Annotated in this window: 50 protein-coding genes and 1 tRNA gene (2 of these 51 only partly in view); 5 read left to right on the top strand and 46 right to left on the bottom strand. The window is 26.7% G+C overall.

Going from position 1 to position 57,671, the window contains the following annotated elements:
• The 11 genes from AAHM92_RS02120 to rdgB all read right to left on the bottom strand — a co-directional run.
• Nucleotides 1-960 carry the beginning of a protein translocase SecDF, variant type gene (locus tag AAHM92_RS02120; protein WP_500222954.1) on the bottom strand. It extends 2,937 nt beyond the left edge of the window, so 960 of the gene's 3,897 nt are visible here — the first part of the coding sequence; it begins with the start codon at nucleotides 958-960; its stop codon lies off the left edge, out of view.
• 9 nt (nucleotides 961-969) lie between these two features.
• Nucleotides 970-1,245 (bottom strand): hypothetical protein, encoded by a 276-nt coding sequence (locus AAHM92_RS02115; RefSeq protein WP_023789196.1) that lies wholly within the window; start codon nucleotides 1,243-1,245, stop codon nucleotides 970-972.
• Between the two features lie 81 nt (nucleotides 1,246-1,326).
• A complete protein-coding gene (locus AAHM92_RS02110; RefSeq protein ID WP_023789195.1) occupies nucleotides 1,327-3,087 on the bottom strand; it encodes a YitT family ABC transporter in 1,761 nt (586 codons plus the stop codon).
• A gap of 67 nt (nucleotides 3,088-3,154) precedes the next feature.
• Nucleotides 3,155-3,565 carry a hypothetical protein gene (locus AAHM92_RS02105; protein ID WP_500222951.1) on the bottom strand — a complete coding sequence of 137 codons (411 nt, stop codon included), beginning with the start codon at nucleotides 3,563-3,565 and terminating at the stop codon, nucleotides 3,155-3,157.
• A gap of 74 nt (nucleotides 3,566-3,639) precedes the next feature.
• Nucleotides 3,640-5,178, bottom strand: coding sequence for a cytoskeletal motor fibril protein Fib (gene fib / locus AAHM92_RS02100; protein WP_500222949.1), 1,539 nt, complete (start codon nucleotides 5,176-5,178; stop codon nucleotides 3,640-3,642).
• Between the two features lie 176 nt (nucleotides 5,179-5,354).
• A complete protein-coding gene (locus AAHM92_RS02095) occupies nucleotides 5,355-5,717 on the bottom strand; it encodes a hypothetical protein (RefSeq protein WP_500222947.1) in 363 nt (120 codons plus the stop codon).
• A 20-nt stretch (nucleotides 5,718-5,737) separates the two neighbouring features.
• Nucleotides 5,738-7,405, bottom strand: coding sequence for a vWA domain-containing protein (locus AAHM92_RS02090; protein ID WP_500222945.1), 1,668 nt, complete (start codon nucleotides 7,403-7,405; stop codon nucleotides 5,738-5,740).
• A gap of 21 nt (nucleotides 7,406-7,426) precedes the next feature.
• Nucleotides 7,427-8,932 (bottom strand): AAA family ATPase, encoded by a 1,506-nt coding sequence (locus AAHM92_RS02085; RefSeq protein WP_500222943.1) that lies wholly within the window; start codon nucleotides 8,930-8,932, stop codon nucleotides 7,427-7,429.
• A 71-nt stretch (nucleotides 8,933-9,003) separates the two neighbouring features.
• Nucleotides 9,004-10,368: a DEAD/DEAH box helicase gene (locus AAHM92_RS02080; protein WP_500222941.1), complete on the bottom strand. Its 1,365-nt coding sequence runs from the start codon at nucleotides 10,366-10,368 to the stop codon at nucleotides 9,004-9,006.
• Nucleotides 10,369-10,404: 36 nt separating this feature from the next.
• Complete coding sequence (locus tag AAHM92_RS02075) at nucleotides 10,405-10,920, bottom strand: tRNA (cytidine(34)-2'-O)-methyltransferase (protein ID WP_023789188.1); 516 nt, start codon at nucleotides 10,918-10,920, stop codon at nucleotides 10,405-10,407.
• A 117-nt stretch (nucleotides 10,921-11,037) separates the two neighbouring features.
• The gene (rdgB, locus tag AAHM92_RS02070; protein ID WP_500222939.1) at nucleotides 11,038-11,646 is read right to left on the bottom strand and encodes an RdgB/HAM1 family non-canonical purine NTP pyrophosphatase; all 609 of its coding nucleotides are present in this window, start codon (nucleotides 11,644-11,646) and stop codon (nucleotides 11,038-11,040) included.
• 53 nt (nucleotides 11,647-11,699) lie between these two features.
• Here rdgB and AAHM92_RS02065 point away from each other — a divergent pair, with 53 nt between their 5' ends.
• Nucleotides 11,700-12,500 (top strand): phosphotransferase, encoded by an 801-nt coding sequence (locus AAHM92_RS02065; protein ID WP_500222937.1) that lies wholly within the window; start codon nucleotides 11,700-11,702, stop codon nucleotides 12,498-12,500.
• A gap of 3 nt (nucleotides 12,501-12,503) precedes the next feature.
• Here AAHM92_RS02065 and AAHM92_RS02060 read toward each other — a convergent pair whose 3' ends face one another.
• From AAHM92_RS02060 to truB, 9 genes are all read right to left on the bottom strand, one after another.
• Nucleotides 12,504-13,232 carry a DxFTY motif-containing membrane protein gene (locus AAHM92_RS02060; protein ID WP_500222935.1) on the bottom strand — a complete coding sequence of 243 codons (729 nt, stop codon included), beginning with the start codon at nucleotides 13,230-13,232 and terminating at the stop codon, nucleotides 12,504-12,506.
• Nucleotides 13,233-13,289: 57 nt separating this feature from the next.
• Nucleotides 13,290-13,363: transfer RNA gene (locus tag AAHM92_RS02055), tRNA-Gly, on the bottom strand.
• A gap of 140 nt (nucleotides 13,364-13,503) precedes the next feature.
• Nucleotides 13,504-14,283, bottom strand: coding sequence for a MurR/RpiR family transcriptional regulator (locus tag AAHM92_RS02050; RefSeq protein ID WP_500222933.1), 780 nt, complete (start codon nucleotides 14,281-14,283; stop codon nucleotides 13,504-13,506).
• 21 nt (nucleotides 14,284-14,304) lie between these two features.
• The gene (gene miaA / locus AAHM92_RS02045) at nucleotides 14,305-15,234 is read right to left on the bottom strand and encodes a tRNA (adenosine(37)-N6)-dimethylallyltransferase MiaA (protein ID WP_500222931.1); all 930 of its coding nucleotides are present in this window, start codon (nucleotides 15,232-15,234) and stop codon (nucleotides 14,305-14,307) included.
• A gap of 224 nt (nucleotides 15,235-15,458) precedes the next feature.
• Nucleotides 15,459-16,019 carry a hypothetical protein gene (locus AAHM92_RS02040; protein WP_500222929.1) on the bottom strand — a complete coding sequence of 187 codons (561 nt, stop codon included), beginning with the start codon at nucleotides 16,017-16,019 and terminating at the stop codon, nucleotides 15,459-15,461.
• Nucleotides 16,020-16,166: 147 nt separating this feature from the next.
• A complete protein-coding gene (locus tag AAHM92_RS02035) occupies nucleotides 16,167-17,384 on the bottom strand; it encodes an FGGY family carbohydrate kinase (RefSeq protein ID WP_500222927.1) in 1,218 nt (405 codons plus the stop codon).
• Between the two features lie 63 nt (nucleotides 17,385-17,447).
• Nucleotides 17,448-17,714: a 30S ribosomal protein S15 gene (gene rpsO / locus AAHM92_RS02030; protein ID WP_023789180.1), complete on the bottom strand. Its 267-nt coding sequence runs from the start codon at nucleotides 17,712-17,714 to the stop codon at nucleotides 17,448-17,450.
• 109 nt (nucleotides 17,715-17,823) lie between these two features.
• The gene (locus AAHM92_RS02025) at nucleotides 17,824-18,576 is read right to left on the bottom strand and encodes a nucleotidyl transferase family protein (RefSeq protein ID WP_500222925.1); all 753 of its coding nucleotides are present in this window, start codon (nucleotides 18,574-18,576) and stop codon (nucleotides 17,824-17,826) included.
• Nucleotides 18,563-19,489: a tRNA pseudouridine(55) synthase TruB gene (gene truB / locus AAHM92_RS02020; RefSeq protein ID WP_500222924.1), complete on the bottom strand. Its 927-nt coding sequence runs from the start codon at nucleotides 19,487-19,489 to the stop codon at nucleotides 18,563-18,565. The genes AAHM92_RS02025 and truB overlap by 14 nt, the downstream gene beginning before the upstream one ends.
• A 57-nt stretch (nucleotides 19,490-19,546) precedes the next feature.
• Between truB and AAHM92_RS02015 the strand changes: the two genes are divergently transcribed.
• Nucleotides 19,547-20,131, top strand: coding sequence for a hypothetical protein (locus AAHM92_RS02015; RefSeq protein WP_144083784.1), 585 nt, complete (start codon nucleotides 19,547-19,549; stop codon nucleotides 20,129-20,131).
• A 29-nt stretch (nucleotides 20,132-20,160) separates the two neighbouring features.
• Here AAHM92_RS02015 and AAHM92_RS02010 read toward each other — a convergent pair whose 3' ends face one another.
• From AAHM92_RS02010 to AAHM92_RS02000, 3 genes are read right to left on the bottom strand one after another with little or no spacing between them, the layout of a single operon-like run.
• Nucleotides 20,161-21,495 (bottom strand): hypothetical protein, encoded by a 1,335-nt coding sequence (locus tag AAHM92_RS02010; RefSeq protein WP_500222922.1) that lies wholly within the window; start codon nucleotides 21,493-21,495, stop codon nucleotides 20,161-20,163.
• Nucleotides 21,488-22,684, bottom strand: coding sequence for a hypothetical protein (locus tag AAHM92_RS02005; protein WP_500222920.1), 1,197 nt, complete (start codon nucleotides 22,682-22,684; stop codon nucleotides 21,488-21,490). The genes AAHM92_RS02010 and AAHM92_RS02005 overlap by 8 nt, the downstream gene beginning before the upstream one ends.
• A gap of 24 nt (nucleotides 22,685-22,708) precedes the next feature.
• Nucleotides 22,709-23,422 carry an RsmE family RNA methyltransferase gene (locus AAHM92_RS02000; protein WP_500222918.1) on the bottom strand — a complete coding sequence of 238 codons (714 nt, stop codon included), beginning with the start codon at nucleotides 23,420-23,422 and terminating at the stop codon, nucleotides 22,709-22,711.
• A 96-nt stretch (nucleotides 23,423-23,518) separates the two neighbouring features.
• On the opposite strand from AAHM92_RS02000, the gene AAHM92_RS01995 reads away from it, so the two are divergent.
• Nucleotides 23,519-24,220 (top strand): hypothetical protein, encoded by a 702-nt coding sequence (locus AAHM92_RS01995; protein ID WP_500222916.1) that lies wholly within the window; start codon nucleotides 23,519-23,521, stop codon nucleotides 24,218-24,220.
• A gap of 106 nt (nucleotides 24,221-24,326) precedes the next feature.
• Here AAHM92_RS01995 and rbfA read toward each other — a convergent pair whose 3' ends face one another.
• From rbfA to AAHM92_RS01905, 18 genes are all read right to left on the bottom strand, one after another.
• Nucleotides 24,327-24,671 (bottom strand): 30S ribosome-binding factor RbfA, encoded by a 345-nt coding sequence (rbfA, locus tag AAHM92_RS01990; RefSeq protein WP_023789172.1) that lies wholly within the window; start codon nucleotides 24,669-24,671, stop codon nucleotides 24,327-24,329.
• 1 nt (nucleotide 24,672) lies between these two features.
• Nucleotides 24,673-26,535, bottom strand: coding sequence for a translation initiation factor IF-2 (gene infB / locus AAHM92_RS01985; protein WP_500222914.1), 1,863 nt, complete (start codon nucleotides 26,533-26,535; stop codon nucleotides 24,673-24,675).
• Nucleotides 26,536-26,551: 16 nt separating this feature from the next.
• Nucleotides 26,552-26,845, bottom strand: a complete 294-nt coding sequence (locus AAHM92_RS01980; RefSeq protein ID WP_500222912.1) for a L7Ae/L30e/S12e/Gadd45 family ribosomal protein — start codon at nucleotides 26,843-26,845, stop codon at nucleotides 26,552-26,554.
• Nucleotides 26,845-27,117 (bottom strand): RNase P modulator RnpM, encoded by a 273-nt coding sequence (rnpM, locus tag AAHM92_RS01975; protein WP_023789169.1) that lies wholly within the window; start codon nucleotides 27,115-27,117, stop codon nucleotides 26,845-26,847. The genes AAHM92_RS01980 and rnpM overlap by 1 nt, the downstream gene beginning before the upstream one ends.
• A 7-nt stretch (nucleotides 27,118-27,124) precedes the next feature.
• Nucleotides 27,125-28,453 (bottom strand): transcription termination factor NusA, encoded by a 1,329-nt coding sequence (gene nusA, locus AAHM92_RS01970; protein ID WP_500222910.1) that lies wholly within the window; start codon nucleotides 28,451-28,453, stop codon nucleotides 27,125-27,127.
• A gap of 255 nt (nucleotides 28,454-28,708) precedes the next feature.
• Nucleotides 28,709-29,146, bottom strand: coding sequence for a lipoprotein (locus tag AAHM92_RS01965; protein WP_500222908.1), 438 nt, complete (start codon nucleotides 29,144-29,146; stop codon nucleotides 28,709-28,711).
• Between the two features lie 260 nt (nucleotides 29,147-29,406).
• Nucleotides 29,407-30,156: an ABC transporter ATP-binding protein gene (locus tag AAHM92_RS01960; protein WP_500222906.1), complete on the bottom strand. Its 750-nt coding sequence runs from the start codon at nucleotides 30,154-30,156 to the stop codon at nucleotides 29,407-29,409.
• A gap of 16 nt (nucleotides 30,157-30,172) precedes the next feature.
• Nucleotides 30,173-31,798, bottom strand: a complete 1,626-nt coding sequence (locus AAHM92_RS01955; RefSeq protein ID WP_500222904.1) for a hypothetical protein — start codon at nucleotides 31,796-31,798, stop codon at nucleotides 30,173-30,175.
• Between the two features lie 27 nt (nucleotides 31,799-31,825).
• Nucleotides 31,826-33,469 carry an ABC transporter permease gene (locus AAHM92_RS01950; RefSeq protein WP_500222902.1) on the bottom strand — a complete coding sequence of 548 codons (1,644 nt, stop codon included), beginning with the start codon at nucleotides 33,467-33,469 and terminating at the stop codon, nucleotides 31,826-31,828.
• Nucleotides 33,470-33,494: 25 nt separating this feature from the next.
• A complete protein-coding gene (locus tag AAHM92_RS01945) occupies nucleotides 33,495-34,190 on the bottom strand; it encodes a hypothetical protein (protein ID WP_500222900.1) in 696 nt (231 codons plus the stop codon).
• A 536-nt stretch (nucleotides 34,191-34,726) separates the two neighbouring features.
• Complete coding sequence (locus AAHM92_RS01940) at nucleotides 34,727-35,254, bottom strand: phosphoribosyltransferase (RefSeq protein ID WP_500222898.1); 528 nt, start codon at nucleotides 35,252-35,254, stop codon at nucleotides 34,727-34,729.
• Between the two features lie 24 nt (nucleotides 35,255-35,278).
• Nucleotides 35,279-36,733, bottom strand: coding sequence for an NCS2 family permease (locus tag AAHM92_RS01935; protein ID WP_500222896.1), 1,455 nt, complete (start codon nucleotides 36,731-36,733; stop codon nucleotides 35,279-35,281).
• 294 nt (nucleotides 36,734-37,027) lie between these two features.
• A complete protein-coding gene (locus AAHM92_RS01930; protein WP_500222895.1) occupies nucleotides 37,028-38,191 on the bottom strand; it encodes a hypothetical protein in 1,164 nt (387 codons plus the stop codon).
• A 9-nt stretch (nucleotides 38,192-38,200) separates the two neighbouring features.
• Nucleotides 38,201-38,449: a hypothetical protein gene (locus tag AAHM92_RS01925; protein ID WP_500222893.1), complete on the bottom strand. Its 249-nt coding sequence runs from the start codon at nucleotides 38,447-38,449 to the stop codon at nucleotides 38,201-38,203.
• Nucleotides 38,450-38,556: 107 nt separating this feature from the next.
• Nucleotides 38,557-38,883 (bottom strand): hypothetical protein, encoded by a 327-nt coding sequence (locus AAHM92_RS01920; RefSeq protein ID WP_500222891.1) that lies wholly within the window; start codon nucleotides 38,881-38,883, stop codon nucleotides 38,557-38,559.
• A 206-nt stretch (nucleotides 38,884-39,089) separates the two neighbouring features.
• Nucleotides 39,090-40,946: a hypothetical protein gene (locus tag AAHM92_RS01915; RefSeq protein ID WP_500222890.1), complete on the bottom strand. Its 1,857-nt coding sequence runs from the start codon at nucleotides 40,944-40,946 to the stop codon at nucleotides 39,090-39,092.
• Nucleotides 40,947-41,195: 249 nt separating this feature from the next.
• Entirely contained in the window at nucleotides 41,196-43,034 is a 1,839-nt protein-coding gene (locus AAHM92_RS01910) for a hypothetical protein (protein ID WP_500222888.1), read from the bottom strand.
• A 123-nt stretch (nucleotides 43,035-43,157) separates the two neighbouring features.
• The gene (locus AAHM92_RS01905) at nucleotides 43,158-43,733 is read right to left on the bottom strand and encodes a DJ-1 family glyoxalase III (protein WP_500222886.1); all 576 of its coding nucleotides are present in this window, start codon (nucleotides 43,731-43,733) and stop codon (nucleotides 43,158-43,160) included.
• A gap of 58 nt (nucleotides 43,734-43,791) precedes the next feature.
• Here AAHM92_RS01905 and AAHM92_RS01900 point away from each other — a divergent pair, with 58 nt between their 5' ends.
• Nucleotides 43,792-44,226: a hypothetical protein gene (locus tag AAHM92_RS01900; protein ID WP_500222884.1), complete on the top strand. Its 435-nt coding sequence runs from the start codon at nucleotides 43,792-43,794 to the stop codon at nucleotides 44,224-44,226.
• A gap of 30 nt (nucleotides 44,227-44,256) precedes the next feature.
• Here the strand turns inward: AAHM92_RS01900 and AAHM92_RS01895 are convergent, their stop codons facing one another.
• The 3 genes from AAHM92_RS01895 to AAHM92_RS01885 all read right to left on the bottom strand — a co-directional run bounded on the left by AAHM92_RS01895 (nucleotide 44,257) and on the right by AAHM92_RS01885 (nucleotide 53,243).
• Nucleotides 44,257-44,763 (bottom strand): hypothetical protein, encoded by a 507-nt coding sequence (locus AAHM92_RS01895; protein ID WP_500222882.1) that lies wholly within the window; start codon nucleotides 44,761-44,763, stop codon nucleotides 44,257-44,259.
• Between the two features lie 627 nt (nucleotides 44,764-45,390).
• Complete coding sequence (locus AAHM92_RS01890; RefSeq protein WP_500222880.1) at nucleotides 45,391-47,166, bottom strand: ATP-binding cassette domain-containing protein; 1,776 nt, start codon at nucleotides 47,164-47,166, stop codon at nucleotides 45,391-45,393.
• 794 nt (nucleotides 47,167-47,960) lie between these two features.
• Nucleotides 47,961-53,243, bottom strand: coding sequence for an ABC transporter permease (locus tag AAHM92_RS01885; protein ID WP_500222879.1), 5,283 nt, complete (start codon nucleotides 53,241-53,243; stop codon nucleotides 47,961-47,963).
• A 126-nt stretch (nucleotides 53,244-53,369) separates the two neighbouring features.
• Between AAHM92_RS01885 and AAHM92_RS01880 the strand changes: the two genes are divergently transcribed.
• Nucleotides 53,370-55,697: a hypothetical protein gene (locus AAHM92_RS01880; protein ID WP_500222877.1), complete on the top strand. Its 2,328-nt coding sequence runs from the start codon at nucleotides 53,370-53,372 to the stop codon at nucleotides 55,695-55,697.
• 26 nt (nucleotides 55,698-55,723) lie between these two features.
• On the opposite strand, the gene AAHM92_RS01875 is transcribed toward AAHM92_RS01880, so the two are convergent.
• Together AAHM92_RS01875 and AAHM92_RS01870 are read right to left on the bottom strand one after the other, a co-directional pair.
• Nucleotides 55,724-56,503, bottom strand: coding sequence for a hypothetical protein (locus AAHM92_RS01875; protein ID WP_500222875.1), 780 nt, complete (start codon nucleotides 56,501-56,503; stop codon nucleotides 55,724-55,726).
• A 26-nt stretch (nucleotides 56,504-56,529) separates the two neighbouring features.
• Nucleotides 56,530-57,671, bottom strand: partial view of a replication-associated recombination protein A gene (locus AAHM92_RS01870; protein ID WP_500222873.1) — the 3' portion only. The gene runs 97 nt beyond the window's last position; 1,142 of the gene's 1,239 nt are visible here — the last part of the coding sequence; the start codon falls outside the window, past its right edge; it ends in the stop codon at nucleotides 56,530-56,532.

The raw sequence follows: 57,671 nt of genomic DNA, 5'->3' as shown, positions 1-57,671 counted from the left end.
ACCTTCTTTGAAATCATCAGTCTTAGCATTGGGATCATAAACATACCCAGAAGTATCTGATAGAAATTCAAAATCACTAAAGTGGTCTAAAAAAGTTTTTCTATCAAAACTTTCGTTAAGTAAATTAACATAATAATAAGATTTATTATTCCCAGAAGTTGTAATTGTATAACGACCTTTAAAAAAGTCAGCTAATATTTTCTTAGCGTTGTCACTTGTCTCGCTATTTTTATAAATATTTCTAAATGGTTCGATTATTTGTTCGAAGTAAAGATTTACTTTTTCTTCATTTTTATCAGCCTCAACTAAATTATAGAAGTTTCTAATATCATTATAAAAACCATCAGCATCAATTAATACTGACATTTTTAACTTAGCAGATGTTTGACCTTCTTCTGCTTTAAATAAAGAAGAAAAGTTTGAACCTTTTAATTCAAATGACACAGCTGGGTTTTTACCTCTAGCTGTAGTTATAGAAGTAGATTTAGCACTTGAGAAAAAATCATTAATCCCAGTTCTCTCTTGATCTTTGAATTGTAAATCTTTGTACTCTTCATTTAAAAGGATGGCTCCACCCTTTCTTTGAATTTGATTTTGGAAAACAATTTTGTTTTTATATGCTTCTATTGGTGACAAAACTTTTAAATAATTCAAACCAGCAGTTTCAATTATTATTTGATTTGTACCCATAGGGTTTAATCTTTGTTCTAATACCTTGGCTGCCTCTTTTGCATCACCATTAGGTTGGTTATTGGCTTTTTTTTCATTATTTACGTTATCAACTGAAACCAACGCTGAATAATAACCCCTAAAGTCATTACCTAGCTTGTAATCTTTTGAAAAACGTCATGTACTAAATAAAATTCCAAGTGCTAATGAACATAATAATAAGAAAATTGTTAAAAACCTAAAAACATTTTTATTAATATTTTTTTGATTTGTTTTTTGATTTTTTTTCACTTTGACCACTTATCCCTCTAATATAGATTTTAAATCTGTTTCTATCGTATTGGTTTTATCCAATAAAACATTTATGTTCATGTATTCAAACAACTTATTAACTTTGATATTCATTATGTAGAAAGAAGCATCATTAACATCCCTTATTTTATTTTTTTTAAAAATGACATTTTTTAAATAGTCATATATATCAACAATTGTGATTTGTTTTATTTGTTTTTTTACCTCAATGAGTTTTATTTCTAACATTTTATAAATAATATCTTGTAAATAATTATTTCACATTCAAATCACCATACTTATTTATTATAAACAAAAATTTTTAAAGAAATGATAAAATCTTATTTTTGTTATAAGAACTACACTTTATTCATCATAGATATCTTTTTGAGTCATACGGTTATTTTTGTGCTTATTTGCCCTTACAAAACCGTTTTTATCGAGGCTTATGTTATCTCTTCTTTTCTTATTATTTTTACGATTCTGTCTTTCGGTTTCTCTATTAAGTTTTACAATTGCTATTTGTCTGATTTTTTCCAATTCCATTTCATCAGAGTTTATTTTTCTATGAATGAAATCTCTTTCGTCATTTTTCTTGATTTCGTAGTTAAATATTCCTTTAACAGCCTTCGTTTTTAAAATGTTAATTTTAGCCTGTGGATCAATTAGAAAAACTTCTTTTTCTAAGGAATCTCAATCCATAACTGACATGGCAACCATAATAACACTTCTGTGTAAGTAGTTTTTATTTATTCGGTTAGTACCATCTCAAGTTACAATATCATTTTGAAAACCACGCTCTAGGAAAAAATTGTTTATTTCTTTTGGTTGGTTAGTAGTAATTAAGTATGTTCTTAGTTTAAATTTAGGATATAGTGCATTTGTTGTTGCTGAACTGCACAAAATTAAGACAATTGATGCAAACAATGATGGACCAAATATAAAAGTTAATTTCACTTTTACTAGTGTTCAACCAGCAAGATTTTCACCAAAACCGTTGTTGCAAGCTAATTGAACTAAATAGCGGTATAGGTAATTATTATCAGGTTGCTTACTTACTAAATAATCAATTAATTCTGAAACACTATAAATTTCTTTTGCTTTTGCATCTCCCAATAAATCAAAATATTTTGAGAATGCAGGGTCCAAATATGCTGGTCCACGATTGTCTTTACCAAGAACATATTCAAATAATGACTCTATTAGGTTTTTACCATCCTTTGTGTAAGTTTGAAAAGCGTCATCAACTGAAAGATTGTACAAGGCATTCATCTTTTGTTCTGCACTCAACATACTAGCTGGTAGAATGATTGAGTTCATTATGATTATGAAACCTAATATCATGAAATTAGCATTCCTATTTAAATTACCAACTGGTTTATTCTTAATTTTTGAGAAAAAGATAGTTAAAAAATCTGCTCCTCCTGATGAGGAACCGATTTTATAGACAATTGAATATGAAGCACCTAACAAAACTCCCCCTAAAGATCCAAAAATAAATAACCATATAGAAGTATTTCAAGAATTTGAAAGGTTTTGAATTAGAGAAAAATTAATAATTATATGAAAATCTGTTGGGTTGAAAAATGGTATGATTTGAAGGATTTGGTCAAATGCTATTTGCAAAATTATAAATAAAACAGTAGTAAAAGTGAACTTTTTACCTAGCTTAAAGTATCCAAAAATCATCAATGGTATGTTTATTGTAAAGTAATAAATGAAATAAAATGAACTTTGAAGTCCAATGTCGGTTGGGAAAGTTAAAATTGCCAGAAAACGGGCAATCGCACCAACTCCAGCGGGAAATAAACCTGTTCTACCAGTTGCAGAAATAAAGTAGTCAAAAGTTATGGTGATCATTAGGGCAGCTAATGCTAGTTTTCCTAGTTCTCTTCAAAATTTACTTTTGAAGTACTCTTGAACTAATAACCTTTGCTCCCTTTTGGACATAACTATGCTTTCAATATTACTTAATTCTATAGTGTTACCTTCGTTTTTAGCTAGTTCTTTTGCTGCTTTTTTTATTGTTCGTTGTTCGCTTTTTGAATGAAATGATTCTTTTGGCTCATCAATAACCAAATCTTCTAAAGTTTTAGTTGCTTTGTCATTTAAGATATCATCATTCATTTTGCAAAATTCCTTCTTTTTTATTTACAAGTATTGTATTATAAATATTTATGTTTTAATATTTTTTTTATTTATTATAGTCATCTTTATTTTTTTTAACATCATTTATTAAACTTGACAAATTATTTGAGTTTCTTTTTTGTTTTTGTCGATTTAATATCAATTCTCTTAATACATCCGAATCATAAGCAGATTTACCTTTTTGGCTTGCACGCATTATAATTTCCCTTTCATCACTAGACTCTGGCGTATATTTTATTTCTTTTTTGATATTAGTATTTTTATTTTTCGCGTCAAAAATAATCTTTTGAATTCCCGATAAGTTATCATAAGAATTTTTATTAGGTTGTGGTGTTTTTTTAGAATTAGTTTCAATACTGAAACTTAAATTTTCTAACTCCATTGTTGATAATTCTAATAACTCTTCAAAAGCGAGTTCAACCGTTTTATCATTATCAATTAAAGTTTTTTTACTCATTATTGTGGCCACCTTTAATATAAAAATAACATAAACAAATAAAAAAAATCACATAAAGTGATTTTATTTTGTAATTATCCTTTTGTTTTCAAACGAATTGTAACTTTGAAAGAACCAACTTTCAATGGGTCATAATCATTTCTTGTAATATCAACAACAGTGAAATCTTTTTGATCTTTTGCTGAGAATCCACCAAAAACAACTGGTTGGTTGGCTTTTGATTTAGTTTCGATAAATACAGGAATTTTGATTGCTCCCATTGCAGGAACTTTAATGTATACAACTATTTTTTCAAATGGTGAGTCAACATCTGCTAATTGTTCATTTAAGTGTTTAATGAACTCGTTAGCAACAAGACTAGAACCTTTTTTTCTACCTTCTACAAACTCGTGAGTTTGGTTGTGAGTAATGTAGAAAGAGATAGCAGCATCAACAGTTACTAACAAGTGTTTTTTGTTAACTGTTGCACCATCATAAGTATATGAAGATTTATCTTGAGAACGTTCTGCAATTGCTTTAGCAATAGCTTTTGAAACTTCTTCGATTGAGTTTATTTTACTTTTCTTAACATCATATTTAGCTGATTTATTTCATAATAATTCATCATCATTAACATGCATATTTTGTAAGAACATTAATTTACGTAATCATTTTTTAGGAGCATTTTTTCACTCATCTTCTCCTAAAATAACTTTTGATGGACCTTCATCCTCAATTTTTGATTTCATAACTTCAACAATGTCAAGTGCTTCTGGTTTAAGACTTTTTTTGTCAACCAACATAACTGATGGTCCCATACCTGAAATGATTGAAGCTACATCACCCTTAAAGCGTTTAACTCATGAATCGTGTTCTAATTCAAATAACTCGTTAATTACTTCTAATTCATCGATTGAGTTTTTTGTGAAGTCTAACACATATCTTGATGATAATAAGTTGAATAATCTTGCTAATAAGTATTTTAATGTATTTGCAGTTTCATAGATTTTAAATTTGTGTAGTGGATCGTTATCTCATGGAGATAAAGCATTGTTGTACATAATTTTCATTGCAACAAAGTTTACACTAGATTTTTTAGCAACTTGAGCTAATGCTCCAGCTTCTGTATCTATAACATCAATAGTTTGACCATATTTGTCAACCATTTCTTTAAATTGTTTTGAGTTGTAGATTAACATATCTGATGTTCCTACAATCCCATCTGAAACTCCAAGTTTGAAGTTTTTTACTTCATTTACAAATTCAGTGTTGAAAGTAAATGCTTCTGGTTCATGAACAATTTGTCCATATTTAATATCTTTGAAAACAGTCAAGTCTGCATCTCTATAAATAAATTTAGTTGCCATAACTGTATCTGTTGTATCAAATTTGTCGTTTGTTGATAATGCCAAGTCTACGTTTAGTACTGTTTCTAAACCTGGGTATTCTTCCATTAAGTATGTAATTGCCATAGCAGCATTTGCTTTACCATATCCGATAGTAGCTATAACAAAAAATTTTCCTCTATATTTAACATGTTGAATAACCATATTTCTTCATCAGTATTTTTTTACCGTTCTAATTCCAGGACGATCTTTAACTGTAAAGTAGGCTGTCGAAATAATTCCGATCATCTTGTGTCACCTCATAATTTCCGTTTTTTACCTCTATAGTATGTTTAACATATATAAAGATTATTATTATTATACTAAAAAATCGATAAAAGGGGTTGATTTTTTTCAACAAATAATTATTTGCGGAAAATAAATACAAACTTCTAAACGATTATTATTTACTTTAAAAATATTAATTACTCGGTTTTCAAAATATCTAAAGTCATAACAAACGACTCAATTGTTTCAGCAGAAAATAATTTGCCATTGTAGTTATTTTTTTCTGCGTCAACTCCGTGAAACATAATTGAGACATCTCGATTATCAATCAATCCTTGAACCCCTGATACTGTCACTAACTTTTCTACAAGACTTTTACCAAAAAAAAGTGGTTCTGTTTGAGTTAGAATACCAAACTCCATTCTTTTAAAAAAACCAAAGCCAGTTATTTTTGCATCGATTATCATATATTCACGAACGACATTATTTAGCATTGAAAACAAATCTTCATTTTTTTCAAAATAAAGAATTATCAAGTTTCCTTTTTCTCTAATTTCCATATATATCCCCTCAAAGAAACTTAACCAAATAGTTCTTTATTTCTTTTCTCTAACTCTTGAGCTTTTTGTTTTGCTTTTTCTAATTTTTTAAATTTTGGTGAAGTCTTATGAACTTCTCGCATTCTTTTTTTATCTCTAATAGCATTCATTTCAGCTAATTGCTCATCACGATAAGCAACTTCTTCTTCTTTAAGTTCTCTTAGGTCTCTTAAAGTTTCATTTAATGATTTTACAATTTGTTGAGTTGCATAAGGGTCGTTAGGATCATAGTACATAACATTATCAAAAACTTCTTGTGTTTCAACATTTGGCATTGTACCAACCACTAAGGAATGAAATCTATTATAGTTTTCTTTTAAATTAGCAATTTGTAGTCTAGTTTTATTTGGAACAGAATCCATCATGAAATCTGAAACCATTAGAAGATCAGCTCTTTTAAATTCTTCGGTTGTCATTTTTTGTATTGCTTTTTGAAAAGCAGGAACAGAGTTTGTTCTACCATAAAATGAATTTGCAAGAAACTCTAACATTTTTTTAATATTTACATTTCTTGCTTTGACAACGAATTCTTCAACATGTTGATTTGCAAAGTTTAAAAAAATTAAATCCCTGTTTTCTTTTAAAGCTACTTTTGCAACCGCCATTGATAATGCTTTGGCGATATATTCACCAGCACCTTCCATCGAACTAGAAGTATCTATACAAATTATAAACTTTCCTTGTTCTAATGGAATTGGAGCTTCGTATTCAACCTCTTCAATCTCATGCTCAATAATTCTTTCATTTGACTCAAACAAAAATGATTGTAATTGTGATTCAACAAACTTTTTAAAAAATATAATTTCTAAATCTTCATCAAAAAGATTTGCAAGCTCCATTGGTAATAATCTTTCAATATCTTTTGACATTGTTATACCAACTAACTCTTCTGGGTTATAAGGTAATTTAACTTCTGTAGGGTAAGTTGTTATTTGTTCAGTAATGTTTACTTCCATTTTGTCATCTTCACCATTAAGCCTACCAAGCATTTCGGCAATTTTTAGAATTGATGGATCTTTAAAAAGGAACTCAGTGAATCTAGAGATTGATTCTATATTTTGATTTTTTAATTCATCTTCGATATTTGCAACCTTACCAAAAACGTCATACATAGTTTTATAAATACGGGCATACTTTCCGTAGTTTTTTATTATAGAATAAATTTCAACTAAATAGTTATAGCGCAAATCTTCGACAGTCTTCATACGAAAATCTATTATTCTTTTAGTTAACATAAATGTTCAAGTACTAAAAAATTCAGTTAACCATTCGCGTCCTCTTAGTTCAACATAGCCATTATCAATTTTTCATTTCATTGTATCAATATATGTTGAAAATGGAGAGTCAAACTCCATCAACTTTGTTTGTATTACATTGATATTCTTAGCAAAACTTACTTCATCATATTTATCGGAAATAAAGTTGTAATAGACAATTTCTTTTCTAATTGGTTCAGGTAATTTTATTTGATTGATAGTCGACATTTTAGAGGCGCTATAAAAATTATTAATTTTATCATCTAATTGCTCTGCGGCATGTTCATGGTTTTTTTTGAATAACAAAAATTCGCTGTTGTGAAGATCTTTCTTTCTTAACTTTTCAAGCTCTTTGTTTATTTCACTTTTAGGTTTTTCTATATCAAATTCCATAATGCCACCCTCTTTTAACGATTAATATTGTTCAATTTCGATGTCTGATTTTTCTTCGTTAGAAGTTTTCTTATTAAAAGTATCAAATGCTTCAGATATTTTTTCGTTATAAATATCTTCAAAGAAAATACAATTCATACCTGTATATTTTTTATATTCTTTGTACATTTTCTTTGAAACTTCTAAGACTTTTTTTTCAACTTCTTGAACTTCTTGACTTAAAGTTATCATTTGATTATTAAATTCTCCAGGATTATCATTCTGAACTTGATACTTTTTGTTTTCATTAACAAAAAGTATTTGATCAGATTTGTAAGATTTAACTAATGTAACTTGGCTACCAACATATTTATTTATGTTTGGTCCAAAGTGTAGTTCCACTTCGAAAGATTCACTAGTTAATTTACTTATTTTATTTCAGTCAGCAGCGGAAATAAAACAATATCTGTAGTTGTCACCACCGTCTGTAAAGTTAATTAAGTAATAGGTACCAATAAGTTTTCCTCTAAAGGGAGAGTCGTATGGAGTTAATCTTAAATATTGTGCTTCTACTTGACCAATTTGAGAGTTAATTGTATCAAGTTGATTTAATAAGTTTCTTTTTTCATTTCTTCAATCTAAACCAAACTGATCCAAAAATGCTTGGAAAAAGATTTCTTTATAGGTTTTTTCTTGTTCTTCATTATCTCATATACAAAAAGGAATAACGAATAAGTCTGGGATGTCAGTTTCCCCTCTTCCATTAAAAAATGCACTTGTTTTCATCAAACCAGCTATTTTCTTTCATCTACGGTCTGATATATAAGCTTCTCCATTTGTGTCTTTTTGCATTTTTTTTCTGAAATAGTGTATAAAGTCTAAAGTTTTTCTACTCATATTGACTTGTCTAGATTGTTTTTTTCAAGCCTCTAATTCAACAATTGAGATTTGTAGACTTGGATCAACATCAACATCTAATGCAGAATCTGAATTTAATAGATCATCAAAGTTATTTTCACTTTTTAAACCCTCTGCAATGTATCTAATAATGAATCTATCGAAAAGGGCTTCTAATCCTTCACCCTCTGCTGGTAGTTCGTTTGATGCTGAAATTAATAATTTCAAAGGTACCTTAATATCATTTGGTCCATTTCTAAAAAGTTTCTCATTAATAATTGTAAGAAGTGTATTTTGAATACTTGGTCCAGCTTTTCAAATTTCGTCTAAAAATCCAACATTAGCTGATGGTAAGAAACCATCAATAACTCTAACATATTTTCCTTCTTTAAGTAACTTAAGATCAATAGGACCATATATTTCTTCTGGAGTTGAGAATTTACTCATCAAATACTCAAAATTTTTCCCGTTTTTAATTGCGAATTTCATTCTACGAGATATAAGCGACTTTGCTATACCTGGCTTACCTAGTAAAAAAATAGACTCTTCACCCAAGAGTGCTAACATTGCTAATTTGAAAATTGTTTCTTTTTCATAAACTTGATAAGAAAGTACCTCGATCAGCTTTTTAATTCTTTCTGTTATATCCATAATTGCTCCCCTTTAAATATTATGATTATAGAACATATAAGTTCATTTTTAAACTTTAATATTGTAATTTTTTAATTGTCAAACAAATCTTCACGTCTTTTTTTGTATTTTGCTTTTTTAATTTTAGCAATTGATTCTTTAATATGTTTTCTTCGGATGTCTTTCTTAATTTTATCGATTTCTGCCTTACGTTTCTTTTTGTATCCAGGTTTAATTGATTTAGCTTTATATTTGCTGATTATTTTTTGTTCTTCGATGTTAGCTGGATTATTTTTATTTATAACTTTCTTTTTACTTTTTTGAGTTATTTCAACTAAATCGTTTTGTACAAGTTTTTTATTTGTAAAAGTGAACCCCATTGATTTCAAAGTATCGATTTGGTGTTGGTTATTTGAATTAAATAAAATGTAACTTTGACCAGTATAGTTATTTCTACCTGTTCTTCCACTCCTGTGAACATAATATTCCAATTCTTTTGGTAAATCTATCGAAATTATATGACTAACACCATCAATATCCATACCACGGGATGCAACATCGCTTGCAACTATTCATTTAAACTCCATATTTTGGATTCTCTTTTGCATATTTGTTCTTACACGAGCATCTAAATCTCCGTGTAATTCACCAACATTTTTTATACCAAACTCATTTAGTCATGAAATTATTTCTTTTATTTGATCTTTTTTATTTACAAAAATCATTGCAATATATGGATTGATTGAATCTACGATTATTTTAAGTACATCTTTATTTTCTTTGTTTTTTGTTCATACTAGAACGTGTTCAATATTTTTATTACTTGGTTTTTTTTCAGTACTCTCTATAAAAATAGCTTTAGAAAGATATTTTGATAGAAATGGTTTCAAACCATTACTAATAGTTGCTGAAAATAAACTTATTGAAACATTCTCATTCATTTTAGATAATATGAAGTCCAACTCATCAATGAAACCTAGGTCAAATATCATATCACACTCGTCGATAACGACATTTTTAGCTGTTGTAATTTGCAAAGCATTTTGCTCATACAAGTTTTTTAACCTAGTTGGTGTCCCAACCACTATTAATGGTTGTTTATTTTTTAAAGATATAGTTTGTTTCTCGAAGTCATCTCCTCCAACAAACAAGGCAACTGAGCTTTCAGAGTTAAATTCTAATAACTCTTTAACATTTTTATAAATTTGTCTTGCAAGTTCTCTAGTTGGCGTAACTATTACAAACTGTGTTTTTTTACTTGCATAATCAATGTTGTTCAAAATAGGTAGTAAAAATGAATGTGTCTTTCCAGTCCCTGTATGTGATTGAGCAATCACTGATTTATGTTTTTTAAGTAAAGGTATTACCTTTTCTTGTATTTTTGTAGGACTAACAAATCCTATTTTTTCTAATGCATCATTTAAGAATTTTTTAAATCCAAAATCTGAAAATTTCATTTTTTACCTCGCTTTTTGATTATACCTTTTTATAATTTATCTTTCTAAATAATCCTCGCCCTTTTCAACTTCTACTAGGCTAAGACCTTCATAATCTCATTGTCTTAATACTTCATAAGATGCTATCCCTACACTATTTGCAATATTCAAACTTCTACCAGTTGATAACATAGGGATTCTAAAACATCTTTCAAGATTCTCTTTTAGAATATTTGTTGGAATTCCAGTAGATTCTCTACCAAAAACTAAAAATATGCTTTCAGATATTACCTTGAAATCAAAAGAAGATGGCGGTTTTTTTCCATATCTAGTCATAAAAAATAATTCTTTTGGTTGATTTATGTTGATGAACTCATCTCAATCTTCATATCTAGCAAACTCGCACCCTTCAAAATTATTTGCACTACTTCTAAGAAAATTTCTTTTATCAAATACGAAACCAAAAGGTTCGATTAAGTGTAATTTAGCCCCAATTAATGCACATGTTCTCATAATTGCCCCAACATTTGCAGCTATTTCTGGTTCATATAAAACAACATTTAATTTACGCATAATTCCTCCAAAACAAAAGAGAGCTAGAAACTCTCTACGATTATCATTATAAAATATCTTAATAACTTTTCGAATTACTTATTAATATTTTAACAAGTTTCAAGGTTTTTCTACATATTAATTTTCTTTGTTATATTCTTTTAAAAAATTTTTCATCAGTTCGATTGCTTGTCGTCTGTGTGATATAGAGTTTTTTTCTTCAAATGTCATTTCCGCAAAAGTCTTAGTATAACCATTAGGAATAAATATCTTATCATATGCAAAACCATTTTCGCCTTTTTGCTCGAATGATATAATGCCATCAACTCTACCAACAAATGTTTTATGAATATTGTTTTTTTCATCTAAAAATGTGATGCATGAAATAAAGTGAGCTTTTCTGTCATTTGGTGCCAATAAATTTGCTTCTTCTAATTTAGATAATAACTTATCGTTTATCTTGGACCAATCAGTCAATGGTTTAGCTCACCTTGCAGAATAAACCCCTGGAAAATTATCAAGATTATCAATGCAAATTCCAGAATCGTCTGCTATAACTTTTTCATTAACAATTTTAGCTAAGTACTTTGCTTTTGCTAATGAGTTGCCTTCAAAAGTGTTTTCATTCTCAGGAATATCAATATTATTATCCAAGTCTTTTAAAGTCTTAATTTCATAATCAGTTAGTATAGTTTTAAAGTCTTTTATTTTTCCTTCATTATTAGTTGCCATTCATATTTTTTTCATATTTCCCTCTTTTTTTAGATTATATAGAATAACATTAACTTGAGGTGGCAAAAATGAAAAAAACTTACAAGGGGTTAACAAATGATATAACTGTTGAAAAAGGCTACATAGTTAAAAAATCGAAACCAATAACCATAGAGTATCTAGATAAGAAAAATGAAAAAAACGTATTATTAGAGTTTATCGATGCTGATCAAAAAATTATGTTAAAACCTGCAGCTTTTTCATTTGAAAATGGAGAACTAACCTCAAAATTTCAAATTTTAACAAATCACTTTGCAATAGAGGAACTTGGACTTCAAGAAAATCATCTCAAAATGGTTGCATCAGCTATTAAGGAAATGCATGAAGTTGATGTCAATAAAAAAAATATAAAAAACTTTGATTATGAGTTTTTTTTAGATTTTTTTTATAATGGTATCAAAACAATGTTTTATAACTTAACTCAAGAATATGAATTAATTAAGCAAAATTTGAAAATCATCGATAACTTGGAACAAGTTATTAGTCATAATGATTTGGTTCCAGGAAATATCTTAATTAATGACCAAGAGTTAATATTGATAGATTACGACTTCGTTATGTTAAATAATAAGTTCTTTGATATAGCAAGTTTCATTACAGAAACTTGTTCTAGTAACGATGACTTTGTTAATATTTTTATTGAAGAATGTTTAAATGAGGGGATTTTAAAGAAAAATGAAATGCATATTTTAAACTTTGTTATCAAATATCAAGATTTATTGTGGACTTTATGAGCTAATTATATGTATGAAAAAACTAAGGAAAAAATATATTACAAAATTGCAAAAATAAAATACAAAGTACTTAAAGAAAGAAAAGATATAAAATAGTAACTATTTAAAGTTACTATTTTTTTTATTTCTTTTTTTATTTTCTTTTTCATCAAGTTTATCATTTATATTTTTGATTCTTTGATTTTTTTTGTTCTCACGTTCTTCTAGTTGTTTGTTGATTTTATAATCTAGTTCCTGTTTAAACTTTTGTAAATCTTCTTGTCTCTTATTTTTTTTGAAGATGTAAGTTTCGTACCTTCTTAATTTTATCTCTTTATTAGTTGGTATTTTGTCACCATTTTTTCATGCTTTGTACATGATCTCTAAATTTTCTTTTCGTCGAAGTTCATAATTTTTAAAAACTAATGTAGTAAAAACAGAAATACTCATGCTTAATATAATTGCCACTACCACTATTATGAATTTGACTAGAATTCAAACATTTTTATTAGGTAACTTATATCCAATCAAAATAACAGTTATTATTGCTACGGTAATTGTGATCGAGAATGTAAAGTTATCAGCTTTATGAAATTTACAAAAATAAAAGATTGTTGTAGATAAAAAAGTATAAAGAAAATAAACAAAACAAATAAGTGCAACAAAACCGATTACTGGTTGTGGTAAATTTTGGTTCATTGTTACACCAAAATCAAACCCTACAAGAATTCAAATTGTGATTCCAGGGATCAGTGATTCGATAGATACGAATAAAATACTTAATAAAAAGTTAGTTCTATCATTATTAAACTCTCTTATAAAATTTATTTGCTTTTTATTTTCTTTCATAACTTACCTTTCCAATTAATAAATAAAAAAACCTCATATTGAGGTTAACTTTCATAATGGAGCGGGTGAAGGGAATCGAACCCTCACAGTCAGCTTGGAAGGCTGAAGTTCTACCATTAAACTACACCCGCGAATCAAACACAAGTAGATAATATATCATTAATACATTTGTGTCAATAAATTTTAAAACTTTTTTGATATTTTTTTTATGTTAGCAACCTACAAACAATAATACACCAAATAAAATAAATAATTGTAAATAAAATAATAATTATTTTATTTTAGCATTTAAAAAAACTTTTTCTGAGATTAGAAAAAACAATATCATCATTGCAATTGAACGGTATCGATAATCATTTGTGCTTATAGGATAATTAACCATAAGTTTTTCTCATCTACTATCGTCTGGAATTTCTGTTATGTGGTTTTGTGTTGTGATAATAAATACATGAGCAGTCAAAATTTTTAAGAAGTCAAGCATTCTAGAAAGTGTATCAGTATCTCTCCCTGTGAAAAGAATTAAAACAACTTCATTTTTAAAATCAATATGTCTTACAATTTCAAGATTGATAGAACTATCCATTATATGAACTTCAATGCCTTGATTTCTTAAAATTGTTTGAAGATAAACTGCTGATTGCATTGATTGAAACGAAGGTGCAATTCACAATTTTCTTCTTTTATTAATAATTTTTGAGAAATTTAAAATGAAATCAGAAGACTCATAAACTCAGGTCTTAATAGCCTCAAAGTTGGTCAAATCAAGATTCTCATAATCTATTTTTTTTGGTGCATCATGACGATTACCACCAAGAGTGTTTTCGTATTCTATTTTCAAACGGATTGTTAATTCTTTGTAACCTTCACACAAGGTTGCTTTAGAAAATTGAGTAATTGTTGCCAATGAAACAAAACAAGTTTCAGCAAGTTCATTTTGTGATTTAAATATCCCTTGCTGGAAATCAAGTAATAACTGTTTAGCTATAATTTTAAAAGTGGTATTTCTGTTATCTTTGATTAGGTTTTCTACACGTTCATACATTGAAATCATAATATCGCCTCATTTTTTTTATTATAAATTATTTAACTTCAAATGTATATAATTTGATACATTTTCAGTCATTACTTGAAAGTTTTGATAATCATGATTAAATCATTTTACGTCCTCAAATTGATTTTTAAACCATGTTAATTGTCTTCTTGCATATCTTCTATTATTTCTTTGCATCAATTCAATACATCTTTCATAATTGATTTCATTTTTTAGATAAGATAGAATTTCTGGTCCACCAATACACTTCAAAGCTTGCGAAGTCTCATTGTAATTATTATCTGATCATGCTTTTTTTATTTCTTCGAATAAACCTTTTTCGACTAATTTTAAAACCCTATCTTCAATTTTTTTATGTAAAAGTTTCCTATCTGGTTCAATACCAATAATAATTACTTCGTCATAAAACATATGTTTATTATTTTTTATTATCGTTGATTTTACTTGTCCATTTATTTCGAAAATTTCAAGCGCTCTTAAAACTCTGTATCTATTGTTTGGATGTATTGAAAGAGCTGCTTCTTTATCAACTTTTTCCAATACATTTCATAATTCTTGATTATCCAAATTACTATATTTATTTTCAAAATCAGGAATATGTTCTTTACTATTAAAATTATAGTTCATTATAAGTGCATTAATGAAAAGTCCAGTGCCACCAACAATAATCGGTAGTTTTCCTCGTTCTAATACCTCATTTATTATCTTTCGACCATCTCTTTGGTAATCAGCAACGCTATAACTTTCATTAACTTTTTTTATTGAGAATAAATGATGTGGAATGCCTTGCATTTCACTTTCTGATATTTTATTAGTTGCAATATCTGTACCTTGAAAAATTTGGGTAGAATCTGCATTGATACATTCTCCATTAAATTTTTGTGCTAGTATGACTGACAAATCAGTTTTACCTGATGCGGTTGGACCAACAATAACGACTATTTTTGACAAGTTAACCTCCTTTTTTTGTTTTTTTAACAACTATTAAATTTTAATTTTCATTAAAAAAACAAAAAAAATATTTCCACCCGCTATGAAATGCATGAGATAGGAAATACTAATTTATAGAGCGGTTTTGGACACTCACGCAAACGTAAGAATAACAAATATTCTTGGTGTCCCAAAGGACAAAATAATTATAATATAAAAAATATCCCTCTCGGGGATATCTTTTATTATTTCTTAGATAAAGGAGCTTTTCTAATTTCAATATTTATTTTTTTTGGTTCAACAACTGATGATTGGAACAAAACAGTTTTTCTTGCTTTATCCAATGCATCACCAGGAACTTTTACTTCCTTCATGTAGTTATAAATTTGTTGCATTTCTCTAGCGCCAGTAACTGCAGCAACCCAAGGTTCACCAGCTTTACGCTTAATTTTAGCATTCATTCAGTGCAATGCCACAATGTTGTTTACATCATCGTATTCACCTTCTGGATCAACTAGTGCATGAACTCAACCGAATTCAGATTCTAAACCGTATTCATTGTGTTTAATAATTGCTCCCGCTACATCTTTTCTATATATAGCTGAGTTTGTTGCTGATACTGGGTCTGCTTTTTCTCATATAAATTTTTCTTGACCTTCTGTTAACTTAATTAATTTATTAACAATTTTGTTTGGTTTTGGATCAGTAACTTTTTTTCTTGTTTGGATATGTTGTGATCTTTTTGCATTAGAGGCAGCTCTTTTAACTGCTTTTATTTCTGGTCCTTTATTTGTTGTATTTGCCATAATTTTTAGCACCATCTTTCTAGTCTTAAAACATAATCATTTTAATATTCTTTTTTGGAACACCAAAACATATTACTATTATACACCAAAAAATAGTTTTTTTCTATTTAGCACTCTAATTGTTTTCAGAATTTTTTAAGGAAATTGTTAGTTTTTCTTAAAGTACTCTTTCATACCATTAATTGGATTTGCTTCTTCCACTTCTTTAAAAGTGAAATTATTGTTTGATAAGTTCTTTAATTGATTGTTGATATCTTTGATTTTTAACCCTTTACCACTTATAAATAATTGGCATTTTTTGTTAAGTTTCAGTTCAATATTTGTTCGAAAGTCATTAACTTTGTCTACAATTTGAGAGATTATTGTGAAGATTGTATTTTTTGTAAAATTGTAAGTTAAAACTTTTTGTTGATACAACAAGTAATCATCTTCTTTAAAAAATGATACTTGTCCATCTTCTATTGTTGAGTCTGAGAAATCTAATTCATTTAATTTCTCATAATCTATATCCAATTGAGAAAGAACAAATTTTATGTTATTGATTCCGTTTTTTGAAAAATACCCGTAAATATATTTACCATTTGTAATTGGATAACAGAAATCTAATTTGTCATCTACTTGTATAGCTTTATTCACGATTACTTTCGAACAAATAAAGTCATCAATAGCCGAGGATATATTATTTTCTTTTTTGGTAATTGCAAGATGTTTAGCATATACTTCAGAAATTCCAGTGCCTATCAAAAAGTTATAACCCTTATATTCAAATTTGTAATTTATATCCTTTTTGGAAATACTAGGGTAAATCAGATTTTTCTTATCAACCAATTTCATAATTGTTTCTGAGAAACACCTTTGTTTGTAATCTAAGAATCCACTTGAGGAAGCATCTGTTATTTCTATAATATTTTCTTGAATTAAATTGATTAAAATTCATCCCTTCAGCGTTGTTCATTCGCTAAGATTCTCATAATTTGCATTTTTAATTTTAAATATAGGTAAATATCCACCATTTATCAATCCGTTTATTTTTTTAAGTTTTTTCTTTAGATTTTGTTCGACATTGGATGAAACATTATCAATTGGACAATATCCTTTATCAATTGGTCTCTTATCTTTGTCCAAAAGGATCAAACTATGACCAAATGATGATAAAAAGACTTTCGTATCTCTCGGATTGTTTTTCAACACTTCATCAAATATATCATAGATTTCAGGGATAATATTCTCTACGATTATACGATTGTTATAATCGTATAAAAACTCATAGTTAGGTCTCCTTTTTTTGAAAATCAACTTGCGTTTTTCGTTGTAAACTTCAACATTTAATGCAAGAGCACTGAAATTAACATAAACTTCGTTCATTTTTTTTACCTCGATTTTAAATATTTTATAATAATAAAAGATAAAAAAAACCTTTTTTAAAGGTTATTTTCTTATTTTTAATCTTTCGATTATTGATTTGTATCTTTCAACATCTTTTTTTAATAAGAAGTTTAGTAAGTGTCTTCTTTTAGCAACTTTTTTTAATAAACTTCTTCTTGAAGTTATATCTTTTTTATGAACAGACAAATGTTCAGTAAGGTTTGATATATCTGTTGTAAGCAAAGCAATTTGAACTTCTGCTTTTCCAGTATCTTTTGGATTGCTACCAAATTCGTTTAGAATATCTTCTTTTTGTTTTTTTGAAACCATATTTCTTTCCCCTTTTAAACTTGATTGAAAAAGTTTAAACAAAGCTATAATTTAGGGAAAATCATAGCAATGTAAAAACATCAATACCGAATAATTATAGCAAATTTTTTTATTTTTTATAAAATTTTAATATTTTTATGCAATATTTTTTAGAGTGCATTAGATTATCGATTTTAAAAAAATTATTAATATATTGAACTTTTAACATTTTGTTATCAATTTCAATTTTATAAGTTCCTTCTCTCAATTCTAAATTGCTATCAACTATTGAAAACATATTTTTTTTGTTCGAATTACGAATGATTTCAATTTCTAAATCCCGTTTGATTTGTCTCCGAACTTTCCTTATCAAACCATTTTTTAAATAATATTTGATGTTCGATGTTGAGTACTTTTCACATCGTCTGTATATAATTATATTTTCAGATTTAAAAAAATTTATTAAATCTGAAACATTTCCTGAACTCTTGTGTCCAAAAGTAAAATCACTTCCTACAATTATCTTTTCTACAAGAACCTTATCTTTTAAAAAATTAATAAATTCTTGTTTTGAGGTGGCGATTGTTTTATCGTTTACTTGAATCTCAAGAATAAAATTTGGTTTGTAGGAAGATGAAATTAAATCATATTTTATGTGATTTGATTGAATGATAGTATTTTTATTCCTTAAATAATCTCTTATTTTTTTTGAAAATGTAATTACACCTCAATCAAGATCATATTTTTGGGCTATTTTTTGAGCTCTACTTAAAATTTTTTGATGGTATTTATGTAATCCATCGAAAAAACCGATACAAACTACAGTCCCCTTTTGAAAACTAAAATTTTCTTTTTCTTCAAGGTTGGAGTTAATTAATACCATTAAAATTTGACCTTTCAGCGTCTGTTAAAATTGCCTTATCTTCAACTTCTCATAATCCTCTTTGACATGCATAAAGTTGGTGTGCCACTCATCGATATATTGCTATGACATTTTTTTTGTCATCAATTATAAAAACAATTGGAACGTTTATATTAACTAATGTGATAGCTTTACCTTGTTTTATATCTTCAATTTTATGGTATTCTATCAGAGCTTGTTTATTTTGAATTAATCCATCATAGATAGAGATGATATCGTTCTCAGTCACTTCCTCAATAGCTTTTGCTTCAGTTAAGAAGAACTCACCAGAAGCCAGTCTTTCTAACTCCTTGACTGTACTAATTGTTGATAAGTCTTTTGCAATATCTTTTACCAAACTTCTTATGTAAGTTCCCTTACTACAACTAACACTAAGCTTAATTGTTCCTAGTTTTGAGTTATAATCTAAAAGCTTACAACTATTTATCGTCACGGTTCTAGGTTTTATTTCAACAGATTGATTATTTCTTGCATATTCGTATAACTTCTTACCCTCTACTTTAACAGCAGAATAGATTGGTGGATATTGTTCATACATATATCCATCGTATTTATTGACAACATCAGTAATTTCTTTTTTACTGAACTTTCTTGGTGTTTCTTCTTTCAATACTGCTCCAGTGATGTCGTCAGAATCTGTTTGAATAAATAATTTCATTGTAACATTGTAAATCTTATCTTTACTCAATAAGTAATTTGATATTTTAGTAGCTTGGTTAACAAGTATTACCATTATCCCTGTCGCCAATGGATCTAATGTACCTGCATGACCAATTTTCTTTATTTGGAATTTTCTTTTTAATTTTTGTATTAGATCATTTGAAGTTATACCGCTTGGTTTATTTATTAAATAAATACCTGATTTTTGAGACATAAATACCTCCAAGTTGTCTAATCATATTTAACTTAATTATACCCTCTACTGTCCTATTTGAAAAGGAAAAATGGTCATATTTATGTTATAATATTTACAATTGATAAGCGGCGGGGTGATATTGTGCGTATAAAATCAGATTTTTATCGTGAAATCGAAGCAGAATTTAAAACTATTGCCGAAAAAGAAAATTTAGGTGGAGGAGCAAATCCTGTAAGTAATTTGAGCACTCAAATGTTTTACTTGTCCAAACATCAGTTCAACTCTTTTGATGATTTTGATCAAGCAGTTGTTAGTGAAGTAGCAAATACAATTCAATCACTTGAAGACATAATTGTTAAAAAAGCTTTATCTTACCAACAATTGGCTAAAGAAACCTATAATCAAAACATTGACCCACAAAAATGAGTGGATTATGCTCAAAGTGAAGCATATAAACTTAGTTATGAAATGTATGATGAAAGAGAATTAAAGTATTTAAGACATTTTCATATCATTTGATTAACATGAGTGTTTTGTGATGAAGAATTGAAAAAATTGAGAATAAAAGCTAGTAGAGATCTTTATAGACATATTGGAAAAACAGCTGAAAATGTTCATATCAAGCGAAGAAATGACCTAATGAAGCAAAAAGATAAGTAAAAACAACCTTAAATTAGGTTGTTTTTTTCTTAATTATCATTTTCAATAATCCAATCTTCTGGGTTGATTTTTTCTAGTATTGTAAGAATTGCCTTTATAGTTATGTCGAAATTAGCTTGCGAGTTGAATGGATATTTTTTATCAAAATAAGGTATTAAATAACTTATTTTGTTTTGATAACTTGTTAATCAATTATGAGCAATTATATTAAGATCTTCCATAGCTTCTCTTTGATATTTAGTTCTAATGTCTTTTTTCAAATCATCTGATAACTTAGTATATAAAGAAGCTCCTAATTTTGTGAATCATTTTTTAAACATTGCATAATTAGAAAATCCTGTAATAATTTTTGGGCTTACAAAGTATCTTTTACCATCACTTTTAGCCTTGTCCCAAGAAACTTTTGAATATCCATCGCTATTAGAGTATTTTGATGATATATCATTAAGATCATCATAGTTTTCCAAGTCAAAAATTCTAAAGCCATCAAAATATGTGATTGGTTGTCTAAATGAAGTTTTTGTATTTAGAGAATACCTTGAAACACCTTGAAAGATTTCGTAATCTTCAAACTCTAAACTATTGAAGTAATAAGTATTAGTATCTTGAAACTTTATAAGTATAAAATAGAATAAATTATTAATTTTTATCTCTTTAGCAAATCATTTTTTTAAATTCTTTCTATTCATAAATTGATCAATATTAAAACTAGACCCTTCCCTTGCAGTTTTACTCTCTACATAAGTATTTATTGTTCTACATAAATATTCATAAAATCAAGTGATAATCGCATAATCGATATTATAGGTGTACTTAAATTGTCCACCAAGAATAAAATTTAATAGTTTTTTGAACTTAAACAAGACTCCGTTACTAATATTATTAGCTTTAATAAAATCATTTGTTAATTTTGAACAATAATCTTTTTTTATGTTCCCATTTCGATTTGCATAATCAATATAATTTTTAGAGTCATGATTTCTAATCATCAGAATTATTCTAAAATATATTTTTATATTTTTAAACTGAGTTGAGATAACTATATAGTTATCGTTTCTTTTGATAGAAAACTTATGAGGAAGTTTTTTAAAGAAATCTAATACTTCATCATGAGCTTTTTTCATATCAAAAGAGTTATAAGTTATGTATTTTATCAAAGCAAGATCTAAATCTATTACATCATCATTTAAAATATAAGAGTTATAACGAAAGTCACCTAGCTTTTCAAAGTGATAATCTGAATTATCCGTAGTAGCTTTAATCTCAAAATAACTTTCCTTAATGTAATTGATTAACTCTTTATTTAAGGATAAATTTTTATTTATAGCTATCTTTCATTGGGCACATAGATTTGGTTTAGACATTAAAAATCTCTCCTAAATTTATATCGTATTTATAAAAACTTATAAAAACAAGAAATAAACCAATATTATTATCTGATGGATAAACGTTTTTGGTAACTATACGTATCTCTAAATCATCATATAATTTTTTTCTTTTTTTCATAGTTATATTAGAATTTCCAGTTGTATTTTTTAAATATGGTGTTGTATCATATCAGAATAAAATATCGTTTTTTTCGTTACCATCTTCAAAAAAGGTTTCAGCCATTTTCATATATTTTTCCAAAAAACTTTTTGTACTAGAATAACTATTATTATATACTCATTTTAAATTCTTGAGTTTTACTAAAGAATATAACTTATCAAATGGTTTACTTTTCTTATAATATATATTCTTAGTCTCAAATAACTCATCTAAAATTTTATTTTTAGGAAAAAGTTGATAGAAAGCATATGCTAATCAGTCTTTAAAATAATTATTATTAATCAGATTCCATTGCAAATCTTCCATTATTTTTAGTTTTATAAATCAACGTTGTTTGGCAGTATATTTTTCTCGAAAGTTTAACCTTATATAAAAGAATAATATTTCAAGTTTTCTTAGGGTTAGTTTGTTTAGTATTTTATAAGTTTTAACAAAGTTTAGTGAAAAAGATTTTGAATACTGATTTCTACTACAAATGATTAAAGGATATTCATTGTGAGTAAGAGCACCACGTATAATTATCGAAAAAACTATTTTATTTTCTTTAATAAAATCTATTTTGACTGAATCTGTATGATAAATGAATTCGTTTTTGATGTATTTAGCCGGATATTTTTTAATAAAATAGCCAACATTTATATTATCATTAATGCGATATTTATCTCTTAGTGCCTTAAGTACAATTTCGTTCACTTTACAAATTTCACAATCAAAAAAATGATCTTTTGTTTTTATTTCATTTTCATAGACAAAATAATTTTTCTTGCTTACATATTTTATAGCTAACAAGTCGACTTTGAAAGGATTGTCAAAATTAAAAACATTCTTGATAGCATAACTACCATGTTTTTTTATTCTTACATATTTCTTAAGCTCATTTTGAATGAACCTGATATTTTTATCGATAAACCTTTTTAGTTCATTAGGTAAAGAAACTGTCTTTAACTGTTTGTTTATCAATTTTATATCCGTTGTAACAGAAAGACTTTGTTTTTTCTCAAACATAGTTTACCTCATCTCAATACTTAATTAATCATTCTTTTCATAAACAATCGCACTAAGCGCATAAATAGCGGCAGTTTCCGCTCTTAGAATATTATCACCGAGCGATACTGTCCTATAATTCATTTGTTGTAGTTTTGATATTTCATTTTCACTAATTCCGCCCTCTGGTCCAATAATTATGTTGATAGTTTCTCAATTAGTTTTTAGAAATTGTTTGAAACTCTTTTCATTCTCTTGTTCTCAAGCAACTAGTTTTAGATCAGAGTTGATATTATTGATCTTATTGATATCTCTTATTATCGAATGTATTTTAGGGATAGTTAATCTTTTAGATTGTTTTGCAGCTTCAACACAAATATTTTGCCAGCGAGATAATTTACCTTCTTCTTTTTTTGGATCAATGTTAACAACATTTCTTGAAAAAATAACAGGATAAATATTATCAATCCCTAACTCAGTTGCTTTTTGTAAGATTAAATCTCATTTTTGTTCTCTAATTACTCCAACAATTAAGTTAGTGGTCATTAATGATTTTTGGGCAGAAAGTTGTTTTTTTATAATTGCTGTACATTCATCTTGAGTTACATTAAATATTTCGCATAAATATTTTTTTTCCTCAAAAATACAATAAATTTCTTCCCCTGTCTTTAATTTTACGACATTTCTAAGATGATGTAGATCGTCACCTTTGATAACAAACTTATCATCAAATTTTTCTTCCAAAAAAAAACTATGCATTTTGTTATCTCCTATTTAGAATATTATATAATAATTATCGAGGTGAATAAATGAATTGAATTCTATTTAATAAATTTAATTAGAATGGAGATTAAAATGAAAAATACTGATGACATAAATCAAGAGGTTGATAATCAAAAAATAACTGTTCAAGATAAGATAAGTTATGATTTAGATAATATCGACTTAGATTATGAAATCAGCAAACTTTCTAAATTAAATAAACGAGCAAGAGTTAAGAGTGAAACACTTAATATAGCCCTTGTCAGTTTGTTACTAAGTATTTCTACAGCTGTTAGCTTAATCAATGTAATTATACCTTTCCCATTAACAACTATAAATTTGGGATTTGTATTAAAATATTTTGTGATAGCTATAAGCTTTCAAGTAGTTGGCGTATACTGGGGTATGATAACAGGTTTGTTAGATGGATTATTACAATTTTTAATTTGGGGATTAAGCCCTTTATTTAGGTTTACATCATCATTAGGTCTAATGATTTGGGTCCTAATGTTTTGATTGTTATTTGATAAAATTTTTAGAATATATTATGTTGAAAGTCGAATATATAAAGTTATGTGTTCAGTTTGTGCTGGAACAATAATTTTATTTGTTCAACCATTCTTTTCTGCTTTGCTTTCTTTGGGTAGAGCAGCCATTGAACAAGACACATTATATGGAATGTTCGTCTTTGTTAATACATGAATTAGCTTAATGGTTTTTGACTTATTTGCTATTATATTATTCACACTCACAACTAATAGAATTCAGTTCATTGTATCAAAGTTTAAAACATAAATTTATATTTAAACAAACGATTATAAACAAAAAAATCTAACTGGAAATTAATCATTACGATTTAATTTATGGTTAGATTTTTTTTAAAACAAATATGTTATCGTTATTATTTTATGTCCTTCAAAATTTCTTCAATTTTGTTAGCATTTTCCAAAGATTTATCGTATTCAAAAACTAGTTCAGGAACTGATTTCATTTCAACTTTACTTGCAAGAATCATTCTGATTTCTTTAAGGTAATCATTGATTTCTTCTTGAACTTCTTCTTTATCTGCATTTATATCTAAAAATGAGTAAAAAATCTTTGCGTGACTCATATCACTAGATAATCTAACTTCATGAATTGATAGAGTTTTTACATATTCACTATCTGGAAACTCTCTTTGTAAGATCAAATTTAATTCTCTTAGGATTGTAGATTGTGTTCTTTCTAGTTTAATATCTTTTGCCATACTATTTCACCTCTTCTACCTTGTATGCTTCAATGATATCATTTTCTTTCAAATCATTAAAGTTTTTGATAGTTATTCCACATTCTTGTCCCTCACGAGCCTCTTTGATATCTTCTTTTTTTATTTTAAGTGAAGATAATTCACCTGAATAAATAACTATACCATTTCTTAATACGTGTACTTTCGACGCTCTTGGAACAGAACCAGAAACAATTCTACAACCAGCAATAGTCCCTACTTGTGAGTGTCTAAATAGTTGTCGAACTTCAGCCTCACCTAGTGATTTTTCTTCAAAAACTGGGTCTAACATACCAGTGGCTGCTTCTGCAATTTCTTCGATTAATTTGTAAATAATATTATGCAATCTGATATCTACACCATCTTCTTCAGCTTTTTGTCTAACTTGAGCATTAGGCCTAACATTAAAACCATAAATAAGCGCATTAGATGCTAGTGCTAAGGTAACATCACTTACAGATATAGCACCAACAGTTGCACGAATTACATTGACTTTTACTCCTTCAATACTGATTTTAAGCATTGAATTCCTTACGGCTTCAACAGTACCTTGCGTGTCTGCTTTTAAAATTATATTAATAGATTTTAGCTCACCAGATTCAATTTGATTTTTAATAGAATCTAATGTAAAACTTTGATTTTTTTGTCTAGCTTCTGAAGCTTGTTTTTCTGCTTGAGCTTGGGCAATAGTTCTTGCCATTTTTTCATCAGAAACTACCATGAACTTGTCTCCAGCTCTTGGTACATCGTTTAATCCAATTATCAAAGCTGGTTGACCAGGTAATGCTAGTTTTATTTTGCTTTTATTTTCATTTTCTATATCTTTAATTGCACCAAAAGTCCCCCCTGCTATCATTATATCTCTCAAATTCAAAGTTCCTTGTTGAACTAAAATTGTTGCAACAGGTCCTCTTGATTTGTCTAAATGAGCTTCGATAACTGTTCCTTTTGCATACTTATTAGGATTAGCTTTTAAATCTTTAAGTTCGGCAATTAATAGTATTGTCTCAAGTAAAGAATCTAAACCTATTTTGTTTTTTGCAGAACCTTCTATGAATGGTACTTCTCCACCGAATTCTTCAGCAACAATACCATATTTCATCAATTCAACCTTAACCTTATTAGGGTCAGAATCTGGTTTATCTATTTTGTTTATAAATACTATAATTGGAACTTCTGCTGCTTTAGCATGGTCAATTGCTTCTTCAGTTTGGGGCATAATACCATCATCTGCAGCTACAACTAATATTACAATGTCAGTAACTTCACTCCCTCTTGCTCTCATTTCTGTAAAAGCTTCATGACCTGGAGTGTCGATGAATGTAATTTTGTTATTTTTTAATGTAACTTGGTAAGCACCAATATGTTGTGTGATTCCACCAAACTCACCTTGTGTTACATTGGCATTTCTTATTGAGTCTAATAATGTAGTTTTACCGTGATCGACATGACCCATTATTGTCACAACTGGTGGTTTATTTTTTAAATCTTTTGGGTCATCTTTTACATCAAATGTCTCAAAAATATTTTCTTTTGTGACTGCTGTTTCTTTCTTGAAATCGTATCCAAACTCTAGACACAACTCTCCCATTTGCTCTTCTGTTAACATTTGATTTTGTGTGACCATACTCCCATTAGTGAAAAATCACTTAACAATTTCGGCTGCACCTTTGTTTATTTTACTTGCAAAGTCTGCAATTGAAAGTGGTTCTGTATATACAAAAATACCATCAATTAAACCGGTTTGTTTGGTTTCTTTTAACTTGTTCTTTAAGTTAGCGGTATGAGCTTTAGACTTATTTTTGGCTATTTGTTTATTTTTTTGATTTTTTTCATTTTTTGCCATAAAATCATCTCCTTGCTTATATATTTTTTTTGATAAGTTTAATAAAATTGATGTCTTCTAAACCAATAGCTTTCACATTTTTTCTTCCAACTGACTTATTTAGTTCATCTGAGTCGAATAATCCATTTATGATTTCAGTATCATAGAAACTGCACTTGTCATTTATTTTTTTTAATTGACTTTTACCCATATCCGAAGTTGTTAATACTAATTTAATTTTTCTTTGTTGTATTTTTTTGAATAATTGTTCACCATAAACCAATTTATTTGCAGAAGATGCCATACCTAAGCAATTAAGTAAGCTTTTCATTAATCTCAATTGTTTTCAATTTCTTCAATTAATAGATTATATATTTCATCTTCAACTTTAGTTTTCAAACCTTTTTCAAGGATTTTTGTTTTTTTGATTTTCTCTACTGAAGCTATTGTTGGTCTAATATAGATTCCTCTACCATTTGCTTTTCTTGTATTATCTATAAAAATTTTACCTTCTTTATTTTTAACAATTCTAATTAATTCTAATTTCGGATACATTTTATTAGATGCAACGTCTTTTCTCAAACTAATATGTTTATTTTGCATATTATTCTTACCCTTCGTAGTAATTATCATATTCATCAGGATCGATTGTTAAATCATCGACATTGCTATCTTCCAAATCTTCAAAAGCAGCAATATTAGATTGAATTTCATCTATCGAAGCGTTGCTTTCGAAAAGTAGTTCATCTTCAAGATCATCTTGGAACTTATTATCATTGTATTTAGGTTTGTATGGTGTTCTTTCCCTTTTTTTATTTACTTTATTTAAAAAATCAGGATTTGATAATTCATCTTCTGTAATATTTCCATTTCAGTGAATTTCCATACCTTTTTCTTTTGCGTTATCTAATGAAAAAATATTAATTTTCATGTTTACAAGGTTTGCAACCAATCTAGCTGCCATACCTTTTTTACCAATAGCTAATGATAATTGTTCATTAGGTACCACGATAAAACACTCATTTTCTTCTTCATCAATCTCGATACTAATCACTTTAACTGGTGCCAAAGAATTCATAACGAAGGTTTTGCGATCCTCATTTCAAAGAATAATGTCAATCTTTTCTCCATTTAGCTCTTTTGAAACGTCTTTAATTCTACTTCCAGCAGCACCAACACAAGCACCTATTGGGTCAACACCTTCTTCATATGAATAAACAGCTAATTTAGAACGTTTTCCAGGTTCTCTAGCTACTGATTTAACCTCAATAATACCTTCAGCAATTTCAGGTACATATGTTTCAATTAATTTAGATAAGAATTCAGGGTGGATTCTTGAAGCTTGTATTTGAGAATGTTTATTATCCTTAGATACTTCCTCAATATAGAAGCAAATTCTATCACCTTCATCGAAATCTTCCCCAGGAATCATTTTTTTATTTCAAATAGGAATAATTGAACCATCAACGTCTATCAAATAATTGGTTTCTGTAATATCTTTTACAAATCCACCAACAATCTCATGATTTTTAGGTAAAAATTCTTCATATATTTTATTTTTTTCACCTTCACGTATTTTTTGTTTTATTATTTGACCTACTTGAGCAACTGCAAGTTTAGAAAAATCTTTATTGAATAAAACTGGTTCATAAATATTTTGACCAATAGTTACATCATCACCATATTTTTCTTTAGCAGCGTTTATTCCTATTTCTAATCATTCATCTTCAATTTGTTGAACAACAGTCAATTCTTTGAAAACTTTAATTTGTCCAGTTACTTCATCAATATCAACTCGTACGATAGCTTCTGGATCGAAGTATTTTTCATAAGCTTTTTGAAAACCTTCTCTAATTCCCTCAAATACTAGATCTTTTTCAATTTTTTTTTCTTTTGCAATTGTATAAATTGCTTCTAATAATTTCGCACCATCAATCATGGTATTTTAATCCTCCTAATATATTATTTATATATATTTTGTCATTAAATTACCCAAGAAATAGAAAAGAAGACTTACGTCTTCCCCTCCTTTTTGAATCTGACTATTTAATTATAAATCAAAATTTCTAAAAAATTAAAATAATTTAGTGTTTTGTGCATACTTTTGATAAACCTAAAATAATTCAACAATATATGTATTATTTTTTAAAATAAATATTCTGAAATTGAATTAGTTCAACAATATATTAATATTTTACTTTGATTTTTGAGGTTTAATTGTTATTTCTTTATCAGCAAATATTCTTTGTGTTCAAATATTTTTGAATCCAATATTAAGTTTTACAACTTTTTCTTCTTTTGGGTACTCTTCATTTGTGTTAAATGTTATTTCACCATTATAAATTCTATTGTTATCAGGATTTTGTTTCAATTCAGAAACTTTTAAAGTTTCATCGCTCTTATTATTATTTCCTATATTAAAATAAGATTGAAATTCTCAATTAGAGCTTAATACTTCTGTCAAAATAATAAATATTGTTATTTTATCCGTTTCTGATGTAAACTCTGTTTTATCCAAAAAACCTAGTCTTTCAGTAGTTGAAAATTCTGGTATATTTTCACTACATGATACTGCTAAAGTGCTTGATGAAGCGGTTAAAGCAAATGCCCCTAAAATAATTAATTTTTTCATTTTCATTCCCCTTTTTTTAATAAGTAAATTATATCATATTAAAATTAATTTTCTATTCTTATTAACTTATGGTAAATCCTTTATGAAAAGAAGCAAAGTAAAAACTTTTATTTATTGTAATAGGTACATTCACTTATGTTTATAAATAAAAATGCAGTATTCTTTAATTTTTTTATTCAAATATAAAAAAATTTATTTATAAAAATATAAAAAAACAAAAATCCTTAATTTAAAATGAAGGATTTTTAAAAGGTTGTTTTTTATTTTTTATTTTTCTTATATATTTTTTCATATAAATTAGGGTTATTTACATTATCATTAATAAACTTTAAATACAATTCTTTCAAATTTTCTTTTTCACTATTGACATATTTATCTAGTAAAACTTCGCCCTTATTTATCAATATTAAATGATTGGTTATTTTAGCAAAATCTTCTATTTGATGTGTTGTAATAAAAAATGTTACTCCTTTTTCGTTCAATTCTTTGACTAATTTCACAAAATAATCTTGCGAAGCAATATCTAAATTAGCTGTAGGTTCATCCATAAATATATATTCTGGTTCATTAACTAGAATTGCTGCGAAAATGGCTCTTTTTTTTCAACCAGCAGATAATTCTTTTAATTTTTTGTTAAAATGTTCCTCTAAATTGAAGGATTCTTTTAATGATTCTAACTTTTCTGCCAAAGTTTTTTTGTCCACTTTATAAATTATACCGACGTACTCAATATATTCTTTTACAGTCAAAGATAAAGGGATATTGTTGCTATCAGGGAAAAAAGCAAACTTATTTAGATCTTTACTAGTTAGTTTATTTTGGTTTGTTTTTATTTCTCCGCTATCATATTTTAGCTCCTGGAAAATTGATTTAATAGTTGTGGTTTTACCTGCACCATTAGGTCCACAAAATAAACATATGTCATTTTTGTTTATTTTGAAACTAATGTCTTTGATTGCGGGGTTTTTATTTTTTTTAAAGCTTTTACTTAAATTAATTACTTCAATCATATTTATCTCCTTATTCTTAACTGATTATTGTTAATTTCAATTTATAATAGTTTAATCAAATTATAAAAAAGCTCACAATTAATAAGAAAAAGTAAAATCCTTCATAATTGAAAATGCCTCTTTTTTTGCCTTCATAATTTAATATTTTATAATCTGTATTTATTATCGGTATAGTTTTTTCTTTCAATGATCAATATTCACGTCCAAGAGTGAAATTATTATCATCAAAGAAATTTCCAATATTTTGATAATATAATCCTTTATTGTAATAACTTCCTAATCTTATTTGATTAAATAATTCTATTGGATTAAGATACAAAAGTGTTTTTATACTATTTATTATTTTACTATTTTTATTATCGATCAATATTTCTATACTATCAACACCCTTTTCACGTTCTATCGAAAAATTATCTAATGACTGATAAGATGTTGAAATCAATCAATACATAGCAATTTCTTGGACTGAAGTGTACTTATTTAAATCTTTGTATTCTCATAAATTTATATCTATTTTAGCTGAATTATCATCGATATATAAATTATCGTTAAAAGTATTATTAAATATAAACTTTTTTGAAAATATTTCTAGATTTTCAAAAAAATCTTTGTAAAGTAAGTTATCGTCATAATTATTGAAGTCTTTTAATATATTGAAAAAATAATATGGGTCAAATGTTTCGATGGTTATAACCTTGTTGTAATAAAAATCATTTAACTGTGAATAATTCGATATTAATGAATTAGAATTTATTGTTTTATACCGATCATGAATGTAACTTATAAAATCAAAAAACTCATGATTTTCATTTTTTATTCTATTTAAGTAATTATCATTTAAAAAGTTCCCTTGACTTACAGTTTTATCTTTAGTTGAGCCTATATCAAACTTCAAGTTTAATGAACTTTTCAAAAGATTATCTTCAAGTATACTATTGGATAGTTTATATAGATCATCAAAAATAATGCTTTTTGTATTTATTTCAGCAGAGTTTTTAATTGTATTAAAATATGTTTGATTTGATTTCAACAGGACCGGCATTAAATACGAAACTAATGGCAATATTAACAATGATGATCCAAAAAGTATGTAAACGACATAATCTTTTATAAAGTTAAATAGAAGAAATGTAAAGCTGACTGTAATTATAATATTCAACAAGTAAAAGCTATATTTATTTAATGTTAAACTACTAATATGCTTGAAACTTTCTTTTATGAACAATGTACAAATATATTCACAAAATAAGCATATTAATAATGTACTAATACAATAAGTAAAAATAATAATTAGCCTATATAATATTCCATATTTTAGTTTTACTCCAGCCTTAATCTCTAAGCTTAAAATTCCTTGATCTTGATGCTTTTTAATAAAATAATATGTGAATACAAAGCTTAAAATCGTAAAAAGAATATTTGATACTATAGTTTTAAAATAAATAATGGAAACAACATATTGAGAAAGTTCGGAAATAGAACTTTTGTATTTGATATTATTAGAGGTTGCTAAAACAACTATAATTTGCATTACAGTCACAGAGATGAATAATAAAAACATTATCAAAATGAATTTATAGTTCTTGATGATTTTCTTAAATAAGAAATTCATTATTGAAATATTATCTCTAAATTCTCTCATTCTAGCTCCTCCTTTAAATATCTAACTTTATTGACTAACTAAATATCTTCTAAAACTTAAATAACTTGGAGCTATTAATAAAATAAACAAAAGTAAATATACTAAATAAGTCTCTACATAGTTAGTGATAGTAACTTCAACTTCTTCTATATCATCGAGACTTATATTAGAGTTTTCAGGTTTACTTGCAACTTTATAATATTTGATTGAATTTGGTATTATCATTATAGGTAATGAACTTTGGTAAACTGATTTACCAAAAGTTTTGTAATAAACATCACTATTATCTTCTTTATAATCTCCAAATTGTAAAGAAGATAATTGATTAAATGGGTTATAATTTGCTTGTTTTTTTATCTCCGACAGATTTTCTTGAAAGCCATCATCTAACACTAAATTAGAAAGATTTGTTTTAGCAATACTGTACATTTCAAAATAAATTAAAGATAAAAACCAATAAAAATCAATTTGATCTACAGTTTTATAATAATTGTCAGAATCGTTCAAAAATGAGTTTTGGTGGTTTTCGTTTTCATTAATAAAATTTTCAAGTCTGACTCTGGAAATATCTATTGAAGAAAAACTAATTGAGTCAAAAAATTTTAAAAACTCTAATGAGAATTCTTCTAAAGTTTTCAAAAATAAGTCATACTTCGGTTCTTTATTTAAAACACTCACTTTTTTTATTAAATTATATAGGTAATTATCATTAACTTCTGATGATTTCATGAATAAAATATTCATTTTATAGATATAACTTTGTTTGATTTTATGATCATTTGATTGAGAATCATACTTTTTAAAACTACTAATATTGTTTTCAAAAATTTTGTCAAAATGTTTGATTAACTCAACTAAACTTTGTTCATCTTTAAAAATATCTGTTTTTTCAACAAGATAATGATAATTACCCGTTAACAAGGCTGTGGCATCATCTGTTTTAGTACTTGAATAAATTTTATAAAATGATTTATCAATATTTTTAAAATTTTCATCCTTTTTCATATTTTTATCGTAATTATGATAACGTTTCAATCCAGAATATTTACCCATCACTTCATAAATTTTATTTGTTTTGTCATAATTTGAGATACCTATTATCGGAGAAAGAGATAATAAGGTTATAAAAAAAGAAATTACAGGTAAGCTAATTTTTTTATTTATGAACAAAATCAGAACTAATGTTATAGAAAATACAATTATTGAGTATAAAAACAGAAAGGGAAAAGTTTTAAAAATTTTTAAGGCTGCATCTTTATAGTTTTTAATTATTGAAATAGCAATTAAAGATTCCAGTATGATAAATATAGATAGTGTTGACAAAAGATAAATTATAAAAGTCGATATTCTTTGTAAGAATATGAATTTTCAACTTATGCCACCTTTAATTTCTAAACTCAATTTACCATTTTCTTTATCAATCAAAAATAATAAAACAGTTAAATAGATAATTAAAATGCCTAAAAATATTAAATCAAAAATATTTTTGACAGAAAAAAATGAATTAAAAGTTGAATATCCAGAAGCAATAGTTCTAGAATCATTAAAAAAATTTATAAATGAAACAAGCTCAATTACCATTGATAAAACCACAAATAGTGTGCTTAAAATTCAAGTTCATTTATTTTTAAGTGGTTGTCTCAAATTATAAAGAAATAATCTGTTATTCATACTTTCACCATTTACGCTTTCTTTTTTATAATATATAAATTTCCACTAAATTATAAAATACATTTATATATTTTGTAGTGGTTGAACCATTTTTAAATCTATACATTCCATTATATTTAACTCTTAGGTTTAAATTATCCTCAAGGACAAAAGCAGCGTTTAGAAATACCCACTTGTCATATGTTCCTACTTCCTTTTCGAAAGTAAAAGTACCAGAACTTTCAAATGAGATTAAACCGATTTCAATATTATTTCCTTCTTTGATCTTTAATTCCGTTTTTTTCTTGCTATAAGGATTATTTAAAATATTTGCATCACTACTTATTGAACTTAATAGAACTTCTAAATTCAAATAACTATTATAAAAATTGTAACTATTTCCATTATATTCGTTAATTCCGATTCTAACATCAAATCTCGCAGTTAAAGATGTATATTTATTTTTTAAGTGAGCATTGTTATTCACACCAATGTTATTTGTGTATACTTTAACGTCTCTTGATGTAAGACCACTTTCACTCAAACCACTTCAACTATTATAATCACCTTCTGAAATTGGTGTCTGTTTATTAAAATTTAAATTAATTTTGCTATTTTTAAAATTTGATTGAAATTCTTGTTTACCAATATTATTATTTAAAACACTTTCATTTTTGAACAAACCAATACATACGTAAAAAGGCAAAAATAACATCAAAGCTATTCTAAAATTTTTTTTCATTTTGACCCACCTTTTTTTGTTATTATACATTAATACAAACAAAAATAATCATAAAAATTTCTTTAATTAACACTTGCAAAGTGATATATTTTATAGATATTTAAGACTTTATGTGTTATTTGATAAAATTATCAACGAAAAAGTAAAAAAGTTTGCAAAAAAACTAAATAAGTATACAAACAATCTTAATATGAAATACTTAACTTTAATTATAAATTATTAAAATAGTCTTTGAAATGTAATATCTCACATTTTTTAAGGGCCTTGTAAAATATAATTCCTCTTATTTACAATAATGTAATCAAAATAATAAAGAAAGCAAAAAAAGCAAAAAATAACCAGACAATAATAATTTTTTTAATATAAAAATAACTAGATAAATAAAAAATTATTGTTACATTGGAATATGTACAATGTGTTAGTAAGTTATTAATATCGATTTCAGAACAAATAAAAATATGTATTAATGAGGTAAATTAAAAAAAAACAAGTTTTTTATAAAAACTTGTTTTTAAAATGTTATTATTATTAATTTTTTAATCCTCGACAGTATAAACACAATCTAGTTGACGATAAAGATCATCAATTTCAAAACCATACCCAACTATGAATTTATTTGGTACTTCAAATAGTGCCTTATAAGGGTATTTGAATTCAGGATGATTTTCCTTCTTAGTTGCCAAAACCACAATGTCTAATGTTTTTGGATTTAAATTATGTAGATATTCATAAACTCCAGTCATTGTTATTCCAGTATCGATGATGTCCTCAATTATCAAGACATGTTGGCCTTCAATAATTGGTTTTATCACTTTTTTATGAAACTTTAATTCCTTAGTGGAATTAGTACCTGAATAGCTAGAAACAACAATTGTATCCATTTTTATAGGCATTTCAAATAGTTTTACAAGATCTGCAAAAAAGAATACAGCTCCATTCATAATTGTTATAACAGTTAAAGTCTCATTCTTATATTTTTCATTTATTTCTTTAGCAAAAACTTTGATTTTTTCTTGTATTTCATTATTACTAATTAATAATTTTAGATTATGTTTAAATTCCATATTTCTCCTTAATAGTTTTTATATTTATTGAATGAATGCGTAGGCAATAAAGTATAGAATAAATACTACATCCAAGAATCATAATAGAGGGTGTATTTCTTTAGTTTTTTTAGTACCAATACATCCGATAGTATAACCCATTAACCCAAGTGCGATACCATTTGCTATTGAGTATGTTGTTATCATAAATATTATTGACAAGAAAGCACCAAGACTGATTTCTGGTTTTTTTCACTCAATGTCTATAATTGATTTCATCATTACAGTTCCGATGAAAACAGTAGCTGCACCACTTATACAACTTGGCATCATTTTAAATATTGGGAACAATGCTAAGCTTAATGCGAAACAAAGTGAAGTTATAATATTTGCAAATCCACTTTTTGCACCTTGAGATATACCAACACAACTTTCTACATAAGCCGACATATGGCTGACACCAAGTAAAGATCCACCAATTGTAGCTCCTGCATCGATAATCAATGATTTTTGTGTTAACTCAGTATTTAAACCAGTAATACGATTATATTCGATGTTTATAGCTTTTAATGTTCCAGTTGCATCGAAAAAGTTTAATATAACAAATATAAAGATTGATATATAGATTATAGGTTTATTTCATATATTTGCATTACCAAATTGAGTAAATGTATTTTTTAAGTTATACCAAACTCCATCAAAATCCTCATAGTTTCAACCCACTCATTTAGCAGATTTGAATGATTCTTGTACAGCTTGATCATCTGTTGTATTTGCTAAAATGATAGCTAATATAAATCCAGCAAGCATCATAACTGCTACTGGTGCAATAAATTTTTTGAAATATAATAAAACTGAACCAAATAAAATTACTGTTCCTAATATTATACCTGGGTAATTTAATTTAAAATTTGATAATTCTGCCGAAGGAATTCCTCCATTAGTTTTAAATCAACCAATGTTTGTTAAACCAACATATGCTATAAAAAAACCAATTCCTACACCAATTGCTAAATGTAATGAGTGAGGAATACTTCTTATTAAAATTGCTCTTAATTTTGTAATTGATACGATTGTAAATAATATCGAAGATATTAGTGTTGCAATCAAAGCACCTTCATATCCAATACCGTTGTTTGCTATGTTAAATGTAAACATCGCATTTAAACCCATACTTGGTGCTAGCCCAACAGGTAAATTAGAACATAAGCCCATTACTAAAGTTGCAATAAATGCAGAAACGGCTGTTGCAACAAAAATTCCACCAGCATTCATGTTTGCTCCACCTTCTACAACACTTTTAGCTTTACTTAATATATCTGGTTCTACTGAAAGAATGTAAAGCATTGCTAAAAATGTACTAAAACCACCAATTATTTCTTTTTTGAAAGTAGTCTTTAAATAATCAAATTTAAAGAAATTTCTACGCTTGATTGACTCATCAAGCTCACCCTTTGTTTTATTTATTTTAAAATCATCATTTTTTTTGATTTTATCCATAAGTCCTCCTTAGACTATTTTATTTGAAATGCGAGATGAAAAAAACGTCTCACACAAATAAACAAATTTATAAGTGTAATTAATAGAGACGTTTAAAAATAAATGCTTACAGTAATAGCACTAATAGAGTTAGATAGGTCTAACGTAGAGACGCCTACCCTTTATGTAGGCTTATAAAAGTGACTATTAATTACTCTTTTATTATAAGGGTATTTTTTAACAAATTCAATGTGTTAGTTATTTTTAAATAAATGAACAGCTCAAATTTAAATATTATATTTTGACTTTAATTAATTAAATATCAACTTTCTCAAAAATAGAAGTATTGTATCTTTCTATGCTCCCTGGGGTTGTTGGTTTATAACGCCAACCTTCTTGTGAATTAAATTTTAAGTTTACAAAATCAAGTTGAAAGACTATATTAATACTCACATTACCAGCAGCTCCACCACCAGGTACACCACTTAAAGATGGGTTACTTGCGTAAGCTTTAAAATAAAGTCCTTTCTTAGTACCATCATCGTATTTTAGAGAAATATTATTTTGACCAAAATTTCAATTATAAGTATTTTGGTTACCATTCAACAATAAAAAATCTTTAAATTCTTTAAGTTCATTTAAAACAAGACCAAACGTTTTTGAAATATTATCAGAAAAATAAATAATATTTTTATAATTAGGTCAAAATTTTTTGCTAATATCTCATAAATTATTATTTAATTTTTTGTTTTGTCCTGTGAACGCACTTAAAGCTAAATCATTCTTAGTTTCTCTAATACCAAACGTTTCTTTATAAGATTTTATTCCATTATATGAATTGAAATAAATTGAAGCAAATAATTTTGAGTTTTCTATTGTTTTATTATCTTGATAAATATCTTCTTTTTCATCAATTGCATAAGAGGTTAACAATTTAAAATCTGGTAATTCATGTATATAATTATTGCCTATGTGGAATTGAAGTCCAGTAAGTTTAATGTAACCAATCTTATTAGCTGATTTAACAGCATCACTGTCTGTTTTCAAGTTATTTTTTTTCAAGAAATCAAAAGTCTTTTGTTTGTGTGAATCAACTCACGTTGGTGCATTCGTATTTATATAGTTATATAGATTCTCATCAACTATTTTTTGAGAACCTAATACTGATTTTGTGTCAGTTGATTTTTTATCTCTAAAAATGTAGTCATATAAATTTTGACCTTCTTTATTATCTTTTCAATTGTAGTCTGTGGTTTTGTTAGCAACAAGTTCTTCAACTCACTCTACTTCTTTATAAAGATTTGAGTTATCTTTAAATTTTATTTCACCTTGACCCTCTAACAAACTATTTTTATCGATATATTTAAGAACTTGACTAGAAAAAGTGTTTGTATTTACGTAGTTTGGTAGCAATTTACTACTTTTATTAAAAAACTTATCGTCTTTTTCTTGTTTTATTCCTAAAAGATTAGCATTCAAGTGTGTTAATTATGTGTTTTCAAATACCTCGTTTTTTAAACTTTCGACTAAGTTTTTTCATCACCCTACTATTTTAGTATCGTTTGTTTGAGAGTATTTCATTGTATTTTTTACATCAAAACTTTCAATAGAATGATCTCTTGTTTCGTAATTAGCAACAAATTTATAATCACAACGAACGCTAATGATTTTCAGTTTTTCATTATCTTTAGGAAAATCTATTTTTAATGTATAAAAGTCAAATACTAAATCTTTCAAGACTTTTTCTACGTTCTTTAGAATTAGATCATAATATGCTTCATTTTTTAGATTTTGTATATCCCTTTCTATAGTTTTATAATCTACAAGCTGTTTTACATCTGTTTTTAAGTCTTTTTTTTTTTTTTTTGATCTGTTAAGTTATTATTTTCAATTTTTGTTAATAAATCATATTTTAAAAAACTATTTTTTATTGCATTTGATTCATATTCGAAAAAATTTGAAATAGTATTTTCAACTTGTTTATTGATAATAGTGCTAACTTCATACTTAAACTTTTCTATGATTTTATTCAAAGATTCCTCTTCTTCGGTAGTTGGTGGTTCTTTATCGATTCCATTCTCACCCTTATTGTTTGTGCTGCAAGCAATAATTTGAATACCAAAGTAACTTGCCATAGACAAGGAACCAAGAATAGTTAAAAGTTTTTTCACGATTATCTCCTTTATTTATACAATGAAGGTTATAACAAAAAAAAAAAAAAAAACAAGTAACATTGTAGTTACTTGCTCTCATAATCAAATTATAAATTAATGACACAAAAATGACAGTTATTATTGATTTAATTAGAAAACTTCTATTTTAGAATCAACTCGTAGTGTATTATTAATTTACTTATTTAGTAAGATAATATATAAAATTAGAATGCTTGTTCAAAAATAGAAGTACCATATCTTTCAAAAGCATCAGAATTTTTAGGTTGCCATCTTCATCCATCGGTAGAATAAAAATTTAAATTTAAAAAGTCTAGATTAAATCTTATATTAATCTGCTTTTCTCCACCCGCTGCACCGTTAGGATCATTTTCTAATGCCTTATGGTCAACGTATCTATAAAAGTTTATTCCCCTAGCAATTTTGTTGTCATATTTCATTACAATATGATAATCCCTATTAAAATATCATTTAAATGTACTTTGGTTCCCTAACATTAACAAATAATCCTTATATTTGTTTAACTGATTTAAGTTTAGACTCATAATATTAGACATTTTTTTATCCATAAATATTTTGCCTTCATCTTCAGAAGCCGCTAAGTTAGGAATTATATCTCATAAATTTTCCTTTATTTTATCACTTTTACCAGTAAAAGCAGCTAAAGCATATTGATATTTAGTCGGTTTTATACCAAATATTTCTTTGAAAGCATTTATACCTTTTAAAGAATTATAATAAATAGATTGGTTAAGTGGTGACTTTACAAAACCTCTATTATTTACATAAATATTTTCTGTTTCATCTATTGAATATGAAGTAAATAACTTAAATTCTGGAAGCTCTTGTGTATAGTTTTCTCCAATTGTTAATTTAAGGCCAGCGAAATATATATAACCAAATTTTATTGCAGAATTGAAATAACTTGTTGTATTATCAATTTTTAATTTTTTGGAGTAATTTTCTGCACTTTTTTTAAAATTAGAAGTGTAAGAATCTATACTTAAATTTAGGTGCTCATATAAAGGTTGCTCAACTCTAACAATATTTTCTCCCATTTTCTTTGATATCAAATCTGATTTATTTCTAAATATCAAATCATATAAACCTCTACCATTAAAGTTTTTATTTTTTCAATTATAAAGAGTTCACACATTATTAGCAGATAATTGTAAATTTCATTCTACTCTTGAAAAAATGTCTTTTTGATCATTAAAAGAAAGTTTACCAAACTGACTTAATTCATTGTTGTTATCAATAAGTTTTAGAATTGTTTCTGCAGATTTGCCGTTATTAATATAGTTTGAAATATATTTATTATTTGTAAAAAACTTATCTTTATCATCATTTACTTGTAAATTTTTAGATGTTAAATGTGTAATATCAGATTTATCATAGATAACATTAGAAAGTTCATCCATTAAGTTCTCTCATCAACCAGTTATTTTTTCATTATTTGTTTGAGAGTAATTAAAACTATTTTTGACTCCATACTCTTCGGTTACTTTATCTTTATTTTTGAAGTTAGTTAGTATTGAATAATCGAAGGTGATATTAGAAATTTTGATTGTAGATTTATCTTCTGTATATTTTATATTAATGGTGTCGGTACGTATTACAATTCTTTGAAGAACTTTTTCAACATCTCTCAATAATATATCATATTTTGGATTAGATTTAAGTTTTTGTATTTGAGTGTCCATAATATTATAATTAATTTTATTTTTTAAATCTTTAATTAGGTCTTCTTTTTGTTGGTCTGTTATGTTATTTTCTTTTATTGTTTTTAAAATATCATTTTTTAAGAATGCACTATTTTGTGAATGACTTTCAAGCTCAAACAAATTTGTTTTTGTTGCATTCAACTCATCATTCACAATTTTATTTATATCACTTTTAAATTCTTCTATTAGTTTATCTAGTGACTCTTCTTCACCTGTTCCTGGTTTTTCAGGTTCGGTAGGAACTACTTTAGTATTATTTTTTGTACTACAAGATACTATTTGTGTACCTATTAACCCTGTCAAGGATAAAACCCCCAACATCGACATAAGTTTTTTCATAAAAAATTCTCCTTATATGAATATGTTTTTTTGATACAAGGCAAGTATGACAAAAAAAAAAAAAAAAATCTACCCACAATAATGGTTAGATTTATGCCGTGGTTATTTGCAAAAAATGAGCTAAGGAATTCAGATTAACATAAACGAAAATAAATGATATTAAATCAAGCATCAATAACTTTTTTACAAGTTATTTATTTTGTTATTAGCTATCATATTTTTAAATGATAAAAAAGCGTTTAAAATTTTTTAGGTAACTCTTTCAAATATACGCGTACCATTTCGTTGAAAAACATTTGAACCAGCTGGTTGCCAACGTCAACCATCATATGAATTAAATATCAGGTTCAGAAAATCAAGCTTATAATCTATTTCTACCGATTTTTCTCCAGCAGCTAAACCACCGGGTACACCTTCTAAAGATGGATTCACTACAAAAGCCTCAAGAAAAAAACCTTTTTTGTCAGTGGTATTTCTATAACCATAAGTAAAATAGGTCTTTCTTCCAAAATTTCATTTATAGTTATCTTGATTACCGTTTTTTAATAAATAATTATATTGCTCTTTTAATAAAGAATGTGTTAGGGATAAAACATTATTTATTTCTTCATAAAGACATCAAAATAATTTACCATCTGTAAAGCCAATTTCATTTACGGCTATATCTCATATATTTTTATTAAGAGAAGGATTAGATCCCGTGAATGCGCTAAGTGGATAAGAAAACTTTGATTTTCTAATACCAAAAGTATTCTTAAAGGATTTCACTCCGCTCAAAACATTGTTATAAATCGATCTTAGTAAGTCGGAATTTGCTACTTTTTTGTTGTTAACATATATATTTTCATTTTTGTTAATTGAATACGATGAAAATAACTTAATTGTAGGTAATTCTTGTGTATAATCATCAAAGCTAATTTGTAAACCTTTTAAATATATGTATCCAAACTTATTTATAGAATTTGTTTTATTGCTGTTGAGAGATAATTTATTAATTTGAACATCAAGATCTTTTTTATAATTTATTAATCATTTTTCTGACTCCGAATTTATATAGTTATATATTCCTTCCTCAAAACTATAATTTGAGTTACCAATAACTTTATCTATTTTTGATGAAGTATCACGAAATATAAAATCATAGGTTTTTTGACCTGTTTTTCCATCTTTATAATCATAAGTGCTTGCACTATTAGCATTTAATTCCTTTGTTCATTCAACATCAGAATAAATATTTTTAAAATTTTTAAAACTACTTTTGATTTTATTTTTTGAGTCTAATTTCTTGTCAAAATATTGGGTAACTTCTTTTGCAAAAACTTCATTATTAATATAATTTGGAAATAGGTTTCTATTTTTAGAAATGAATTTATCATCTGTTGTGATACCCAGTTTTTCAGGTGTTATGAAAGTAAGATCGGTTTGATTTCAAACTTCTGTTACTAAATTATTAACAATATTTTCTCATCATTCAACCAAATCTTTGCTATCGGTAAGTGAATAATTAAACTTATTTGTAAACTTAAAGTTGTCTCTTGTGTGTCAATTATTAAAATAATTTATTTCAATTGTATAATCAAATACAACATTTATAATCTTAAGTTCTGTGAATTTCTTTGGCATTTTGATTTCAAAACTTTCATAATCAATTGATATTGGACTAATTATATCGTTAATACCATTTAAAAATAAATCGTACTCAGATCTATTTTTTAAACTTTCTATCTCATTAGACATGTCTTTGTAGTTTATCTTATTTTTTAAATCCTTAATTAAAAGTGGTTTTTGTTCATCTGTAATCTTATTACGACTAATTTCATTTAAAGTATCGCTTCTTAAAATGTCATTTTTTTGTGCGTTACTTTCATACTCAAAAAGTTTAGACTGGGCAGAATCTAAACATTTTTTGATTATTGAACCAACTTCATTTTTAAATTTAGTTAGTAAATCAGCTATGTTTTTATCTAAGTCACTAGGAATAGACATATCGATATTAGGATATTTATTTTTTGTTGAACAAGCAATAGTTTGTGTCATTGTAAAGCAACTCATATAAAAAGCACTGAATAAGAATAAAATTTTCTTCATTTTTCAATCAACACCTTTGTAGTATTTTATCAAATAACTTAAAATTTTCCACACTGATTAATGTTTTGAAAATAGTTTCTCACTAATTAAATAAAATAGAAAAAAATATCCCCATAAGGGATATTAGTAATTAAACACTAATGTTTTGTGGATGTGTAACATTTGTTCAGTAGAAGTAAAATGGTCGACTATATGCAATCCAAATTGTAAAGCACCACCAATTGAACTACCTGTTATTACATTACCGTCTGCAATAGCACTCATATGTGGTTTTTTTATCGCTTTATCTAAGTACTTATCACATCCTGGGTAATGAGTTACTTCTATGCCATCCACTAAATCTAAGAAACCTAGAATTTGAGGTGCAGCACAAATAGCTGCCATTACTTTCCCTAACTTTGCTTGTTCTTTTAATCCTTTCAATAAGTTATCACAAGACATTAAATTATCAGTTCCAGGTTGTCCACCAGGTAAAACAAAGCAATCATAATCATCAAAGTTTATCTCTTGAATTGTTTTATCAGCCATAACTTCTATGTTATGTGATCCTTTAATATTTTTTTTATCATTTACTGAAATAATATCAATAACTGGAAAAGTTCCTTTAAAAATTTGTTCTGCTCTTCTTAATACATCCACAGTTGCTATCATTTCAGTTTCTTCAAAACCAGTAGCAACAAAAACCGCTATATTTGCCATATTTATACCTCTTTCTTAATTAATTATAACTAAAAAAAATAAGTTATAATTAAAACGGGTGATTAAATTGACTGTTTATAGATTTACTAAAGAGTTTCTAAAGTTACTGAAACCAGAAAAAAATTATGATCAAATTTCTAGAAAAGATGCTACACATCAACTTATGCATAATAATCGCTTGAAAAATGTATACATAAGGACTATAAAAAATTACAAACAAAAAATGGAAGCATTATTTTTCAAAGATAGAATAAAAATGGAAGCTGGATTTAGAATAATCAACTCTCATGGTTTTAACTCTTTTGGTTTTAAAGAAGAAGTCGATTTAGTTTTTTGCGACAAAAGACACCAAGTTATAGAAACATATTCAAATTTCAGAGTGAATAAGATGACTAGATATGTAGAAGGAACCTACTCTATTTATGTTTTAGCACCAAATTCCAATAAATATTTGAATATAAAAAATAATGACATATTAAAACTTTATAGATAAAAGTCCCACAAATAATATTGTGGGACTCTTTTATTTCTTATTTAGTGCATCTTGTTTAACTTTGTCTCAAAAGTTGATAGCTAAAAACTTGTCAACTACTCTTCCAGAAAAATGGAAACCCTCAAAATAAAAGTGTAACTTATTAAATCTTAAAGCAATATGACCTATTACAACCGCCATGAAATTATAGCCCTCATAAATCAATTCTTCACCAGTTTTATCTCTAAACTCAGGAAAACCATATTGTTCATACATAGCTTCTCTCATAGTTTCTACTCCGGGATTGAATCAGGTTGTTAATAAGTAATTTCTTAGTCGTTCAATTTTTTCAAGACCCATTGGTCCTAGTTTTAATCATTTACTAATAACAGTTTCTTCAAAAAATAATGCGATTTTTTTTACACCTAGCTCTAGAGTTGGGAAAAATACTTGAACAGGTTTTTCGCCCTCAATTTCAAAGTGACATAGAAATCAAGGTTTATCAAAATTAACAACGCCGATTTGATTTGAATTTATTTGATAAATTTTTTCACTCATACTTTTCTCCTTATTCAAAGGTAATTATAACATAATATATAAAGTAAGTATTGTGTGGTTATGACGATAAGATTTTGACGATAAACAAAATTGAAATGATATTTATTTTATAATTATACATTTATCTTAAATTATAAAAATAACCGTTTAGTAACTTATAAACATATTATGCCAATTATAAAAACATTTTGTATAATCGATAAATCATATTTACCTATTTTTAGTGTAAATTAATTTTTTCCCAATTTACACATGGTTATTTATTACCTAGCCATAACATTGATTGAAATAATTTGATGTAAATTGTTAACAATTAGAGGAACCAAAAATTAATTAAATTATTTAAACATTGCGTTAAGTGGAAAATTGACATTTTGTTTAAAAAATATTTATATTTAAATTTTAAGTCTTAAATATAATCTATTAATATTTCTAAACTTGTTGCATATTTTATAATATTAGAAATTTGTTACATTACATCGATTAAATTAACTTACAAATAGTTAAAACTTGATAAAAATTAACTAATATAAAATATATATAATGAATAAATATTTATTGTAAAAAAAGAAAAAAGTTATTTGTGGTAATTACAAATAACTTTTAACTAAATATTTGATAACCATATTATAATGGTAAGTCTTTTTTAGTGAACACGAAGTAAGAAGTAGTATATAAACCGATTGAAAGGATAAACATAGATAAATATTGTCCAAGATACTTTCCAACTTGACCAACTTCAGTGTAATCAATTGTAAATAGAGTATTCAATGAGAAGTATTTTAAAAATTCTACTGATTCATTAATTTTACTTACGAAATATAATACATAAAATATAATAGCTATTCCTCCAGCTGTTGCTAAAGAGTAAGCCGATTTATTAAAATAACAACTTGAAAGAAAGCTGATTGAAGACATCAATAAAATTATTAGAAATAAACCAATGAAATACATCCCTATTAATCCGAAATTAATTTCTGACCCTTTTCCTAAAATTCCAATTGTACTAATAGAATTTATGAACAGAATAAATATACTTAGAACTAAAAATGATATGTAAGTTAACATTTTTGTTAATAGAACACTTTTTCTAGATTGGTTAGTTGTAAGTAAATTTACCATTGTTCCTTTTTCAACTTCACCTGCTACTAAGGAATTACCAGTTACAAGAAGATATACTAAAATCAACAAATACGCAATTCCTGTTGTGCTTGTAATCAAAGATGTAATTGCCCCATTTATAATAATTTCTCAACTAACCCCGCTTGCAACCTTATCTAAAACCGACTGATTGTTAAACATAACCGAAAACACAACAATAGACATTATAGTTGGTATTATAGTCATAAAGAATCATAGCCAAAATGATTTTCTTGAAGTATCTTTTATAAGTTCGAATGAAACAAATGATTTTTTGGCACCCGACTTTAGTTCTATATTATCTAATTTCTCAATAACGTCCTTTTCAATTTCATTTTGGTAATATTTCATAAAATATTGTTCTAGATCTAAAGGATGCTCTTTGATAAACTCAATATCATTATGTGAAATAGTTTGGATAAAATCATTGATATCCTTATTTTCTACGACAACAAACATTATATTATTTTCAAAACTTTTTACTTTTCATTTATGAGAGATTATTTTTTGTTTATCTACTTCATTTTTGAATTTTATTTCATAAGTCTTTTCTTCATTATATTGAATATCTTTGACATCAACAGTAGAAACTATTTTTCCTCTTTTTATTATTGCAACATAATCACATGTCTTTTCTATTTCTGAGAAAATATGTGAAGATAAAATGATAGCTTTACCTTCTTCTTTGGATTTTTGAACTAACTTAACGAACTTGTCTTGCATTAAAGGATCAAGTCCGGTTGTTGGTTCATCCAAAACAATTATCTCTGGATTATGCATTCATGCAATAACTAATGCTACTTTTTGTTTCATTCCCTTAGACATTTTTTTGATTTTCATATTGGGATTAAACTCTCAATAGTCAATAAGTTTTCTAACATCATTTCAATTTGACATGTTTCTTAATCTAAATATTTGTTTTAACAAATCAATTCCTGTCATATGAATTGGGAATGATATTTCTCCGGGAACATAACCTAGATTTCTTTGTACTTTGTTTGAATCAACTCAAGAATCGTATGAAACAATATCATTAATTAATTCTTCATTTTTATTTTTATTTTTATATATTATATTTGAGCTCCCACTATCCGCTTTTATAAATCCCATCAAGCTTCTTATTGTAGTGGATTTACCAGCACCGTTAGGTCCTAAATAACCAAAAACTTTTCCATATTCAACTTTGAAACTAATATCAAATATACCATAGCCTGATTTAAATTTTTTATTTAAGTTTTTTACTTCGATTGCTTTATTAAGCATATTAAACCTCCTTCGAAATATTTTTTTCTTGTTAATTAATATATGAAGGTTTAAATTTGTCACCCCTAGAGACGTTATTTAATTTGGTTATGCTAGTAAAAAAATATTTGTAGATGTTATTACCTTTAAAAATATTGAAACGCAGAATAAAAATTTCTTTCAGTAACAAAAAATGAATGTATGTACTTAAAAAATGACTATGGTTTTCATTTTTATAGTCTTTAAAATTCTTTTCAATTGCAAAATTAAATTCATAAGTTCAAATTTCTTTCAATTCAAAGTTTTTGTAATATTCATATAATTTAATTCTAATCAAAAAATAGACCAACAAAGAGATATTTACTGGTAACCTATTAATCAAGACCTTACTGTAATTATTATAAGAGTCTTTGATATTCATAAAGAATAATGTAAATCATAGCAATAGGTTTAACAACAACAAGATGACTTCGTTCAAAGATTTTTTATATTCTATAAATGTGTTTTTGTAAACCTTTAGTAGCTTGAATCTTTTAAAAATTAATATTCAAAACATAATTTGAATAAATCAAATGAAGCCAATTGCAAAAATATAAATCGCAAAAATATAAGGAAGATCACTTAAAAGTAAAATAACTAAAATATTAAAAATACTTCCTAAAAGGAGTATAAATTTCAATGTTAAATTTAGATTATACTTTTTCACACTAATCACCTTAAAAGTTATATTATCACAACTTTATTAAAACCATATAATTTTCATAGAAAAAACTACTTAATAAGTAGTTTTTGAAATATTTTTTATATTAATTGTTTTATCCTGTCATTAATGAACTTGGAGGTTCCTTACGAATCTTTCTGGTTGTTATAATTGTTGATAAAATAAACATACCAACGACTAATATTGTTGAGACAAACGGTGCCCACCAAGTGTAACCAAATGGAATTGCAATGAAATTATTATTTATATATGTTGTTATTCCGAATATAACTAAATAACTTGTTAAAACACCCGTTACATAAGTAATCATAGAGAATAAACTTACAAATCCAAATGAGTATTTAATTATTTTTCAGTTAGAGTATCCAAGTGATTTCATTATGATCATGAACTTTTTGTATTGGTTTACATAAAGATCAGCAATCAATGTTGTTGCTAACGAAGAAATAATAATTATCATAGATATAAATAAGGTACCTATTGAAATAATCAGTTTAGATATTTGGTCAATAAGTGCTTGTTGTTGTGATAAGAACTCGGTATCTGTCGTTTCAACCCATAGTTTATAAGTGCTATCACCGTTTATAGTATCTTCACCAATTTTTGGATTTCTTGAGAAAGATGCTTGAGTTGTTAAGAAATAAGGTTCTTTTGCATTAGAATAAACTCCATTGTATCAAAGATTCGGTCTTATGCTTCTTTGTTTATCGTTTGTTCCATATATTAAATTGTTTGAACTCTCATTATTTATAAGATTATTAGGATTAACATAGTCATATGTATTAACTTTTACTCCATTTTCTGTGTAACTACCAGTATTTTGTGAGTTTTTATCCTCATATTGATAATTGAATGGCAAGTACTTGTCAATAGAATATCCATGTACTAAGTTAACGATATTTTGATCAGCGATGATTAAGTTATTACCATACACTTTAAGGTCTCCAACTGATTTAAGATTAATTTTTTTTATATTACCGCCAGATATTTTGTTTCAATCCATAGTTTTGTTTGCGATGGCAAATGGATTATTTTGAGATTTAAATGATTGTCACAAAAAGTTTTTGTAAGAATCTGTTAATTGTGATAATTCGATACCTGTAAGGTTTGCTTTTGGTTTCTCATATTTACCCCTTACATCGTAATACAAAGAGTATGGTCTTATTCAAACATAATCATTGCTTTTTGTTGCAGGATCGATATTTTCCCATTGTTTAACTGTGTCTTTTGGAACATTATCTCTATTGATATAACCAAACCATTCAGAAGTATCTTTATTTCCTAAATTTTTAATAGCTTCAAATCTAGTTGCTTTTGATTTAGGTATGAATAATGTTATATTGTCATATTGATAATAAGGTCTTATTTCAGCTTTAAGAGTTTCATGTTCATTTTCGTCATATTCACTTTGTAAATTAAAGAATCCATAAGAATCTTTAACCAAAGAGTTAGGAATAACATCATCATATTTTTCGAACCCTTTTTTAGTACCATTATTGTAATTGAAAATAGGTGCATAAGTCATCTTATTAGCTGAAAGAGCACTAGCTCTGAGTCAACCTTTATCATCTTTTAGGTCATGATTTAAGAATTTTTGATAATCTCTATCATCATACATTCAAGCTTCATTAGGTATATTGGTTTGATCTTCAGACAATACTAAACGATCTGCATTGAAAGTTAATTTATCTAATAAATCATCTTTGAAAGGATAAATTAATTTTGCTTGACCATTTGTAATAGTTGGGATTGTTAATTCCCCGTTATCTTTATCGTAAACTTTAAAATTATCAATATAAATATCTTGATTTTCTTTGCCATAGATGACATCTTGCAATTTTCTTGCTTTATACTCACTTAAAAATATATTATTTTTAATATTAGAAAAGTTGTATGCATTTTGTGTTGATTGAAGACCAATAATAGACAATTTATTATTATTAGTCTCAGCATTAATTTTTGTATATAGATTATCTACAGTTGGAATATAATTGTTAATTGTTCAACCAAATTCGAATTGATTTTGTCTGTTTTCTGACTTGTTAAAGAAGTTTTTAATGTATGAAGGTGTTTGAGAAACAATAACATCTAGAATTTGCTCTTTTCAAGTACCTTCTCCTTTTGCACTAGTATTCATAAGTTGAGCAATTATTGGTGGAAATGTACTAGACAATAAATCTGATGCAGTTTTTACCTTTTCTTTTCTCGCCATAAATTCATCACTTTTGAATTCATTAGAGTGAATAATTCAATCTAATGTTTTTTGTATTTCTCCAAGAGATATACCTTTTCCTAAAAGTTGATTGATATTATTACCAAATATGCTACCAATAATTGATACTAGGCTGTTATTGTCTTCATTTTGGTTGTTATTGATTGAGTTTGATAAAGTTTGATAAAGTCATTCAGATTCTAATTTACCATCCTTAACATTTAGGGTTAAATGTGGTAATACGGAAGTATCTGAAACTCCACCTAAATTTGATGGTGCTTCTGAAATAGATTTTACTTCATCTCCAAAAATACCTTTTGAATCATATAAATATTTATCATATTCTTCCACTCCCTGCCAAGCAGATAAAGATGTTTTTGACATCGGTGCATTACCAACTGACTCAACATTTTGAATATTATTCGCGTATTTTACATTTTTGTAATAATTGCTTAGTGCAACATCAACGACACCAAGAAGTGTTAAACAACCAGAAACTATAAACGCTGATAGAAACACCATTGCGCCTGTCAATAAGGTTTTTGAAAATCCAGAAGCAGCTAACTCAATACTAAATCTTGTTGTGAACTTAGTTCTTTTTGTAAGTTTAAATTTAAGATTATCAAGAAATTTTATACGTTTGACAACGTCTTTTTTATCCATAATTGTAAGGGCTGGTTTTCTAGTTAAAATGTAAGCTACTAGGTATGACACTAATCCAACCAACAATCCAAACAATAGAAATGCAATCAAGAATGATTGTCAATTAAAAATAACTTGTCAATATACACCACCCATATAACTTAAAAAGAATCGGGCAATGGTTTCTTGGGTAAATGCAGCAGTTAATCAAGCTACTGGTATAACAAAAATCATTATAAAGATCCCATATCAAACATATGATAATGAAATTTCACTAGCTTTTGCACCTAATGATTTTAAAATTCCTATTTCACTTGAATTCATTTCAATAGTCTTTTTAACTGTAATACCAGTTGCAACTAAGGCAATTAAAATAACAACACTGCTTAAAATTATGGAACATAACTTGAATATTTCGACAACTTTTGGAGTTAGTTCTCAATTATAGGCAAATGGTGAACTTGAAAATTTAGTGAATTCCTCACTGCTTTCAGAGCTATTGAATTTTACATCCTCATCGTTGCTCAATTTGTTTAAAGTTGATAAACTTCTAACGATTTCAGATGGGTTATTGAATTTGCTAGCTACGAATCTAGACATGTTTTTATCCAAATTTTTTTCGTTTGATTTGTTTGTTACTAAGGTGTACAAAGTTTTAGTAATTTGTTTTTGAAAATCTTTTGAAATAACACTTTCAAAAGTCGCATCATTTCCATAAACAATCGCTGTTTTAGCACTATTAGGTATCGCTTCTAGAGTATCGCTAATTGGAAAATAACTAAGAGGATCTGATGCTAAACCACTTACAATAAATTCACCACCACCAATAGTTAGATTTTGTCCTAATTTTATGTGTTGTGCTTTTGCAAATTGACTATTTATAATAACTTCATTTTTATCTCTTGGTTTTCTTCCTTGGTAAATTGTTAATCGTTCACTTCAAAGAGGATCCAAAACTACCATACGATATCTTATTTCAGTTAAATTATCTTGAAAAAGAAACTCAGCTCTTTCTTCAATATTTAAATCACTAGCTTGCCCAATCAATTGATTACGCAAGTAATAAAGTTTTGGTGTGCTTACTTTACTTCTTGTAATGATATTTCTATCTGTAAAACTATTAAAACTTGTATCATATGACAATACCTCATTTAAAGTTTCATTTGGGCTTTCATTTTTAAGTATTATAGATTGATTTGTTGTTCCAACACTTCCAGCAACTCTATCTTTTGAATCTAATTGAACTAAAAATTGATTTAGCGAACCTCTCGCACCAAATTCATAAAGATCTTTTGCCTCTTGTAACACTAAACCCTTGTAATTTAAAACAGCCGACTCATTTAGATTTAAAGTTTGTATTCATGGTTTGTTATCTATATTAACTACCATTTTATTAATTTTTGTGATATTTTTGCTTTTTTCTACATTAAAAACTCTACCAAATATGAATGCAAAAAGCACATTCGCAATGGTATCGTTATTGTCATTTCACCCAAAACCAGCTTCTTTATAATTTTGATCAAAATTATCTTTGACACTTTCTAAAGTATTGTTTTCAGCAGTTGAAATTGCTTGGTTAACATAATATTTTATATAATCACAAGACATATAAAATATTTGACTTAAAACAGTTTTTAAAGAAGTATATAGATAAATGTCATAGGGATTCAAATTTTCTTCATTGTAACCCTTTACAGAAAAGTCTTCAAACTTGATTAAAGATTTTTGCTTTAATTGGAAAAATGGAGAGTTTATCAAATATGGTGCGGTTTTTTTATCACTACCAATACCATCTTCGCCATCATATTTAAATAGATCATTTAATAACAATCTTTTAAGTTCTTCTGAAGAATTCATAAAATAATTTTTTATTGGTTCTGGTTTGTTATCAAATTCACGGTACATTCAACTACCATCTATATGATTAGTTCAACCATCTTGATTTGGTGGGTATATTGCATTACCATTCAAACCATCATATTTATAATCAAAAAAACTCTCTAAAAAATCTTTTGATTTAACCATTTCAAAATAATATTTTTTAAGTTCTCAATTATCAGAAAAACCTTTTGTTAAAAAAGTTTCTCTATAAGTTGATTTATAATCATTGGTTAGACTTTTAAAATTCTCATCGTCTTGATACATACTGAAGTCAAAATTACTTATATTGAAATTGTAATTAATTCCAGAATCAAGACTATTATATGAACTACCATCACCAAAAGTTTTTGTTAATGATTGAAAATTAATGAAGTCCATCATTGGTACAAATTTCGCATCTTTTTTACCATTGGCCTTAACACCGACATCTTTACTAGAAATATAATCAAAACGATCCATTTTTTCCATAACTTTGTCATACTCATTTGTTAATCTCTGTGATAGAGAAAGTGAAATAGTTAAAACAAAAGTTGATATAAATCCTAAAATTATTATTATTAAAAATTGTATTCTAAATTTAAATATTCCTTTGAAACCTTGTTTTAAATATAATGCTAGTGTAGATTTTCTTTTCTTAAACATATATTCCCCTTATATTTTTTAGTATTTACATATGATTATTATAAATACATTTTTAAATTATTAAAGTTTTATATTAAATAAAAATATTATAATATAAATATTAAAATTGCTTTAAAAGAGGTTGAAATGAAAAAATTACTTATTATATTGTCATGTATATCAATTGGAACATCAACGGTTTCAGTTACAGGGTGTACATTAGTTAATTATGAAAAACAATATATTGCCAACAAAATAACAAATCTTGTTAATGTTTCTAGTACACTTCTACGAAGTGCTGTAGTTAATGATTCTTCTGGATTAGACAACGACTATTTACAAAGTATTCTTCTACCTAGTAAAGCAAAAGATATGAATACTGCTTTTGGTGAAACAAAACAAACAACTATGGAGTCATTAAGTAAATCTTATTTCAAAAGTTCATTTAACACAGATAGCATAAAAAAATTGGGAGAAAACTCAAATTTAACACTTGGAGGTAAGAATGCTAATACATCCATAGATAAAGTTATTGATTATGGGTTAATTTTCCTAACCGCTATTAAGTCTAGTGGTGGTATAAATACTCGCTTAGCTGGTTTTTTAGAAGGAGCCCTTCCAATTTTAGCTAATCTTATAGTGAAAGATGGCAATGTTAATCTCCCTATTCCTGATGATATTTTGACTAACATAAGTAAGAATGCAGGTTCACTTGCTAAAGCAATTACCTTTTTATCTAAATCTGGGCTATTAAAAGGAATAATGGATAACTTTTTGAATGTACCATTTTTAAAAGCAATCGAAAATAAAGAGATTGGGAATATTATTTTAAGTGTAATAACAGGATTATTCAAAATATTTAGAAATTTCAGAGAGTTTGAAAACTACATAAATAACGAAATGTTCAATGATTTTCCACAAAGAGAAAAATTAACAAATAAAGACATACAAAACTCAATAGTAATAAGAATAAACAACATACTTGTTGATTTAACAGGTAAAGGAAAAATAGAGTCAAATAAATATAAAAATATTGTAGGTGATAATGATTTTCTAAATAATATAAGCGATTCAGCTTTAGAGTTAATTAAAAATATAAACAGTGTAAAATTTCTAAATATTATTTCTCATATCGATGACTTATTTTTCATAATCGGTGGGTTTTTACAAATAATTGGTTCTATTGATTTTGAAGATTACACTCCAACTGATTCAAAACATTTATATGCTACAAATGAAAGTAATAGCGTTTATCTAGAAAACTTACGAAATAAACCTTTTGAGAGTTTTTCATTTAATAAAGTGGTTAAAAACTTAGCAATCGCAACAAGTAACATTGATAACCCAAATGGAATTAACATGCAAAAACTATTAAATTTAATTATTTACTCAGGTGGTAGTGATATAGAGATAAAAGGTAAAAAATGAGATTTTAATAGTATTTATAATTTACTAGTAAAAATAAAAGGTAAAAAACAGGGCGTTCAATCACCATTAGGTATATTAATAACTGGTCTAGGAAATGGGTTAGTTGGTAGTTTACTTGATCCAAATCTAGCAGAAAAATTAAAAAGTTTAAATCCAGGTTATCTTATAACCCAAGTGGTTGATAATATTACTCAGAATACTAATACTAGTGGTTTATTCTCGCTTATAAAATCATTATCATCTTCTATAAATTTGGATTATAGTCAAAATAATGAGAAAATGGTTCAACCTTTTAGTGCTCTTTATGACGAAGATTCGACATTATTCAAAGAGTTATTAAATTTAGAAATAAATAATAAAAACTTTAATCTAAGCAATTTATTTAACGCTAACATAATGGATGGCATGACTATATCTGATTACCTTAAAAAATTGTATGAAGAATTTTCTACATATGCACTAAATAAAGAAACAATTCAAAAAAGTACAGATAAAATCAAAGAAGGAATTGAAAGTATTTGCAAATTGCTTACAGAAAAAAATATCGAATTAAAAGAGAATGATAAGATTTTTAAAACTGGCCTATCTTCTTTAGAAGCAGCGATGTACACAACTCAATATAAAGGACTAATATATAAAAGTCCTGATGGTGATTTAAAAGGAACTAAAGCTGCAATGTACCTTTTAGGTTATAGGCAAGAAAATAATACATTTGAAGGAAACTCTATTTTGGGTGGAGCAGAAAAGATTTTTGCAGATGAAAATGTGAAAAAAATCGTGAACGATGCTATTGATTCATTAAAGTTAATGCAAGAGAATAAACGAATTTATATTAACGACAATTTTAAACCATATTTAAGTGAAAACAACTTCATAATCGATGAAATAGAACATGATGGATTTGAAAATAATAGTGATGCAAAGATCAATTACAATATTATATATACCGATCCAATAACAAAAAAGGTAACCAAATATGCAGTTAAAATTAAACAAATGAATTATATGGAAGCTTGGGAACTAGAATCAATTTTAAAAATAAATTAAAAACTTGTACAAAAGTACAAGTTTTTTTAAATGAGAATCATCATTGATATAATTATTGAAATTAATCCAACGGGTAATAAAAATCAACATACTCATAGTTTTGATTTCCACTTAGATGCATATCCTTCTTTTCTAATTTTTGGTTTCTTTTCTTTTTTTGGAGGAACAATTTTTATTTCTATCTCTTTTTGTGAATTCAATGGAGGTGCTTTTCTTCAATTTGGGTTTTCTTCTATAGGTTTTAACTCTTCGTGTTTTTTTTCATATTTATGTGGAACTATTTCTTTTGCCTTTTCTAAATCTTCGTCAATCACTTGTTCTTTTTCATTATTAGCCAATAATGGATCATCAGATTCAGGTAATATTTCTATCACTCCATTTGTGGAACCTCTCAAGGTGTCAATAAAGTGTTTGGCAACATCTTTGTTAGGTGTTGCAAAAGTTATTCCATTACCAAAACTATCGCTTTGTAATGAAACGTAATTAAGTCCTTTTGGAGTCTTTGCTAGTTGTAGTTGAATTTTTTCCAGTCGATATGAATCAAAAGGCAAATACCTTATTTGTGTGTTACTATCATTATCAAGAACTTCCAATGTAAAAGTTCTTTTTGTGGTTATAAAAACAACTCCTAACATATCATCATCATATCTTTTAAAGCTTGCTCAAAGAGCAGAAAGTACTTCTTCATTTTCGTTGAAGTACGTTTCCATATTACTTCAAACTTTTTCTAGTATGTTCTTGTAATTTGGCATTCAATTATAACCATTCTTGGCTAAATCTTCTACTATTTCTAAACTGGTTTTCATCTTAAATGCCTCCTTTACTTATTTTATTATTTTTTATTAGTAAATTTATAATAAATTTCTTTTAATTTTTTCTCATAAGCTGAGTGTGGTTTGAATTTAAAATACTCACGGTTTTTTATTTCATTAGGAAGATATTGTTGTTCTACTCAATCATTTTCAAAATTATGAGGATATTTATACCCTAAACCATAACCTAGTTCTTTTGCGTTTTTATAACTAGTATCTCTTAAAAAATTAGGAATTGGTGGTGTATTACCTTTAGCTACATCATCTAGTGCTTCATTAATGGCTAAATACGATGAGTTAGACTTTTCACTTAAAGCCATTTCAATAATAGCCATTCCCAAAACTAATCTTCCTTCTGGCATACCAACTTTTCTAAAAACCTCACATGCTTGGTAAACCCTAGTAGCTATAGCTGGATTTGCCAAACCAACATCTTCATAGGCAATAATTATCATTCTTCTCATCAGGGTTTCGTAGTCACCTAATTCCATAAGTCTAGATCAATAATGTAGTGCGGCATTAACATCACTTCCTCTTATTGATTTTTGTAGCGCACTCTTTAAATCGTGGAATTCATCACCAACACCACTACCTCTAATGTAAGACTTATTAAATATTGCATTTATAATTTCAACATCTATTTTTTGATCTTTGTATAAATTAAAAATGATTTCTATTGCATTAATTGCGACTCTTAAATCGCCATTTGCATAATTACACAAATGTTCAAATGCATCTTTTTCAAATTGCAAGTCTATATGGTTGTTCTTTAATATCTTTACTAAGCCTTCTTGCATTTCTTCCAAAGTGATATTATTTAATTTCATTATAGTACATCTGCTTCGAATAGCTGGATTGATGACAAAAAAGGGATTTTCGGTCGTTGTTAAAAATACAGTAATCTCACGCGACTCAATAAACTCTAATAAAAAATCTTGGATGTTACGATTCATTCTATGTATTTCATCAATTAATAAAACTATTTTTTTGTTTTTTGAATGTTCCACAATTTTTAAAAGTTTATCTTTTTTGTCATTAGCAGCATTAAAACAAATATATTCTAAGTTCAAGTCATTAGCTAATGAGATAGCCATAGAGGTTTTTCCGATACCTGGTGGTCCATAAAAAATGATGTTAGTTATAAAATTTTTTTCTTTCATTT

It is taken from the genome of Spiroplasma endosymbiont of Melanargia galathea, from assembly GCF_964031075.1.
Taxonomy (GTDB): domain Bacteria; phylum Bacillota_I; class Bacilli_A; order Mycoplasmatales; family Mycoplasmataceae; genus Spiroplasma_A; species Spiroplasma_A apis.
This window is presented reverse-complemented; position numbering and strand designations above follow the sequence as displayed.